The 56,813-nt window shown below is 62.0% G+C and carries 51 protein-coding genes and 1 pseudogene (1 of these 52 running past the window's edge); 31 read left to right on the top strand and 21 right to left on the bottom strand.

What is annotated here, in order from left to right; genetic code table 11:
* Both ASD02_RS05275 and ASD02_RS05280 read right to left on the bottom strand, forming a co-directional pair.
* Positions 1–37 carry the start of a general stress protein gene (locus ASD02_RS05275; RefSeq protein WP_057212862.1) on the bottom strand. The gene continues 566 nt to the left of window position 1, outside the view, so 37 of the gene's 603 nt are visible here — the first part of the coding sequence; it begins with the start codon at positions 35–37; its stop codon lies off the left edge, out of view.
* Between the two features lie 44 nt (positions 38–81).
* Positions 82–396 carry a PepSY domain-containing protein gene (locus ASD02_RS05280; protein WP_025429407.1) on the bottom strand — a complete coding sequence of 105 codons (315 nt, stop codon included), beginning with the start codon at positions 394–396 and terminating at the stop codon, positions 82–84.
* Positions 397–785: 389 nt separating this feature from the next.
* Here ASD02_RS05280 and ASD02_RS05285 point away from each other — a divergent pair, with 389 nt between their 5' ends.
* From ASD02_RS05285 to ASD02_RS39505, 4 genes and pseudogenes are all read left to right on the top strand, one after another.
* The gene (locus ASD02_RS05285) at positions 786–1,967 is read left to right on the top strand and encodes a low temperature requirement protein A (protein WP_057212864.1); all 1,182 of its coding nucleotides are present in this window, start codon (positions 786–788) and stop codon (positions 1,965–1,967) included.
* A gap of 104 nt (positions 1,968–2,071) precedes the next feature.
* A complete protein-coding gene (locus tag ASD02_RS05290; RefSeq protein WP_057212866.1) occupies positions 2,072–3,292 on the top strand; it encodes an FAD-dependent oxidoreductase in 1,221 nt (406 codons plus the stop codon).
* Between the two features lie 78 nt (positions 3,293–3,370).
* Complete coding sequence (locus ASD02_RS05295; RefSeq protein WP_082555449.1) at positions 3,371–5,305, top strand: AI-2E family transporter; 1,935 nt, start codon at positions 3,371–3,373, stop codon at positions 5,303–5,305.
* Positions 5,306–5,413: 108 nt separating this feature from the next.
* Positions 5,414–5,621 (top strand): annotated as a pseudogene (locus ASD02_RS39505) (hypothetical protein).
* A 196-nt stretch (positions 5,622–5,817) separates the two neighbouring features.
* Here the strand turns inward: ASD02_RS39505 and ASD02_RS36705 are convergent.
* Both ASD02_RS36705 and ASD02_RS05310 read right to left on the bottom strand, forming a co-directional pair.
* Entirely contained in the window at positions 5,818–5,964 is a 147-nt protein-coding gene (locus tag ASD02_RS36705; RefSeq protein WP_067698903.1) for a DUF1127 domain-containing protein, read from the bottom strand.
* Between the two features lie 411 nt (positions 5,965–6,375).
* Entirely contained in the window at positions 6,376–7,311 is a 936-nt protein-coding gene (locus ASD02_RS05310) for a LysR family transcriptional regulator (RefSeq protein ID WP_057212869.1), read from the bottom strand.
* A gap of 199 nt (positions 7,312–7,510) precedes the next feature.
* On the opposite strand from ASD02_RS05310, the gene ASD02_RS05315 reads away from it, so the two are divergent.
* The gene (locus ASD02_RS05315; RefSeq protein WP_057221932.1) at positions 7,511–9,193 is read left to right on the top strand and encodes a GMC family oxidoreductase N-terminal domain-containing protein; all 1,683 of its coding nucleotides are present in this window, start codon (positions 7,511–7,513) and stop codon (positions 9,191–9,193) included.
* 106 nt (positions 9,194–9,299) lie between these two features.
* On the opposite strand, the gene ASD02_RS05320 is transcribed toward ASD02_RS05315, so the two are convergent.
* The 3 genes from ASD02_RS05320 to ASD02_RS05330 all read right to left on the bottom strand — a co-directional run bounded on the left by ASD02_RS05320 (position 9,300) and on the right by ASD02_RS05330 (position 11,982).
* The gene (locus ASD02_RS05320) at positions 9,300–10,163 is read right to left on the bottom strand and encodes an alpha/beta hydrolase (RefSeq protein ID WP_057212873.1); all 864 of its coding nucleotides are present in this window, start codon (positions 10,161–10,163) and stop codon (positions 9,300–9,302) included.
* Positions 10,164–10,393: 230 nt separating this feature from the next.
* Positions 10,394–11,233 carry a type 1 glutamine amidotransferase domain-containing protein gene (locus ASD02_RS05325; protein ID WP_057212977.1) on the bottom strand — a complete coding sequence of 280 codons (840 nt, stop codon included), beginning with the start codon at positions 11,231–11,233 and terminating at the stop codon, positions 10,394–10,396.
* Positions 11,234–11,274: 41 nt separating this feature from the next.
* The gene (locus ASD02_RS05330; protein WP_057212875.1) at positions 11,275–11,982 is read right to left on the bottom strand and encodes a type 1 glutamine amidotransferase domain-containing protein; all 708 of its coding nucleotides are present in this window, start codon (positions 11,980–11,982) and stop codon (positions 11,275–11,277) included.
* 101 nt (positions 11,983–12,083) lie between these two features.
* On the opposite strand from ASD02_RS05330, the gene ASD02_RS05335 reads away from it, so the two are divergent.
* Positions 12,084–12,989, top strand: a complete 906-nt coding sequence (locus ASD02_RS05335; protein ID WP_057221933.1) for a LysR family transcriptional regulator — start codon at positions 12,084–12,086, stop codon at positions 12,987–12,989.
* A 201-nt stretch (positions 12,990–13,190) separates the two neighbouring features.
* Positions 13,191–13,820 carry a hypothetical protein gene (locus ASD02_RS05340; protein WP_057212879.1) on the top strand — a complete coding sequence of 210 codons (630 nt, stop codon included), beginning with the start codon at positions 13,191–13,193 and terminating at the stop codon, positions 13,818–13,820.
* Positions 13,821–13,844: 24 nt separating this feature from the next.
* On the opposite strand, the gene ASD02_RS05345 is transcribed toward ASD02_RS05340, so the two are convergent.
* Both ASD02_RS05345 and ASD02_RS05350 read right to left on the bottom strand, forming a co-directional pair.
* Positions 13,845–15,914 (bottom strand): prolyl oligopeptidase family serine peptidase, encoded by a 2,070-nt coding sequence (locus ASD02_RS05345; RefSeq protein WP_057212881.1) that lies wholly within the window; start codon positions 15,912–15,914, stop codon positions 13,845–13,847.
* Between the two features lie 195 nt (positions 15,915–16,109).
* Complete coding sequence (locus ASD02_RS05350; RefSeq protein WP_057212883.1) at positions 16,110–17,015, bottom strand: LysR family transcriptional regulator; 906 nt, start codon at positions 17,013–17,015, stop codon at positions 16,110–16,112.
* 154 nt (positions 17,016–17,169) lie between these two features.
* On the opposite strand from ASD02_RS05350, the gene ASD02_RS05355 reads away from it, so the two are divergent.
* Entirely contained in the window at positions 17,170–18,621 is a 1,452-nt protein-coding gene (locus ASD02_RS05355; RefSeq protein WP_244494176.1) for an MFS transporter, read from the top strand.
* Positions 18,622–18,686: 65 nt separating this feature from the next.
* Here the strand turns inward: ASD02_RS05355 and ASD02_RS05360 are convergent, their stop codons facing one another.
* Positions 18,687–19,478, bottom strand: coding sequence for a hypothetical protein (locus ASD02_RS05360; RefSeq protein WP_156407913.1), 792 nt, complete (start codon positions 19,476–19,478; stop codon positions 18,687–18,689).
* A gap of 619 nt (positions 19,479–20,097) precedes the next feature.
* Here ASD02_RS05360 and ASD02_RS05365 point away from each other — a divergent pair.
* Positions 20,098–20,541 carry a hypothetical protein gene (locus ASD02_RS05365; RefSeq protein ID WP_057212890.1) on the top strand — a complete coding sequence of 148 codons (444 nt, stop codon included), beginning with the start codon at positions 20,098–20,100 and terminating at the stop codon, positions 20,539–20,541.
* Positions 20,542–20,569: 28 nt separating this feature from the next.
* On the opposite strand, the gene ASD02_RS05370 is transcribed toward ASD02_RS05365, so the two are convergent.
* Positions 20,570–20,815 (bottom strand): hypothetical protein, encoded by a 246-nt coding sequence (locus tag ASD02_RS05370; protein ID WP_057212891.1) that lies wholly within the window; start codon positions 20,813–20,815, stop codon positions 20,570–20,572.
* 207 nt (positions 20,816–21,022) lie between these two features.
* On the opposite strand from ASD02_RS05370, the gene ASD02_RS05375 reads away from it, so the two are divergent.
* The 8 genes from ASD02_RS05375 to ASD02_RS05410 all read left to right on the top strand — a co-directional run bounded on the left by ASD02_RS05375 (position 21,023) and on the right by ASD02_RS05410 (position 30,355).
* Complete coding sequence (locus ASD02_RS05375; protein ID WP_057212893.1) at positions 21,023–21,271, top strand: DUF1127 domain-containing protein; 249 nt, start codon at positions 21,023–21,025, stop codon at positions 21,269–21,271.
* A 7-nt stretch (positions 21,272–21,278) separates the two neighbouring features.
* Positions 21,279–22,109, top strand: a complete 831-nt coding sequence (locus tag ASD02_RS05380; protein ID WP_025429425.1) for a helix-turn-helix domain-containing protein — start codon at positions 21,279–21,281, stop codon at positions 22,107–22,109.
* 607 nt (positions 22,110–22,716) lie between these two features.
* Positions 22,717–24,501 (top strand): IucA/IucC family protein, encoded by a 1,785-nt coding sequence (locus ASD02_RS05385; protein WP_057212895.1) that lies wholly within the window; start codon positions 22,717–22,719, stop codon positions 24,499–24,501.
* Positions 24,485–26,227, top strand: a complete 1,743-nt coding sequence (locus ASD02_RS05390) for an IucA/IucC family protein (protein WP_057212897.1) — start codon at positions 24,485–24,487, stop codon at positions 26,225–26,227. Before ASD02_RS05385 ends, ASD02_RS05390 begins: the two co-directional genes overlap by 17 nt.
* On the top strand, positions 26,224–27,504 hold the full coding sequence (locus tag ASD02_RS05395; RefSeq protein WP_057212899.1) for an AMP-binding protein: 1,281 nt from the start codon (positions 26,224–26,226) through the stop codon (positions 27,502–27,504). The genes ASD02_RS05390 and ASD02_RS05395 overlap by 4 nt, the downstream gene beginning before the upstream one ends.
* On the top strand, positions 27,501–28,826 hold the full coding sequence (locus tag ASD02_RS05400; RefSeq protein ID WP_057212901.1) for a DUF6005 family protein: 1,326 nt from the start codon (positions 27,501–27,503) through the stop codon (positions 28,824–28,826). The genes ASD02_RS05395 and ASD02_RS05400 overlap by 4 nt, the downstream gene beginning before the upstream one ends.
* Complete coding sequence (locus ASD02_RS05405; protein WP_057212903.1) at positions 28,823–29,671, top strand: sugar phosphate isomerase/epimerase family protein; 849 nt, start codon at positions 28,823–28,825, stop codon at positions 29,669–29,671. The genes ASD02_RS05400 and ASD02_RS05405 overlap by 4 nt, the downstream gene beginning before the upstream one ends.
* Before the next feature lie 321 nt (positions 29,672–29,992).
* A complete protein-coding gene (locus ASD02_RS05410) occupies positions 29,993–30,355 on the top strand; it encodes a hypothetical protein (RefSeq protein WP_156407914.1) in 363 nt (120 codons plus the stop codon).
* A 72-nt stretch (positions 30,356–30,427) separates the two neighbouring features.
* Here ASD02_RS05410 and ASD02_RS05415 read toward each other — a convergent pair whose 3' ends face one another.
* Positions 30,428–31,078, bottom strand: coding sequence for a DUF480 domain-containing protein (locus ASD02_RS05415; protein ID WP_057221935.1), 651 nt, complete (start codon positions 31,076–31,078; stop codon positions 30,428–30,430).
* Between the two features lie 446 nt (positions 31,079–31,524).
* Between ASD02_RS05415 and ASD02_RS05420 the strand changes: the two genes are divergently transcribed.
* Positions 31,525–32,676: a hypothetical protein gene (locus ASD02_RS05420; protein ID WP_057212907.1), complete on the top strand. Its 1,152-nt coding sequence runs from the start codon at positions 31,525–31,527 to the stop codon at positions 32,674–32,676.
* A 202-nt stretch (positions 32,677–32,878) separates the two neighbouring features.
* On the opposite strand, the gene ASD02_RS05425 is transcribed toward ASD02_RS05420, so the two are convergent.
* Positions 32,879–34,564 carry an arylsulfatase gene (locus ASD02_RS05425; RefSeq protein WP_057210027.1) on the bottom strand — a complete coding sequence of 562 codons (1,686 nt, stop codon included), beginning with the start codon at positions 34,562–34,564 and terminating at the stop codon, positions 32,879–32,881.
* Positions 34,565–35,153: 589 nt separating this feature from the next.
* On the opposite strand from ASD02_RS05425, the gene ASD02_RS05430 reads away from it, so the two are divergent.
* Both ASD02_RS05430 and ASD02_RS05435 read left to right on the top strand, forming a co-directional pair.
* The gene (locus ASD02_RS05430; protein WP_057210029.1) at positions 35,154–35,858 is read left to right on the top strand and encodes a GntR family transcriptional regulator; all 705 of its coding nucleotides are present in this window, start codon (positions 35,154–35,156) and stop codon (positions 35,856–35,858) included.
* 124 nt (positions 35,859–35,982) lie between these two features.
* Complete coding sequence (locus ASD02_RS05435) at positions 35,983–36,945, top strand: dihydrodipicolinate synthase family protein (protein WP_057210031.1); 963 nt, start codon at positions 35,983–35,985, stop codon at positions 36,943–36,945.
* 167 nt (positions 36,946–37,112) lie between these two features.
* Here the strand turns inward: ASD02_RS05435 and ASD02_RS05440 are convergent, their stop codons facing one another.
* Positions 37,113–37,718 (bottom strand): TetR/AcrR family transcriptional regulator, encoded by a 606-nt coding sequence (locus ASD02_RS05440; protein WP_244494171.1) that lies wholly within the window; start codon positions 37,716–37,718, stop codon positions 37,113–37,115.
* A gap of 133 nt (positions 37,719–37,851) precedes the next feature.
* Between ASD02_RS05440 and ASD02_RS05445 the strand changes: the two genes are divergently transcribed.
* Entirely contained in the window at positions 37,852–38,622 is a 771-nt protein-coding gene (locus tag ASD02_RS05445; protein ID WP_234907822.1) for an NIPSNAP family protein, read from the top strand.
* 235 nt (positions 38,623–38,857) lie between these two features.
* Here ASD02_RS05445 and ASD02_RS05450 read toward each other — a convergent pair whose 3' ends face one another.
* Positions 38,858–39,895, bottom strand: a complete 1,038-nt coding sequence (locus tag ASD02_RS05450) for an Ldh family oxidoreductase (protein ID WP_057212979.1) — start codon at positions 39,893–39,895, stop codon at positions 38,858–38,860.
* Positions 39,896–40,039: 144 nt separating this feature from the next.
* On the opposite strand from ASD02_RS05450, the gene ASD02_RS05455 reads away from it, so the two are divergent.
* From ASD02_RS05455 to ASD02_RS05490, 8 genes are all read left to right on the top strand, one after another.
* Positions 40,040–41,557 carry an aldehyde dehydrogenase (NADP(+)) gene (locus ASD02_RS05455; protein ID WP_057210038.1) on the top strand — a complete coding sequence of 506 codons (1,518 nt, stop codon included), beginning with the start codon at positions 40,040–40,042 and terminating at the stop codon, positions 41,555–41,557.
* Positions 41,558–41,739: 182 nt separating this feature from the next.
* Complete coding sequence (locus ASD02_RS05460) at positions 41,740–42,546, top strand: transporter substrate-binding domain-containing protein (protein WP_057212915.1); 807 nt, start codon at positions 41,740–41,742, stop codon at positions 42,544–42,546.
* A gap of 342 nt (positions 42,547–42,888) precedes the next feature.
* Positions 42,889–43,554: an amino acid ABC transporter permease gene (locus tag ASD02_RS05465; RefSeq protein WP_025429441.1), complete on the top strand. Its 666-nt coding sequence runs from the start codon at positions 42,889–42,891 to the stop codon at positions 43,552–43,554.
* 12 nt (positions 43,555–43,566) lie between these two features.
* Positions 43,567–44,220: an amino acid ABC transporter permease gene (locus ASD02_RS05470; RefSeq protein ID WP_025429442.1), complete on the top strand. Its 654-nt coding sequence runs from the start codon at positions 43,567–43,569 to the stop codon at positions 44,218–44,220.
* Entirely contained in the window at positions 44,213–44,935 is a 723-nt protein-coding gene (locus tag ASD02_RS05475) for an amino acid ABC transporter ATP-binding protein (protein WP_057212917.1), read from the top strand. Before ASD02_RS05470 ends, ASD02_RS05475 begins: the two co-directional genes overlap by 8 nt.
* 7 nt (positions 44,936–44,942) lie before the next feature.
* Positions 44,943–46,193 (top strand): FAD-binding oxidoreductase, encoded by a 1,251-nt coding sequence (locus tag ASD02_RS05480; protein WP_057210041.1) that lies wholly within the window; start codon positions 44,943–44,945, stop codon positions 46,191–46,193.
* Positions 46,194–46,207: 14 nt separating this feature from the next.
* Positions 46,208–47,209, top strand: coding sequence for a 4-hydroxyproline epimerase (locus ASD02_RS05485; protein ID WP_025429445.1), 1,002 nt, complete (start codon positions 46,208–46,210; stop codon positions 47,207–47,209).
* Positions 47,206–48,909: an aconitase X gene (locus ASD02_RS05490; RefSeq protein ID WP_057212919.1), complete on the top strand. Its 1,704-nt coding sequence runs from the start codon at positions 47,206–47,208 to the stop codon at positions 48,907–48,909. The genes ASD02_RS05485 and ASD02_RS05490 overlap by 4 nt, the downstream gene beginning before the upstream one ends.
* An 18-nt stretch (positions 48,910–48,927) precedes the next feature.
* On the opposite strand, the gene ASD02_RS05495 is transcribed toward ASD02_RS05490, so the two are convergent.
* Positions 48,928–49,293: a hypothetical protein gene (locus tag ASD02_RS05495; protein WP_057212921.1), complete on the bottom strand. Its 366-nt coding sequence runs from the start codon at positions 49,291–49,293 to the stop codon at positions 48,928–48,930.
* A 1,143-nt stretch (positions 49,294–50,436) separates the two neighbouring features.
* Between ASD02_RS05495 and ASD02_RS05505 the strand changes: the two genes are divergently transcribed.
* Positions 50,437–51,249, top strand: coding sequence for a C1 family peptidase (locus ASD02_RS05505; protein ID WP_057212925.1), 813 nt, complete (start codon positions 50,437–50,439; stop codon positions 51,247–51,249).
* 93 nt (positions 51,250–51,342) lie between these two features.
* Here the strand turns inward: ASD02_RS05505 and ASD02_RS05510 are convergent, their stop codons facing one another.
* Genes ASD02_RS05510 through ASD02_RS05530 form a run of 5 tightly spaced genes read right to left on the bottom strand, consistent with a single transcriptional unit; the run spans position 51,343 to position 55,909 of the window.
* On the bottom strand, positions 51,343–52,200 hold the full coding sequence (locus ASD02_RS05510) for a transporter substrate-binding domain-containing protein (protein ID WP_025429449.1): 858 nt from the start codon (positions 52,198–52,200) through the stop codon (positions 51,343–51,345).
* Positions 52,201–52,237: 37 nt separating this feature from the next.
* Positions 52,238–53,020 carry an ATP-binding cassette domain-containing protein gene (locus ASD02_RS05515; RefSeq protein ID WP_057212927.1) on the bottom strand — a complete coding sequence of 261 codons (783 nt, stop codon included), beginning with the start codon at positions 53,018–53,020 and terminating at the stop codon, positions 52,238–52,240.
* A complete protein-coding gene (locus ASD02_RS05520; RefSeq protein ID WP_057212928.1) occupies positions 53,017–53,742 on the bottom strand; it encodes an ABC transporter permease in 726 nt (241 codons plus the stop codon). The genes ASD02_RS05515 and ASD02_RS05520 overlap by 4 nt, the downstream gene beginning before the upstream one ends.
* Positions 53,742–54,461 carry an ABC transporter permease subunit gene (locus ASD02_RS05525; protein WP_057212930.1) on the bottom strand — a complete coding sequence of 240 codons (720 nt, stop codon included), beginning with the start codon at positions 54,459–54,461 and terminating at the stop codon, positions 53,742–53,744. Before ASD02_RS05525 ends, ASD02_RS05520 begins: the two co-directional genes overlap by 1 nt.
* Entirely contained in the window at positions 54,458–55,909 is a 1,452-nt protein-coding gene (locus ASD02_RS05530) for a M20 family metallopeptidase (RefSeq protein WP_057212932.1), read from the bottom strand. Before ASD02_RS05530 ends, ASD02_RS05525 begins: the two co-directional genes overlap by 4 nt.
* 180 nt (positions 55,910–56,089) lie before the next feature.
* Between ASD02_RS05530 and ASD02_RS05535 the strand changes: the two genes are divergently transcribed.
* Complete coding sequence (locus ASD02_RS05535; RefSeq protein WP_057221952.1) at positions 56,090–56,767, top strand: GntR family transcriptional regulator; 678 nt, start codon at positions 56,090–56,092, stop codon at positions 56,765–56,767.
* Positions 56,768–56,813 lie beyond the last annotated feature (46 nt).

Raw genomic sequence — 56,813 nt, forward strand, 5'->3', positions numbered from 1 at the left:
GCTCATAGGTATCGAAGAGTCCGGAAACTGTTTTCATGTCGATTTTCCTTGAATGGGTCTGCTGAAGTTTCTCGACCAACATCAGTTGGCGACGATGTTGCCCTGGTAATCGAGCGCGACGGTCACGGGCTTTCCGTCCTTGGTGGCAGAGGCCTGCCAGATGCCCTTGTCGTCCAGCTTCAATCCGGTCACGGATGTGTAGCCGTTCTCCTGAAGTCGTGCGCGCGCCTGCTCTTCGGTGAAGCTGTTGGCGCCCTCGACAGGTGCGGTCGGGTTGGTGGTGTCAGGCGTGGCCACTGCTGGCGTTTCAGCCTCCGGCGAAGGGGTCGGCGTCTGGGCGTAAGCACTAAGCGCGCTTGCGGCCAGAAAAGCTGTCGCGACGATCACTCGTTTCATTGTTGTCTCCTCGATGCGTCATTGAACGATGCTGGGACAACGCGAGTGCTTGGCGATGGTTCCTGCCTCACATCAGAACAAATTGAAAATTATTCAATCAACTTAACAGGTTACCGGCGCTGCGCACGCTCTCGATCGGGCACGACAAGGCCCGCCGGGTTTGATGACAGCGCCAAGCCAAACGCCTCTCGCACAGGAAGGTTCAGTCCGTTGTTTGCAATTGGTGCCGGCAATGCGCAATGGTAGCAAGCGCCTATCAGCAGGAGGCACTCGCTGACGCGAGCCGCGTGACGCCTCCTGCCCGTCCCAACAGGAAGCGGCCGTTGTTGAAATTCGCCAGCGCCCTAGTTCCCGTTCGAGTTTCGATCGGAACAGCATCGGCGACCTGAATGGCAAGCAATCATAAAGGGGATTGGATCAGGAAGGCGGATGCCGACCAGACACGGGCGAGTTTTCCCGAACTGTTCTTCGACCTCGTTTTCGTCTTCGCGCTCATTCAGCTCGCCCACAAGCTCGCAACCGATTTCAGTGCCACTGCCGTGATCGAGGCCGTCCTGCTGATCCTGGCGATCTGGTGGGTCTGGATCCACACGACATGGGTGACGAACCTGCTCGATACCGAAAAGGAGCCGGTCCGCCTGCTGCTGTTCAGCCTGATGTTTGCCGGCATCCTTCTGGCGATCGCCCTGCCCGAAGCCTTTGGCGACCAAGGACTGGTTTTTGCGGCGATCTACAGCGGTATGCAGATCTGTCGGTCGGCTTTCACGCTTTATGCCTTTCGCCACGCCGACAGGCGATCGTTCCTGACCTTCCTGCGCATCACGATCTGGATGCTGCTCTCCAGCGCCTTCTGGCTGTCCGGCGGGCTAATGGAGATCGAAGGGCGCCTTCTCCTATGGACGCTCGCCCTCCTTGTCGAATACGCCTCGCCGGCGCTCAGGTACTACGTGCCCTTTCTCGGCAAATCGCCCGACGAGACCTTGGATATATCCGGCGCGCACATGGCGGAACGTTGCGCGCTCTTCGTCATCATCTGCCTCGGTGAGACCATCTTGACCACCGGCCGCAATGCGACGGAGCACATGACGGATGATATGACCTTTGCCGTGTTCTGCAGTGCATTCCTCAGCACCGGCTTCATGTGGTGGATCTATTTCCACCACGGCCAGGAAAAGGCGGCATCCAAAGCCGAAGCGACATCACGGCCGGAGACCCTGGCGCTCAATCTATTCACCTACGGCCACCTGCCTGTCGTCGCCGGCATCATCCTGACGGCAGTCGGGGAGGAGTTCAGCTTGTCTCACGCCGAAGAATCGAGTTCGCTGAAGCATGCGCTCGCCATGCTCGGCGGCCCGGCGCTTTTCCTCGGCGGCAACATCTGGATCAAGGCCGTCGCGACCCGCCAGTTCCCGGTCTCGCACATCGCCGGGCTCGTGCTTCTCGCCGCCGCGATCCTCATCGTGCCAATTGCCCCCAACTACATCGTTCAGGCCGCATCGACCGCAGTGCTGTTGATCGTGGCGCTTTGGGAATATCTTGCCCTGCGTCGCCTCGCGGCATCGACCGCCTGAGCAGGCGACTGCCTGAGCCACCCGCCAACCGCAACGGTCGCAAGCAACCAGAGGAACTTAATCGGCTCCTGCGCATTCACGAATGCGCAGACCTGGAGGGGCACTTGCATTCACTGACCCGAAAACGGGCACTTCGGAAGTCCGAGCCGCTCTGGGCCGATACCCCACGCCATGCGGTGAGGACACAAAGGCGGCTCACCACCCATGATGTCGATGTGCTGATCGTCGGCGCCGGAATCAGCGGTGCGCTGATGGCGAATGCTCTGATTGGCCACAATCTGTCAGTGCTGATGGTCGATCGCCGAAAGCCGATAGGCGGCAGCAGCATGGCCAGCACCGCCATGATCCAGCACGAAATCGACGTGCCGCTGCATCGGTTGAACCGCTTGCGCGGAACCGCTGACGCCGCGCGCGTCTGGCAGCGCTCGGCGAAGGCGGTCGAGCATCTCGCATCGCTCGTCGACGCCCTGCAGATCGATTGCCATTTCGAGCGGAAGAACACGCTTTATCTCTCGGGCGCAAGCTATGGTTCGCGCGCACTTCAAGCGGAAGTGAGTGCCCGCGAGGCTGCAAGCCTCGCCGCAACGCTTCTGCCGCAAGACAAACTGCGCGCCAGGTTCGGTATCGACCGTACCGCGGCGATCGAGACGCATGTCTCCGCATCGGCCAATCCGGCCCAGTTGACCGCCGGCTTCCTCCGCCACGCACAGGCAAACGGCGTCCCCATCGTCGAGACGATCGAGATCACCGATATCAGGGAGGTTGAGGGCCGGAATGCCGTTGCGACGTCCGACGGCCGGATCATTCTAGCGACCCATGTGGTCTTCTGCACGGGCTATGAGTTTCTGAAAGCCGTCGCGAACAAGAAACATGCCATCGTCTCGACCTGGGCGATGGCGACCAGACCTCGTCATCCACGGCCGGAATGGCTCGACGACTATCTCGTCTGGGAGGGCGCCGACCCGTATCTCTATTTTCGCTCGACACGGGACGGCCGCATCCTCGTCGGCGGCGAGGACGAGAAAAGCGACGATGCCTTCGAGGATCCGGCAAAGTTGAAGGGAAAGTCCGACATCCTGCGCGAAAAGCTCTCCGATCTGATCGGGATCAGGATCGGCGAGCCCGACTACCGTTGGGCAGCGGCATTCGGCGTCACCGCTCAGGGCCTGCCGATGATCGGCCGCGTTCCCGGTATGCGCAACGCCTTCGCCACCATGGGCTATGGCGGCAACGGCATCACCTTCAGCCAGATCGCCGCCGAGATCATTTCGTCGAGCATCCTGGGGCATGCGGACCCGGACGCTTCGCTGTTTCCGTTCGTCTAGCGGTCGGCGTGGAAACAGCGCCGCATTTGCCGGCCGATCATTCGTGATAGCTTCTGATAAATCCTTGGGGAAATAGGCATGGGCAAGGCAATCGATCAAATCCGGGATCTCGGTGCGCCGCCCTCGATGCAGGGCGTGCGCCCGGCCATGCCCACGTCGCTGACGCTTGTAGGCGCCGCGGCCGTGCTTTACCTCGCGCGCGACGTCTTCCTCCCGATCGCCGTCGCGCTGCTCCTGACCTTCGCACTTGCGCCTGTCGTCGCGGCACTGCGCCGTATGGGCCTGCCACGGGCGTTTGCGGTGATCTCTACCGCGTTGATCACCTTTATCTTGATCGGCATTTTTAGTCTCATCGTCGCACTGCAAGTTGCCGAACTTGCGAAGAACCTGCCCGCCTATCAATCCAACATCGTCATGAAGGTGAAGGACCTGAAGGAAGCCGGCTCCGAAAGCGGCATCATCGATCGCATCGGAAACGTGGTCGAACGCATCAACCGCGAAATAGACCGCCCGACCACGGAGACACCGACTAGCGTCGAAAGCCCGAAAAGAGATCCGCTGCTGGTCGAGATCTATTCTCGCGACAATCCGATCCAGGTTCTCACCAACATCATCGCGCCGCTAGTCGGCCCGGTGGCGATGGCCGGCCTTGTGGTGGTGGTCGTCATCTTCATGCTGCTGGAACGGGAGGATCTGAGGGACCGATTCATCCGTCTCGCCGGTTTCGGCGATCTGCATCGAACCACCGAGGGCCTGCAGGATGCCGGTAAGCGAGTCGGCCATTACCTGCTGATGCAGTTGATCGTGAACACCGCCTATGGCCTGCCTGTCGCCATCGGCCTTTGGTTTATCGGCATACCCAACGCGGTGCTGTGGGGGTTGCTGGCGATCGTCCTGCGCTTCGTGCCCTATATCGGGCCGGTCATCGCCATGGTGCTGCCGCTGTTTCTGTCGGTGGCGGTCGACAGCGGCTGGTCCATGCTGTTGTGGACGGCCAGCCTGTTCGTGGCGATGGAACTGGTGATCAACAATGTGGTCGAGCCGATGCTCTACGGTTCCAAGACCGGTCTGTCGCCGCTGGCGATCATCGTTTCCGCGATTTTCTGGGCGTGGATCTGGGGGCCTGTCGGACTGATCCTGTCGACGCCGCTGACGGTCTGTCTCGTTGTTCTCGGCAAACATGTACCGCAATTCGAATTTCTGCAGGTACTTTTCGGCAGCGATCCGGTGCTCGCGCCGCATGCGCGTCTCTATCAGCGGCTTCTGGCAGGCGATCCGGACGAAGCGACCGATCAGGCCGAGGAGATCCTCGAAGAAGAATACCTCGTCGACTACTACGGCGCGGTCGCCATGCCCGCCCTGGCTTTGGCGGAACAGGATCGCGCCCGTGGTGTCATGAGCGACGAGCAGCGGCTGCGCGTGGCTGCAAGCGGCATGTCGCTGGTCTCCAACCTCGAAGACATTGCGATCGAGGAAAGTCAGGACGATGAGGATGAGAAGGCAGACACGGAAGGCGAACCGGCAAGCCAGCCCATTCCGGATGGCGAAGGCATGACCATCCTGTGCGTCGGCGGCCGGGGCGAGATCGACGATGTCTCCGCTGCGATGCTCGCCCAGGTGCTGCGTGCCGAAGGGGCCGCAGCAACGGCGCTGAGTTTTCACCAGATCGAACCGGCCAATATCCGCAAGCTCCAGACCGAAGCCGTCGACGCGATCGTCGTCTGCTTTCTCAACCGGGATTCGATCAAGCACGCCCGATTTGTCGTCCGCCGCCTCAAGCGGGTCAACATCAGGGCAAGGGTCGGCATCGTCATTTGGGACACTTCTGCCGACCGTGCAGCGGGCCAGCGCAAGGCAGATACAAGTGCGGAGCAAGTGGTGGGCGCCGACTTCGTTGCATCAGACATGACGACGGCGGCGATTGAGGCGCTGACGAAGCGGCCCTCGGTTCCGCTTGCAGCCCCCAGCAAGACCAAGGTTCGGCGACGACTGGTGCCACAACAGACACAATGACGTCTTCAGCGCTGCTGGAGCGGGCCGGGCCTATCTGCTCGGAGAGCGGGGCAACCCGGTTCCGAAGACACAGAAGTCCTACATCAGGACGTGGACATTCCCTGCCAAATGGTTTTCGGTCTGGTGACGCCTGCTTTTTCTCAGGCCGACGTCGTCTGCGACGAGGCGTCGTTGATGAAACACGATCTCGGATGGCGCCAAGAAGATCGAATCGGCGAAGGAACTCAGCATGGCCAAGGATGCCATGGCAGCCAATGACATGGAGAAATGCAAGTCGCATATGGACAATGCGGTCAAGGGCAAGGACGCGATGTAACGCGATCAACTCCGTCCAACGATCGGTCAAAACACAAAAAACGCCCGCTCGGATCCGAGCGGGCGCTTCATGAAATCTTTGATGGTCTCAGGCGCGATTAGCGGCCGAAGGCATTGCGGGCAATGCTCGGGATGTCGGCGCGGTCGATGCCNTCCGAGCGGGCGCTTCATGAAATCTTTGATGGTCTCAGGCGCGATTAGCGGCCGAAGGCATTGCGGGCAATGCTCGGGATGTCGGCGCGGTCGATGCCGAGGTCACGCAGTTCGCGCGTGGACATGCGGCCCAGTTCGGAGACCGTCTGCCGGTACTTGAGCCAGTTGTTGAAAGAGCGTGCTACGTTCATGATGATCCCCTTTCCGTGGGCTTTCGAAGCCTAGCTGCCAGTCCTTGGCGCTTCGTTCACTTCGATGAGGGATATATAGTCGATCACCCCCGCAGATAGCAGCGCTAAGACTTCACTCCACCCCTGCAAGCCGCGCATGGATCGTTGTGCCCCAGGGAACTGCGGCGGCCGGCAGACCGCCTCATCGAAGAGCATGACCNCTTCGATGAGGGATATATAGTCGATCACCCCCGCAGATAGCAGCGCTAAGACTTCACTCCACCCCTGCAAGCCGCGCATGGATCGTTGTGCCCCAGGGTACTGCAGAAGCCGAGCAGTTGAGCCCCCACGAATGGTCAAAGCGAGCGGAAGGCAGCGCTGAGCCAAAAGGGAACTCGGCCGGAACACAAACCAGGGCGCCATGCCCGCCCCTCAATGTTCCGTCCGCCATATCCTGTCGATGACCTCGAAAGCGAGCGCGACGTTGGGATCGGTGCGTCGGGGCCGAAGACAGACGAAGCCGAGTGTGGTTTCGAGTTTGACCCGGTCGGCGATGACGAGGCCGCTTGCCTGCTGTTCGCTGAGCGCGATCGATTCCCGGCAGAGGCTAAGGCCGAGCCCCGTGCGAACCATGGCCAGCATCGACGTTTCCTGATCGACGAGGGCGACGACGTTCTGCTTGAGGTTAAGTTCGCCGAGTTTCCTCGCAAGCAGCCGATGATGAACGGAGGCCGGCGGCGTTCCGATCCACGGCAGCGCCGCAAGCTCGCTCCAGTCCCGCCCTGCGACGATGCCGGCAAAGGCCGGCGGTGCGACAACACGATAGGTCAGCCTCGACAGCGGCTTGACGAAGAACTGCGCATCGGTCTCCGCGCTCCGGACATCCGTGCTCGTGCCGAAATCATCGAGGTCGCCGAGAAAGAACCCGACATCGAGCTCGTTGCGCTTCAAACCGATCGCGACTTCGCCGCTCATGCCTTGGCGAAGGGTGGTTTCAATACCCGGCCCGCTTTCGACTAAGGCTTGGAGAAAGGCACCCAGCCTCGTGAATTCAGGGTCGATGATCGTTCCGATCCGCAGCTTGCCGCGAAGCTGCGCCGTCAAGTGCATCGCCGTCTGCCTGAACTCGGTCACCGACGCCAGCACCTGCTCGCCCTTGGCCGCCAGTAGCGCGCCGTCGCGCGTCAATTCGAGCCCGTTGGCGGTGCGATGGAACAGGGTGAGGCCCAATTCCTGCGACAGGCGCTTCACCTGCAGGCTGACGGCAGGCTGGGTCAGATGCAACAGTTCGGACGCCCGCGTGACGTTGCCTTCCCGCGCCACCGTGACGAAGGCCCGCAGCAATCGCAGATCCAGATGATGAGACATATAAATATTCCTTATAATTGTCGGGCGTATTTATCATTGGATTTCGCCATGCGGTAGCCTTTTACTGATTTCTGGCGGATCGCAATGCCGCGATCGCTGACGAAACTTATAAAGGGTGGGATGATCTTCGGCCGGTACGCGACCCTGGTCGCCGTGGCCAGCCCACCGCCCTTTCGGCTGTGTTTGGAAAGTGCCTGCAATGAAGACCGACACCTCAACTGCTGATACCACCGTTTTCGACTATGTGGTCGTCGGCGCCGGTTCCGCCGGCTGCCTGCTTGCCAACCGCCTCAGCCGCGATCCCGGCAAACGGGTCCTGCTGATAGAGGCGGGCCGGCGCGACAACTATCCCTGGATCCATATCCCCGTCGGCTATCTCTATTGCATCGGCAACCCGCGCACCGACTGGCTCTACAAGACCGAGCCGGAAGCAGGATTGAACGGACGGTCGCTGCGCTATCCGCGCGGCAAGACGCTTGGCGGCTGCTCGTCGATCAACGGCATGATCTACATGCGCGGACAATCGCGTGACTATGAGAGCTGGGCGGCCCAGACCAATGATCGCGAGTGGTCCTGGGAGAATTCGCTCCAGGATTTCAAGGCCCATGAGGATCACTACCGGCTCGACGACGGTGCCGATCCCGTCACCGGCGACAACAGCCGGTTTTCCGACATGCATGGCCGCGGCGGCGAATGGCGGATCGAAAAACAGCGGCTGAAATGGGATATCCTGGAATCCTTCGCCGAGGCCGCGGTCCAGGCGGGCATTCCGCGCTCGGCCGATTTCAACAGCGGCGACAACGAGGGCGTCGGCTATTTCGAGGTCAATCAGAAGTCGGGCTGGCGATTGAACACCTCCAAGGCCTTCCTGCGTCCGGTGCGCCATCGCCGCAACCTGGTCGTCTGGACGGAGGCCGAAGTCGAAAAGCTGCTGATCGAAACGACAGCGGATGGCACCAAGCGCTGTACCGGTGTCTCGCTTTATCGCGGCCGCGACAAGGTGACCGTGCGGGCGACGGGCGAAGTCATTCTGTCGGCGGGGGCGATAGGCTCGCCGCAAATCCTGCAATTCTCAGGCATCGGACCGGCCGCGCTGTCGCATGCCATGGGTCTCTCCGTCGAACATGACCTGCCCGGCGTCGGCGAGAACCTGCAGGACCATCTGCAGATCCGCGCCGTCTTCAAGGTCAGGAATGCCAAGACGCTGAACACGCTGGCGAGCAATCTCGCCGGCAAGGCCCGGATCGGGCTCGAATATGTGTTGAGGCGCAGTGGACCGATGAGCATGTCGCCATCGCAACTTGGCGCCTTTTCCCGCTCCGACCCCGACCGCGCCCATGCCAATCTGGAATATCACGTGCAGCCGCTCAGCCTCGACGCCTTCGGCGAGCCGCTGCACAGCTTCCCGGCCTTCACCGCCAGCGTCTGCAATCTCAACCCGACGAGCCGCGGCCATGTGCGGATCCGGTCGCGCGACCGGGGCCAAGCGCCGGCCATTGCTCCGAACTATCTGAGCACGGACGAAGACCGCAAGATCGCCGCCGACAGTATCCGGCAGATCCGATCGATCGTCAGCCAGCCGGCGCTGGCACGATACGAACCGATCGAGTGGAAGCCTGGTATCGAGTTCCAAAGCGATGGCGAACTGGCGAAACTCGCCGGCGATATCGCCAACACCATCTTTCACCCCGTCGGCACCGCCAGGATGGGCGCCAAGGACGACGGCCTAGCCGTCGTCGACAGCCGGCTTCGGGTTCGGGGGATTGGGGGACTGCGGGTGGTCGATGCCAGCGTGATGCCGACCATTACCAGCGGCAACACCAGCGCGCCGACAATGATGATCGCGGAGAAAGCCGCGCGCTGGATCATCGGCGACGCATAAAGGCGAGCCTAACCGGGAGCGTTCGGACGGCCCCCCCATGACGACAGCTGCACGCAACACATTACCAACCGGCCTCGCCTGAGAAGACGAGGCGGGTTGGTGATTTCTACTGGAACATGCCCTTCGGCGTCTCGCCCTTGAAGAACGGCACGATCAAGGCCTCCAGCAGCTCCGGCTGGCCGATGACGGCGGTGTGCGAGGTCGCCGGCAGGATGGCAAGGCGCGAAGCCGGCAGCGGTTTGCCCATGTCGCCCATGCCGCCGCCGCCGAGCAGCCGGAACATCGCCACCGTATGTTCCAGTGTCGCGACATCGGCATCGCCGGCGATGATCAGCACCGGGGCCTTCAATGCCTTCACGTCCTTTTCCCACGCCATTGGCTCTTTCTCGAGCGTGATCAGCTTGGCGACGAGCGCCGGGAAGCCGTCCGGATTGGCGGCGAGCTTGCGGTAGTCCTCGGCAAACGGCATGCCGACGAACATCTCCACCGTCATCTGCGGGATGAATGCCTTGAATTCCGGCTGCCAGCCCTCGGCATCGTAGCCGACGGAAGCCGCCGCCAGCTTGTTGACCTTGTCCGGATGGCGGATGGCGAGCTGCAGCCCGGCCGCTGCCCCCATGGAGTAGCCGAATACATCCGCCTTCTTGACGCCGACGGCATCCATGAACGCCGCCACGTCGTCGGCCAGGTTCGGATAGGTGATCGGTCGGTCGATGTCGGTGGTGCGCCCATGCCCCTGAAACTCGATCGCGTAGACCTTGTTGGTCTCGGCGAGCTTGGGGATGATCGCGCCCATGGACGGAATATTCATATAGGCGCCGTGCAGGACAATCAGCGGCTCGCCCTCGCCGGACACTTCGTAATACATCTTCATGCCATTGACTTCGACCCGCTCGCCAACCGGCTGGCTGTCGGCAAGGGCAGGCCCGGCAATGAGCAGGGTTGCGGCGATAAGGGCAGTACGGAGCATATCTCTTTCCTCGCGGTTTCATGCGTTTCCGTCAACGCTGACAATAAGACGAGCGAAATCCTCGCGAACCGACATCGCCCTGCAATTTTTTGTAGCAATCGCCCGGGGAGCGCCAAACGGCTTATGAACCGGAGCCGACTGGGTTGAGGACGCATGGTTCGACGGCACCGAAAAACCTCGCCATCCCAGGGGATGGCGAGGTTTTCTTTCCGTTCATGACGATGCCGGCGTTATCTCAGCCGTTCGACAAGCATTTCACCAACCTGCAAGGCAGAGCCCGGATTTTGCCCGGTGATCAATTCGCGGTCGACCACCACATTTGCCTGCCAGGGCGCCGCGTTGCTCTCATATTTTCCACCCGCCGCTTCGAGCGCCGCCTGCGGATAGAACTTCATCGTGCCGCCATCGAGCGGGCCCTTGGCAAGTTCCTCCTCCTGGTTGCTGATGACGGTCATGCGGTAGCCCGAATAGATCCATGTGGGCCGATCGGGCTGCTGCGAGGCTTCGAGCTGGTCCGTAAATGCCTTTGCCTCCGCCAGTGTCGAAAGCAGCGCGATCGGGCCGTGGCAAACCAAAGCCGTGATCTTGCCGTTCTCGTGGAAATAGGCGAGCAACTGCCCAAGCTGCCGGTCATGCAGCAGATCCTGCATCGGCGCGTGGCCGCCGGGGATATAAACGGCATCGAAGGATGCATAGCCGATCTGCGCGACGCGGGCGAGACCGATCACCGGCGATTTTTCCGGCGACGTGATGGCGAGTTCGTCGAGCAGATCCTGGTAGACTTTCATCTGATCGGCACTGCCGCCGAAATAGGCCGGGTCCACGGATGTCCTGTCGACCGCCGGCACTTGCCCCCCAGGCGTGGCGAAGGTGATCTCGTGGCCGGCCTCCAGCAGCAGCTTCACCGGCTGCATCAACTCATTGAGATAGAAGCCTGTCGGGAATACCCTGCCGTCCCTGAGATCGAGATGGTCGGAACCGGAAAGCACGACAAGCACCTTTGCGGCATTTGCGTCGGCAGCGGCAAAGGTGAGCGCGAGCGCGGCAGCAAGGCCACGCAGCCATGTCATCGGGTTGGTCATGATTGTCACTTTCTAAGTAGGAAGCTGCGTCAGTTTGCCTGGCCGGCGAGCAGCAGATCGCGGATGGCTTCGCCGACGCCATGGGCCGACTGCGGATTTTGGCCGGTCACCAGCCGTCCATCCACCACCACATTGGACGTCCAGTCGGGAGCGGGTTGGTGGCGGGCGCCGCGCGCCGAAAGCGTGCTTGCCAACAGGAACGGCACAACGTCTTCGAGACCGACGGCGCGCTCCTCATCATCGGTAAAGGCGCTGACATTCCGGCCCGCGACCAGGTAACGGCCGTCGCTGAGCTTTGCGTTCACGAGCGCCGAGGGGCCGTGGCAGACGGCTCCGACCACGCCTCCCGCCTCATAGATCTCGCGGATCGCGGCTTGCGCCTCGAGGCTTTCGGGAAAGTCCCACATGGTTCCGTGACCGCCGGCAAAGAAGATCGCCTGATAGCGGGAAGGGACGATATCGGCGATGCGCGTTGTCGCCGCGACAACAGCGCGAAAGCGCGGATCGGTCCAATAGCGTGCATTGATCTCGTCCTTGAGATCGAGACCGTCGACCGGTGGCTCACCGCCTGCAACCGAGGCGAACTCCACCCAGAAGCCCGCCGCCTCAAGCACGGCAAGCGGATGCGTGACCTCGCCGAGAAAATATCCGGTCGGCTCACCCGTCTTTCCCTTGGTGGCGTGGCTCGTCAATACGAACAGTACGGGCTTTGTCAGCCCTTGGTCAGAAGCCGGCATCAGATCACCTCTTGGTTTCGCTGGTCTGGCAGGACTTTATTATCCCCACCGGAGGCGATAAATGATCTCAACTTCAATTCATTTGTTCTCCGGAGACAAAGATGCCCCGTCGTTTCGATTACCTCGCCGATGTCGAAGTGTTCGTGGCGGTGGCCGAGCACGGCTCGTTGACGGCCGGCGCCATCGCCCTTGGTACGACACCCTCCGTCGTCAGCCGCGCCATCTCGAGGCTTGAAGCGCGGCTCGGCAGCCAGCTCCTGCGCCGCACCACGAGGCGCATCGGTCTCACCCACGACGGACAGCATTTTCTCGACCAGGCGCGTTCCGCCTTCTCGACCATCGACGACGCCGAGCGCGCGATTCAGGGCGGCAGCGGCCAGATCGCCGGCCGCATCCGCCTCAGCGTGCCGACCACATACGGGCACTTCCGCCTGCCGCCGCAACTCTGCCGGTTCCGCGCGCTCCATCCCAAGGTCGAGGTCGAGCTCAACATTACCAACCGCAACGTCGACCTGGTTGCCGAAGGTTTCGATCTCGCCATCCGCATGGGTCAGTTGCCGGACAGTGGCCTTGTTGCCCGCAAGATCGAGGACGGGGCGATGTGCCTTGTCGCCGCGCCCGACTATGTCGCCCGTCGCGGTACCCCTCAGAGCATCTCCGATCTCGATCGTCACGACTGCGTGCCCTTCGTCATGCCGAGCACCGGTAGGTTCGCGCCCTGGATGTTCCATGACAACGGCCAGGATCTCGACTGGGCGCCCTCATCCGGCGGGCTTCAGGTGAGCGATGACGTGCTCGGCGTGGTGTCGATGGCCGAGCAAGGCGCCGGCATTTGCCAGACCTATGATTTTGTCGTCGAGCGCTCCATCCGGCAGGGGAGACTGATCGAGCTGCTGCCGCAGCTGAACGGGCGAACGCGATCGATCTCGATCGTCTACGCTCCCAATCGCCGGCTTTCCGCCGCGTCCCGCGCACTGATCGACGTCTTGGGCAAACGGCAAAGCTGATGGCGAAAGTGTTCGGGGCGTTGCGCGGTCCAATACAATTTATCCGGCCACATCTTCCTAAACACACCAAAAGTCACAAAACTGTCACAAACAAAGGGCCGGATCGCCCGCGTTTCAGTTCCGATTTGCCACAACAATGCGAGGACGAGACGCCATGAATGCCAAGGCACAGACGCATTCGCCGCCGGCCGAGGCCGGCAGATGGCATCGATCGGAAGCCGGCACGATCATGCCGTCATCCTCGTTTCGGTCGCCATTCTCGCGTCCCTTGTGGTCGCCGACCGGGTCTTCGGCATCGACTATTACGACCTCGTGCGCAACCCGAACGCCATCGCCCGCAACCCCGGCTATTTCGGCATCGTCTCGAATATCGGGGTTATCTTCTGGATCGTCGGCGCGGCCGCAGCTCTTCAGGCTTTTGCGGCGACAAGGGCCGAAGGGACCACGCCTCTCAGGCGAACGCTGCTTGCCGGTGGGCTCTTTGCAGCCCTGATGGGTATCGACGATTTCCTCGTGCTGCTGAAAGCGGTCGCGACCACGGGCATCCCGGAAGAAGTCGCCCTCGTGCCGCACATGCTCGTGCTTTGCGCCCTGTGCTACTGCGCCTACACGGTTCGGGCAGCAACGCCGCGACTGCTGCTCGTCGGCTCGGTCCTGTCGATGGGCCTGTCCTTCGCCGCCGATATGGCCCCGATCCATGTCGGCGGGGCCACCTTCGTCGAGGAGGCTTTCAAGCTGGTCGGCATCCTGTTCCTGAGCGCCTATCTCGTCACCATCAGCCACCAGGCGCTGCAGCATGGCGGGGCGTCGCGGCACCCAGCCATCGGATAGCAGCCTGTATGGGCTGAGCCACGGTCACGTCGTTCCACCGCTCAATGCCTGTTCAAGGAAGATGTACTTCATTGCCGTCTGGGCCGCCTGGATCCGGCGGTCGCCGCGCCCGCCGTGGCCGCCTTCCGTTTCCTCGAAGAACAGCGCGTTGGCATGGCCGGCGGCCTGCAGCCGTGCTGCCATCTTGCGTGCGTGGCCGGGATGCACCCGGTCGTCGGCGGTCGACGTCGCCAGCAGCACCGGTGGATAATCGGCGTCATCAGCGACGTGTTGGTAGGGAGAATAGGTCGCCAGCCAGGCCGCTTCCTCGGGCTTGGACGGATCGCCATATTCGGCCATCCAGGATGCTCCGGGCGGCAATTCGGTATAGCGCAGCATGTCGAGCAACGGCACTTCGATGAGCACCGCACCGAAAAGCTCGGGCCGCTGGGTCAGCGAAACACCGGTCAGCAAGCCGCCGTTCGACCCGCCTTGAATGCCGAGCATGGCAGGGGTCGAAATCCCGCGCCGCACCAGATCTTCGGCAACGGCGGCAAAATCGTCGAACGCGTTCTGCCGCTTGTCCTTAAGTGCTGCCTGATGCCATCGCGGACCGAACTCGCCGCCACCACGGATGTTGGCCTGGACATAGGCGTAGCCCTTTTCAAGCCAGAGCTTGCCGCGTACACCGGCGTAGCCGGGCAGAAGCGGGACTTCGAAGCCGCCATAGCCGTAGAGCAATGCCGGCACCGGCTTTTGCTGGTCGCGACGCCGAACGACAAAATAGGGAACGAGGGTGCCATCCCTCGAGCGTGCCTCGAACTGCTCCGATATCAGCTCTGACGCATCGAAACGCGCCGGCTGCGCCTTGACTGTCGCCAGCGTCTCGCCGTCATCGTCAGACCAGATGATCGAGCTCGGCGTCAGAAAATCGGTGAAGGAGAACGAGACGCTTGAGCCGAACTGATTGATATGGCTGATGCCGACATTGCCGTTTTCGGGCAGAGTGACCGGTGTGAGCGACCACCCCCCTTCGCCGCGTTCGGCAAACACCACGCGGCCGCGCACATTGTCCATCAGGCTGATGAACAGGCGGTCGCGCGTGCTGGCGACATGCGCAATCGAAACACGCTCTGCGGGCGGCAGCACCGTTTCGATGGCGCCGAGTTCACCCGTTTCCAGCCAGCGCTTGAAATCGAAGGCGTAGAGCCCGTCCGGCAGACATGCCACGCCACCGGGCGCGGACCAGACGCTGCGCACCGCGAAGACGATCTGGCCTTTCAGAATTGCGATGTCGGCGACGTCGTCCGGCAGAGGTAGCCGCCGGTTCTCGCCCGAAGCCAGCCTGACGAAATGATGGCCGGAATAGAAATCGATCGTCCTTGTCAGCAGCAGGTACTGCGCGTCGCCATCGAATTCGAGCGAACCGCCGACAGCAAGATCCTCGACCTGCCCTTCGAAGATCGGCACCGCCTCGCTGAGATCCGTGCCCCGTTTCCACAGCTTCACGACGCGCGGATAGCCGGAATGCGTGCGTTCTTCCTCCTCGAAGGCGGCCGCAACGATGACCGTGTTGATGTCGAGCCAGCTGAAATTTGATTTCGAAACGGGTGCACGGAATCCGCCCTCGACAAAGCTGTCGGTTTCGATGTCGAACTCGCGCATCTCGCTGGCGTCGCCGCCATCGGGCGACAGGCTCAGGAGGCAACGGTCGAAATCCGGATAGAGGCGGCGCGCGCCGCTGAACACCCATTTGACGCCTTCCTTTTGCGAAAGCGCGTCGAAGTCGATGATCGTTTGCCAATACGGCTTTTCGGTCTTGTAGGAAGCCACAGTGGTGCGGCGCCAGAGGCCAAGCACGTTGGTCTTGTCCTGCCAGAAATTGTAGACATGGCCGCGCAGTTCATAGCCGACGGCGATGTTGTCCTCTGCGGTCATCAGCTCCAGCGCCGTTTCGAACCGCGCCTGATAGGAAGGATCGCCTTGCAGCCTCTCTTTCGTCAGCCCGTTCTGGCGATGCACCCAGTCGAGCGCGGGCTTGGATGTCCTATCCTCCAGCCAAAGGAACGGGTCTTCGGCAGGTGTCGAAAGCTGAGGGGCAACGGACTTGGTCATGAAATCTCCAGCGACAATATCAGCGAGGCAATCGGGAAGTGTAGCAGCGGTATATGTTGTCTCATCACCTGGCTTTGCAATGCCAAAGGTCGATTAGCGGCGTGGCCATGTTGGGGAGGCGCGGCTTGCCGGCAGGTCACTTTGAAAATCCTGTCATCCCAAAGCAGTCACGTCGACTTCGGACAATTCATTCGTTTACCGATCGGCAAGCTGGGCCAGGCAGACCTCGCGAACGCAGGCACGGAGCCAACGGTGCGCCGGATCGGCATCAAGCCGCGGGTGCCAGAGCATTGAGACGGCAACCTCAGGCACCGGAACTGGCAGAGGGAAACTGTGCATGCCGGCGCGCAGGTTTCCCGTATGCCGTTCAGGGACGCTAGCGATCAGGTCCGATCCGCGCGCAAGTGCGAGCGCCGCCGAGAAGCCCCCGACCGTGGTGACGATCTGTCGCTTGAGCCCAAGCTTTTCCAGGGCGTCGTCGATCGGCCCCCTGTCGAGACCACGCCGGGAGACGAGCACATGCCGGCCGCCGGCATAGCCGGCTGCGGTCAGCGGGCCGAGGCTCAAGCGGTGCTCCCGGCGCACGACACCGATGAAGCGATCCCGGAACAGCGCCTGCGTTTGCACTTCGGGGCCGGTCGCAGGCCCGATCACACCGGTTTCCAGATCGACGCTGCCGTCGCGCAACGCGCCGCTTTCCTTGTTCGGCTTCGGCAGGAAGCGCAGGCGGACGCCGGGCGCTTCATCGCCGATGCGCCTGAGAAGGTCCGGACCGAAATTCTCCACGAACCCCTCACTCGTCCTAATCGTGAAGGTGCGCGTGAGCTGGCCGACCTCGAGCATTTCGGCCGGGCGCAGGACCGCTTCGGCTTCATCGACGAGTTGGCCGACACGCTCGCGCAGTTCCAGTGCCCGCGGTGTGGGGACAAGGCCGCGCCCGGCCCGCACCAGAAGCGGATCGCCCGTCACCGCCCTGAGCCGAGCAAGCGCCCGGCTCATCGCCGAAGGGCTGAGCCGCAGACGCTCGGCGGCGCGCGCGACGCTGCCTTCCGCAAGCAGAACATCGAGGGTGACCAGCAGATTGAGATCGGGTTTCGACATTCGCTTGGTATAGCGCAGTTTGATCGGGATGTGGCGCCTGATGCATGAATAAAGTGCAAATCATGCGCCTTCCGCCATGTAACGCAGACGCTTAGGCTTCTGGCAGCTCCATTTTGGAGATTGCCAGCATAGGGAGTTTGTCTTGAAGCGAGATATTGCAGTGCTCACCGAGGCAAATGTTGAAGCCATTGGACGGAAGCGTTCGGCCCGATGGGCGCTGGCCAGCCTGTCGCTCTCCATGTTGTTGTCGGCGCTTGGCACCAGCATCGCCAATGTCGGCCTGCCGACGCTGGCCAGCACCTTTGATGCACCGTTCCAGGACGTGCAATGGGTGGTGCTTGCCTATCTGCTCGCCATCACCGCGTTGATCGTCGGCGTCGGCCGGCTCGGCGACATCGTCGGCCGACGCCGACTGCTGCTCGGTGGCGTCGCATTCTTTACGCTTGCCTCGGGCCTAAGCGGCTCCGCCCCGACGCTCTGGCTGCTGATAACCGCCCGCGCGGCGCAGGGGCTCGGCGCGGCAATCATGATGGCACTGACCATGGCTTTCGTCGCCGAGACGGTGCCGAAGGCACGCACTGGCAGCGCCATGGGGCTGCTCGGAACGATGTCCGCGATCGGCACAGCCCTCGGGCCATCGCTCGGCGGCGCGCTGATCACCGGCTTCGGCTGGCGCGCACTTTTCCTCGTCAATGTGCCGCTCGGTTTCCTCACATACATTCTTGCGCATCGCCATCTGCCTGCCGACCGCCAAGGGACGACGCCCACCCCTGCCCGCTTCGATGTGCCTGGCACCGTCGTGCTGGCATTGACGCTGGCGGCCTACGCGCTTGCCATGACCATCGGCCGCGGCCAATTCGGCCCGCTCAATATCGTTCTGCTACTGGCCGTGGCCCTGGGCATCGGGGCTTTTGCAATGGTCGAAAAGAAGGTCGCATCCCCGTTGATACGCTTGGCGATACTTCGCGATCCGGCCTTGAGCACGAGCCTGGTCACCAATGCGCTGGTCTCGACGGTGATGATGACGACTTTGGTTGTCGGTCCCTTCTATCTCACGCGCGCCCTTGGCCTCGATCCGGCCGCGATTGGGCTGGTGATGTCGGTCGGTCCGGTGGTGGCGGCATTGAGCGGCATACCGGCGGGCCGCTTCGTCGACCGGTTCGGCGCGCGACCGGTGATGATGGCCGGACTTGCGGCAATCGCGGCCGGCGCCGCAGCACTCTCCATCCTGCCGGCAACATTCGCCATCCCGGGCTACCTCGCGCCCATCGTCGTCGTCACCGCCGGCTATGCTCTCTTCCAGGCGGCCAACAACACCGCCGTCATGGCGGACGTGCCGCCGGATCGCCGCGGCGTCATCTCGGGCATGCTCAACCTGTCGCGCAACCTGGGGCTCGTCACCGGCGCATCCGTCATGGGCGCCGTCTTCGCCTTGGCATCGGCGGCATCCGACATCGCCACGGCACCAACCGAGGCCGTCGCGTCAGGCATGCGGGTCACCTTCGCTGTCGCGGCGGGCCTCATTCTCCTGGCGGTCGCCATTGTTCTTGCGGGTCGCGCGCTCGCGGCCTGCTCGTCGATGCCTGAGAATGAACTGCAACCTTGATCGCCGTGGAGATCGGCTCGCCGATTGCCCCGCTCATGGTTGCTTTGCCGGCGTCGCAACCGACTTTACTCCAGGTCCATCGTCGTAAAGACGCGGCAATTGGCGGCCGCCGGCACCGTCCTGCAAGCCTCGACCGACGTCAGCAGTTCGACCCCGCCCAACTTCGTCGTCAGTTTCATCTCCAGCATCGCAACGGGCTCGATCTTGCGAATGTCGGCAGCGGGCGTGATCTTCATCAGATCGATGACTTCACGACCGACGCCCATCTCCGCGAGATAAGCCACCAGCTTGCGCTCGGTCGCCTTGTTAATTTCATAGGTCTTGTAGCCACCGATATTCCTGCGGCTGACGACTTTCTTGCTGGTCATCTTCTTCTTGCCGTTCACGACACGATACTTCGCCAGATACTGCGTCTCGATCTGAATGTAGGTTGTGGTGATCTGGTGCACGCCGAGGAACGCCCATTCGCCGACGACGCGTTCGGTGCCGCCGGCAAGCATCAATGGGCAGGCCGAGTTGCAATAGGCTTCGCCGGAATAGGCAATGCCGATATGGCGCGCGCCCTTGCCGTCATTGTCACGGCAATCCTGCTGCTCCGGCTGACAACCGATGAAGCGGGTCTTGCCGACCGCCGCTTCAAGTTTTCGCGTTCTGATCATCCGCCCGATCGCAAGCGCAGCATCGACATCTCCGCCAGGCGACGTCACCACGATCGGCAGACGACGGGTGCCGATCGACTTGAGCAGTTTCTTGAAGCGCGCCGGACTTTCATCGACAATCGTACCCTCAGCCGATATCCACTCGGGGCAGGTCGGCTCGCACCCGGGCTGGCCGCTGCGAACCACGAAAAATTGCATCTCCGCGCCGTCCGGCTGCGACGCGCGAGCCACTGTGACCTGGGCAATGAGCCCAGCCAACAGACAAACAATGGCCGCTGAACGCGAGAACACTTCTCGTGGAAATGCCGTGTCGAGCATGGAAGTGTGCCTCCTCCCGACTGTTTTCTGCGTTGGGGTTTCAGACCGGAGCGATCGCGCCCGATCCCTGCCTTGCATCCCGGCACTACGCCGGACTGAACAAATTTCTATGCTGCCAATATGAACGTCGAAACACATGGCGCTTCTGGCGTGATCGTTGAGATCATGCGTCAGAAGGCGAAATACGGGTTGTGCCAGCCAAGAATGAAATCAAAGATAGCACGATCAATAAATATAAGGCAATACTCATATAAATGAAATCACTAAACATGCGCGATGCGATCAGCCGACACGGTTGCCGGCGCGGCGACCACCCAACCCCCCGGAAATTCTCGATTTCTTCAAAGGAGAGGCTGACAGGAGGCGCGGCATTATCCGTGCTCAAGTCACTGTGGCAAAATGATAATCGTTGGCGCGGCATCGATCAGACGCGCGGGGGGACTAGATACGCCGCCGACGCTTTGACAACATAGGCGCTCAAGGCAGGGTTGGCGATTCGATGACGATATACTTCAAGGCGGCGATTTCCGATGACGTGGCATTCGGGATGATCGAGCAATGTTTTTCCGATCCGGGCGACTATGACGGCTATCTCGACATCTTTGGCGATCACACCGAGCAGACCGTTTCATGGAGCAAGGGCAGGTCGGCAGATGAATTCAAGGATCAGATAACTGAGGCGCTACGCGCGGCCTGGGAGACGGCGCGTTTCTGGCAGGTTTACGAACGGCGTGAAGGCCGGGACGACGTCGGCACCAATGAAATTCGAAGAGCCGCCATCGACCTGACGCGGGCCTATGGTGGCGTGATTGTGATCACGCTCAGCCTGCTTGGGCGACGCAGCAGCGCGAACGATCTCGAACTCGTGTTCCTCTGCTTCCAGGAAGATGCCCAACGCCGCAATTTTCGCGTGCGCTACGACGGAAAATTCGTGTCTGCCTGAAGCCATGGATGCTTAAAGACGACGGGTGTTAGTGACGTTTTCTCGAGAGCAGCTGCGAGGATGCCATCTCTTCGAGAATGTGGAGGTCCTCGTTGAGCGTCGTGCGATGCTTGTGCGACAGGTTGACGAGACAGTCCGCAATTTCGTCGGAAGTCCAACCCGCGGCCTCCGCACGGTCGACCAGTTCCAGGAAGGCACCTTCAACCGCGCGCTCGCAATCCGGCTCCCGATCCGGGTGTCCATGACTGACGAGCGGCAGAGCGATTTTGGTCATGACCGATCCTCCGGGGCGAAGAATAGCGCCGCGGCAAGGGCCTGCAAAGCGACCAAGGTCCTATCCTTGCAGCGACCTTGGTATTTCGAGGCGCCGGTCGCCAAATGCCGAGGCGAGCCCCCATCGATTGCTAAATAATCTGACAGCGGCGGCGGCCACGACGCGTCATCCTGCCATCATCGGAAACGAATGACAGGAGATGATCCGATGGCGGACACAGCTTCATCCCATGACAACCTGATCTATGTCTCCACTCGCCTGATCGGCCCACGAGACCGATTTTCGACGGCATTCGAAACACATGGCTTTTCCCGGCGGCTGCTTGCGCGGGTATCCCGCTGGATGGAGACGCGGCGCGGGCGCCTGGATCTGCTTGCGCTTTCCGATCATCAGCTGAAGGATATTGGCCTGACGCGCGGGGCCGCCTATAACGATTTCTACAAACGCGACGAATAGGACCGCAATGTCCCAGTTTTCGTGCCAGACGCTTCTCGACACCTCGACCGCCTCGCTGCGGGACGTGGTCTGCGATGGCGCGTGTCGCGGGAAAAGCGGCGAGGAATGCTCCCACCGCACAAGCCTCGTCTATCCCTATCGCGGCGTGTTCATGCGGCATGTGGGCAAGGCCGATACGGTGGCTGAATCCAATCAGGTGATCTTCTTCAACCGCAGCGAAGACTATCGCGTCAGTCATCCGATCGAAGGCGGCGATGCATGCCTCGACGTGCAAGTGGACGAAGCCATCCTCTGCGAACTCGCGCCGAAAGAGCAATTGCGGTCGGGCGCGCTTGCCGCGTTCAAAAGACCGCGCCGGCGGATCGATCCACGAGCGCAGGCGCTTGTCGCGCTGTTGCGTTACAGCCTTCGCCGCGGGATTGCCGAAACGCTCGAAGCCGAGACCCTGACGCTGACATTGATCCGGCGTTCGCTCGGCGAGAGGACGTCGCATAGCGCTGCTACGACCTATGGGCGCGAAAAGCTGGTCGATCGGGCCAAGCTGGTTCTTTCGACCGATCTCGCCCGCCGCTGGACATTGGCCGAGGTGGCAACGGAGGTCGGCGTGTCACCTGTTTATCTCACCCAGGTTTTCCAGCAGGTCGAAGCCATGCCGCTCTATCGCTATCAGTTGCGGCTGCGGCTTGCGCGAGCGCTGGACCTGCTCGGCTCCTGCCATGACTTGACGGCACTCGGCCTCGACCTCGGCTTTTCCAGCCACAGCCATTTCAGTGCGTCCTTCAAACAGGCCTATGGGCGCACGCCCGCCGAATTCCAGCGCGCCCTGCATCTGCGCTAATACCCAAAATTGCCTGCCGGAGGGCCGTGTCGCCACGCCCCGTCGGGCGATTGCGACGTACGACCCGGCACCGATCCACCTTGGGGCCGGGCCCGGATTTAACTGGACAAAAATAATCATAAAAAAATTCCGGATCGGTGAAAAAAAATCGGGAGCCGGTCGTCTTTGTATGAAAGCGCCTGCTGAAGCACCGCGCCGAAAGCCGAGACGGGTGGAAGATGAGCTCACCGGAATGCCGCAACGGACGTCCGCCGTTCGAGGAGAAACGTGACCGCACAGGTTCGTTTCTTCCTGGAGCGATGGCGACCGATGCATTGACGTTCACGACCTGGCACGCGGCGTCGCCGACACATATCGCTTCCGTCCGCACCAACCGTTCAAACGGACGTCGTCAATCGCGCCCGCCTGGGCCAACCTCATGTGGCGCCCGGCTGTCAGCCCGCCATATCCTGCGCCAATCCCATCCGCCTCCTCGGGCGGCTGGCAGACCGTGCGTGATGCATATCACGCCGACCTGAGCCCGTTCACTACGAAAATTCAATGCGTTGCGCCTCCCACGCGACGCGATTGCGCGACTTTGCATGTCGCGTGCCGAGGATCGACAGACATGAAATCGTCTAGGCAAATCGCAGAAACTGCGACATTTCAAAGCTTCGCCAACTGCTACCTCAGGGAGATCAATCCCGGCGTGCCGGTCATGCACCGGACCGCCAGCGGATCCTGCGACAGCATCGAATGGTCGCTTCCCCGCCAGCAAATGATGCTGCGCGTCGAGGTTATCTCATCGTCGCTGTGCGGCCCGCTTCACTTCGGCAGGGCCTGGGGGCGCAACGTCTCCGATCCGTCGTGGCGTCCGATCGAGCTGATGTCTGCGCTCCATATGCTGGTCCAGGCCGCCTACCGTCAGGACGGCGCCGGTCAGACAGATGCGTTGCGCGGCTTCGAGCTCGAGCTTCTGATCCGGGTGCTCGAAAGCTATCAGCAGACCGCCCTCTACGTCGACAGGGCGCAACCGCGTCAGGAAGACGCCAACGATTTTCTCGAGGCCGAGCAGTCACTTGTCTTCGGGCACTGGCTGCACCCCACGCCGAAGAGCCGGCAGGGCATGACCTATTGGCAGCAGGAAAGCTATGCGCCGGAACTGCGCGGCCAGTTCAAGCTGCATTATTTCGCTGCGAAGGCGGACCACGTCAGTCACGCATCCTCCCGCTCGATACAGGCACCGGATATCATCCGCTCGCTGTCAGGACTTGACGCGGAAGGGCTGGGCCTTGCCGGTGACGAATGCCTGCTGCCGATGCACCCGTTGCAGGCGGAAGCCCTGCTTCTCGATCCCGGTATTCAGGCGATGCAGCGGGCCGGCATCCTGCGTCACCTCGGCCCAACCGGTTCTCTCTTCAGCGCAACGTCGTCCGTCCGCACGGTCTATGGTGCTGCTGAAGACTGGATGCTCAAGTTTTCGCTGCCGGTGCGCATCACCAATTCCGTGCGCCTGAACCGAAGGCAGGAGCTGGAGGCCGGTGTCGCCATGGCCAAGCTCGTCGACCGGATCGGCCTGGCTAAACGCGCGGCGAACTTCAGGATCATCCAGGACCCGGCCTATATCACGCTCGATTTGCCGGGTCACAGCGAGAGCGGCTTCGAGGTCATCCTGCGCGAAAACCCCTTCGCGCGCGGCAACGGACAGGGCGTCATAACCGTGGCCGCGCTGACGGCCGACCCGCTTGCGCAAACACCGTCGAGGCTCGAAAAACTCCTGCGCACGCTCGCCGCAAGGGACGGAGAGCCTCTCGCCGACACCTGCATAATCTGGTTCCAACGCTATCTCGCATGCGCCGTAGAACCGCTGATCCGGCTTTACGAAGACTATGGTGTCGCGCTTGAAGCGCATCAGCAAAACAGCCTGCTCGACATCGGCGCCGGTTACCCGTCGGTCAGCTACTACCGCGACAACCAGGGTTTTTATCTCTCCGAACGTTATCGTGGCCTGCTGGCAAGTCTCGTCCCGGAAACCGAGACGATCCCGTCGCTCTATTTTCCCGAAAGCGAGATCCGCGACCGCTTCGCCTATTACCTCATCGTCAATCAGGTGTTCTCGGTCATCAGCCGCATGGGCCACGACGGATTGTGCGACGAAGGCACGCTTCTCAGGATGCTCCGGAACCACCTGGAGCAATGCGCGCTCGGCATGACCGGCGCCGGACGGGATTTCGCCCGGCATGTGCTGGACCTGCCGACGATCGCGTCGAAGGCCAACCTGACCACCCGGCTGTTCAATGTCGACGAACTGCAATCCGACCACGCGCCGGTCCTTTATCGCCCCGTTCCAAACCCTTTGCGGGCACCCGCGGCGCTGACGACCCTGAGGACCAGCCATGCCATTGCCTCTTGATCTCCGGGGACGCCCCGACGACCGGGTGCTTCGCCAGCTTGCCGCCGCCCTTGTGTTCGAAGGCGTCATCGAAGCGCGCCAGAGCGAGGGCGGCGGCGATGGTGCAACGCATTTTCGTTGGACGCTCGGCGGCCGCGACTTTCGGTGCGATGCCATCCTCGGCGCATTCGGGCGAATCCGGCCATTGCCGGGATCGGTGCAGATGCGGGAAAGCGACGGCAGCTGGGGCGAGGCGTCGCTCTCGGTTATGGTTTCGGCCCTGCCCGGCAGCGGCATCACCCGTGGCAAGCTGCTGAACGAGATGAAGCAGACGATCGCCTTTTCCGAGTGGAACGACCGCCATCTTATCGCCCGTCCCCGACGGGAGATGTCCTTCGCCGAGCTCGAAGGTGCAATCGACGAGGGGCATCCCTACCACCCCTGCTACAAGGCCCGCACCGGCTTCTCCCAGGCGGACCATGTCCTCTTCGGCCCGGAGGCCGGCCAGTCGTTTCAGCTCGTCTGGCTGCTCGTCGCGCGCAAGCATCTGCGCCAGGCGCTGCCCGACACAGAAGAGGCATTCTGGCGGACCGAACTTGGCGGGGAAACCTGGGCGCATCTTCAGGGCATGCAACAGCAGCTCGGTGTCTGCACTGAGGATTTCGGGCTCGTGCCGCTGCATCCGTGGCAATGGCGCAACCTGAGCGAAACGCTGCTTGCCGGCTGGATCGCAGACGGCGATGCCCATTGCCTCGGCCCGGCGGGCGACCGCTACACGGCGACCCAGTCGGTACGCTCGTTGCTCAACCAGGACCGACCGCACGCGGCAAGCGTCAAGCTACCGCTCAACATCGTCAACACGTCCTCGCGGCGCATCCTGGAGCCGCATTCGGTCTGCACCGCGCCGATTATCTCAAGCTGGATCGGCGAGATCGTCGCTTCGGATCCGCTGTTCAGCGAACAATACCCGCTCACCATCCTGCAGGAATATGCCGGGATCATCGCCGATGCGGACGAGCCGCTGGCCGGACAAGTGGGCGCGATCTGGCGCCAGAGCGCGCAGGCAATGCTTGAAACCGGAGAAGCCGTCATTCCCTTCACCGCGTTGATGATGATGGAGACAGACAGGCGGCCCTTTGCCGACGACTGGATCCGGCGCTTCGGCCTGATGCCATGGATCAACCGGTTGCTCGAAGTCGCCGTCCTGCCGGTCTGGCATCTGCTCGTCCATCACGGTATCGCCGTCGAGGCGCATGGCCAGAACATGCTGCTCGTGCACCGCGACGGATGGCCGGTACGGTTGATCCTGCGGGACTTCCACGAAAGCATCGAATTCTCGCAGGGCTTTCTGCGCGAACCGGAAAAGGCGCCCGATTTTCCATCCCTGCATCCGCTTTACCGGGACGCCGAGCCGGACCAGTTCTACTGGACGGACAATCTGGATTGCCTGCGCGAACTGGTGATGGACACCCTGTTCGTCTACAATCTGAGCGAGATCAGCCACCTTCTCGGCCATTGCTACGCCCTCAGCGAACAGCTGTTCTGGCAGCGGGTCGAAAGCCTGCTGTCATCCTATCCGCACAAGCATGGCACGGCGGGACGGCAGGCGCAGCTGGGCCACGACGGCCCCGAAATTCTCACCGAATCCCTGATTACGAGGAAGCTCTTCGCCCGCAAGCCCGAGTACCACCACGTAGTGCCCAATGCCTTGGCCGCGGACAGGCTTCAACAAAGGAGAAAGCCATGATCCGTATCGACGACAGGCTCTATGATCGCGCCTATTTCGACGAAACATCCGCACGCCTGGCCGGGCGGATCGGCCTGAAGGACCGCGACGACGGACGCTACGCGGTCTGCTTTGCCGAAACCATCGACTGGCTGGCGCTATTCTTCGCCATCCGCAAGGCCGGCGCCAGCGTGTTGCCGATCCATCCGGGCACGCCCTATGCCGCCGCGCGCAAGCTTGCGGCCGGCGCCGGCTGCGATCGGCTGTTCTACAACAGCCTGACGGCGGAAGTGCTGGAACGACCGTCGAACGCCTTGCCGGTCGGAACGCTTCTCCAGATGAGCTCGGGCACAACAGGTGCACCAAAATGCGTGGCGCGTAGCTGGGAGGATATCGACGCCGAGATCGAAAGCTATATTGGCAGCTTCCGCGCGCCGGAGGACATGACCCCGGTCATCGCCTGCCCGACCACCCATTCCTACGGCCTGATCTGCGGCATCCTCGTGGCGCTCAAGCGCGGTCAGACACCAGTTATCGTCAACACGGCCAACCCCAAATACCTCATGAAGGTTCTGCGCAAGATCGAGCGGCCGCTGCTCTATTCGTCGCCGGCCATCCTGCACACGCTCGCCCGGCTGCTGCCGGACGGCGAGCAGATCCATGCGACGATGACGTCGGGCACGCTGCTGCCGGATCCCTGGTTTGCGCAGATCAGGGCCAGGAGCCGGCATATGTTCCAGCAATATGGCTGCTCCGAAGCCGGATGCATCGCCATCAATCCGGATGTCGCCAACGCCGGCGACATGGGGTTCGTGCTGCCGCATCTTCTGCCGCAAACCGGCAGCAACGCCGAAAATGCGGATGAAATCGTCGTGACCAAGGACGACGGCATTGCCATCCACACCCGCGATCTCGGCTATCGCCGCGATGACGGCATGCTGGTCTTCGTGTCGCGCATGGACGACATGATCAATGTCTCCGGTCTCAACGTCTATCCCCGGGATGTCGAGGACGCGGCAATGGCGATGGCTGAAGTCAGCGACGCCGTAGCCTTCCGCATGGGCGACCGTTTCGCAGGCGAGCGCGTGGCCTTGCTGTTCAGCGCCAGTCAAACCATCGCGCCGCAGGCGATCCGCGAATGGTGCAGTCAACACCTCGCCAATCATCAGCTGCCGATGGACATCCGCCAGGTCGACACCATCCCGCGCCAGGCCAACGGCAAGATCAGCCGCCGCGAGGTTGCCGCCCGGCACGCGGCCGGTGAGTTCACCAAACCGATCGCCGGAGCCGCGTCATGACCAGCAACGAAATCCTCGAGGCAATCCACGAGGTCCTTAGCGACCTTATGATGCATCCGCATCTCGACGGCTTCGGCCCCGACGCTCGCCTCAACGAGGACCTCTATCTCGATTCCGTCCTGATCCTGCAGATCTTTCTCAATTTGGAGCTGGAATACGGGCTGAGTGTTCCTGAAGAGGCGATCGCCCGCCAGGATGTCCACACCGTCGCCGACCTCGCCGCGCTCTATGAGCCGAAGCCCTCCGCGACGGTGGTCCCATCGTTTCCGCTGACCGGCGGCACGACCGACGAAGGCGTGCATGGCGAGGCCTATTACGACATCAAGGTGCACTGCTTTGTCAGTTGCGTCTGCGACGGGCTGAAGCGCAAGGGCCTGGATCACAGGCCATTCTATTTCGGTGTCTGGGATGCAAAGTTTGCGCTTAGCGACCGTTTCCAGCTTCTCTATCACGCACCCGAGATCAGCCAGGAATTCTTCCGCAGCTGGTTTCAGCGGCTATACGGCGTCACCGTTTACGAGTGGTACGACCCTGACATCAGCAAGAGCGAAAATCTCGCCGTGATGCTCGACCTCGTCAACAGGCGCGCAGATACCGGCTCCGTCATGGTCATGCTCGACATGTTCCACCTGCCGGAGCGCGAGAACAAGTTCAACCAGAACCCCTTCCCGCACTACCTCATGCTGCAGGAAACCGCCGACCCCGATACGTGGTTCGTGCATGATCCCGACTACCGTTGGGAAGGCGAGATCGCGCGGGACAAGGTGATCCATGCGGTGATGCAGCCGACCGTCGGCGGCGGCTATGTCTTCGACAATGCAGAGGCTCGGCCACCGGCAGCCGAAGACCTCAAGGCCTATTTCGAGGCCTGCTTTATCAGAGACAGCAATCCGCTGGCCGACACCGTTCGCATGATCGTCACGGCTCATATCGACGGACGCGGCGGCATCGACCTCTCCGACCTCACGGAGGCCGTGCGCGAACTGCCCGTCATCACCATCCGCAAATACGCCTACGAGCATGGCTTTGCGTTCTTCTGGCGAGCCCTAAAGCTGCCGGCGGCCGAGTTCGAAGGCTGGTGCGAAGAGATCGAGGCGCTCGTCCAGGCGTTGAAATCGCTGCACTACGATTGCATGAAGCTGAGCCAGACCGGCGACCGCGCCTTGGCCACCCCGGTGTTCGAGCGGCTGGCAGAAGCCGACCGGATCGAGACGAAACTGAAAGGCAAGCTCGCCGAGATCTTCGATCTCTGGTGCGAACGGAACATTGCCGCCGACATTCCCATGCTGGAGAGGCCCACGCTGAAAAGGGTTGCGCGATGAACATATCGCTGTGCACGATCACGTTTCGCCATCATCTGATTTCCCTCGGCGAAATCGCCGCCTGGGCGCAATCCAACGATTTTCAGGGGATCGAGCTCTGGGGTGCGCATGCACGCAACCTGGCGCAGCAGCCCGACCGCAATGCCGATTGGCTCGATACTTTCGGGCTGAATGTGCCGATGATCAGCGACTATCTGCCGCTCGACGGCGATAAGGAGACGCTGCGGCACAAGACTGTCGAGCTCTGCAGGCTCGCCCGCCGCTGGAGAACCCGCAAAATCCGTACCTTCGCCGGCAATTGCGGCAGTCTCTCCGTCTCCCACGAAGAGCGGCAGCGCATCGTGGAGCGGCTGAGAGAGATATGCGCGATCACTGCCAGCTACGGCATTCAACTGCTGGCGGAGACACATCCGAAGACGCTGGCCGATACTGCGGCCTCGACATTGCGCCTCATCGAGGAGGTCGACCAACCCGCCTTCGCGATCAATTTCGATACGCTCCACGTCTGGGAGGGCGGCGACGATCCAATCGCCGTGCACCGCCAGATGATACCGCACATCCGCCATTACCATCTGAAGAACATCCGCGACCGGTCTGACCTCTCGGTCTTCGAACCAGCGAATGTCTATGCCGCGGCCGGCCGTCGCGACGGAATGACGCCGTTGTTCGAAGGCACCGTCGACTATGTCGGCTTTCTCCTGGAGATCGTGGACGACGGACAGCTCGACGCATCGCTGGAATGGTTCGGCAATGATTGCCTCGATATCCTACGTTGCGATCGCCGGCAGGTTCGCCGCGTGATCGAGGGGCGTGAACCCGTTCGGCGGACAGTCAACTTTTCGTGATTGCGTTTTAGCGGTGTCATCGGTCTTTGTCGGTGCATCGCATAAAAAAATGGCCCTGGCTGTACATGCCGGGGCCCATTTTTTATTTTTGTTTTCGTCTTGCAAATGTCAATCAATATAGTTTCGGAACACCGAAATACTGCCTCGTTCGCGGCTTTGCTCATTTTTGACTTGAAGCGGACGAGCTGTGCTCTACCTCGCTACTCTGGCGATCTTGCAGCCGAAAATCAATCAACTTTTATGGGTCTATTTTTCGCCGCGCGACACGGGCGCTTTGGGAACTGTCGCACGGTTTCAGCACTCCCAGGGCGGGCAGAAAACATGCTCTTCTCCAAACATAGCTGGCGCCGGCAAGGATACGGAGGACGCGCGCGGCCGCAGCGTGTGCGCCCAATCGAAACTAACGTGCCGCCTTGCCACCTGCCAACGGTCGCATCGATCGCTAAAGAATCTGACAGCGGCACCGCCGTGCAGATGATCTTCTCCAATGGTCGAAATCACGACCAAGAGGAGACGAAGACGATGAGCCAGAAAACCTGCGCGGCCTGCGACTGCGAACTCGATCAGAACAGCATCAAGGTCAAGCTCGGCGGCAAGACGGTAGAAGTCTGCTGCGAGGAATGCGCTGCCGCCATTGGCGAAGCGGAGACCGCAAGGACGGCTGCGGCGTCGGCGGGAAAGTAAACATGAGGCCGGTCGCCACAGCGGCCGGCCTCCAATTCGCAAGCGTCAAGGTTGTCTTTTCCCCGCGGCCGTTCAATGATCCTTGAGCGCGGCAATTTCAGCCTGGAGCACCGCCACAGTCTCTTCCAGCGTCTGTACGCGCTGTTCCAGCTCGGACAGGCCCGACGTGGCGAAGGACGGCATGCTCGGCGCCGCGGTGATCGTCTGATCGACCTCGCCACACAAAAGATGCGCAAACCGGTCTTCGCGCTGGCCGGCGCCGCGGTTGAGCTGCACGATCAGCGGAGGCCGACGTCCGATCATCAGGTCGAGGTTATCCTTGAGATCCTCCACCGACTGGAACCGCGCCATGCGCTCGCTGCGGGACCAGAGCTCGTAGGCTGTCTGCGGGCCGCGCAGCAAAAGCAGCCCGAGCACGACGATTTGCGGCGAGGTCAGTGAAAAGCGGTTGGCGGCCTGATGTTCATAACGCTCGACGCGCGATGCAAAGGCCTGCCGGACCAATCCCTTCTGGGCGAGCGAATTGAGCGCACGATGCACATCGGCCTGTTCCAACGCCATCACCGGATCGCGCGCCGTCTTCTGGTTGGCGGCGGAGTGGAGGGAATTGAGCGTCAACGGATAGACGTCAGGAGTGGTTTCCTTCTTCTCGATCAGGCAGCCAAGAACACGGGCTTCGATCGCATTGAGTTCGGGAAAATCGGTGTCTGGATTGGTGTTCATAGGTTCACTCTTCTCGGCAATGCGTTCAACGGCAACCCGGGGTTCTCCGACCACGGATGATCTTATCCAGGTTCGTCGCCGTTTAGGGGCCAACGCTCCTGAAACTCCTTGATCGAACCGCGCTCCTCGATAGCCCGTTGAGCGGCCAAGGCCAAGTTGCTTTGCGGTTTCGATGGCAGATATGTCGCCCCTAGAGACGAGTGGCGTGGCATTCCATCCCATCGCACTTGCCGGTACCATTTTATTTCACCGAGCCCGACGCAGGCCGCTCGACCGATCACGATTGCGCCGCAGTTCGCATCGATACGGAGCCGGTCAATTTCAAGCTGATTCCGCCTCCTGCCCTTCCTCGCCTTACGTCGCCAGATGCCCAGCGGTCACCCAATCGGGATCGCCGCCGCGTCGCTTGGCGGCAACTCTCGAAACCATCATCACAGAAGCCTCCCATGTCCCGTGTGAAAAAGAGGGTCGTACTGCATTTTACGGGCTTTGAGCCCTTCGACGCGGAGGCGCACCGCCGGCGTTACGCCCGTTCAGCGCGGCAGAGCGCCGAGGTATGGGACTTCAAGTCCGATGTCGGGCCCTTGGTGAGCACGGGCGCGGCGACGCATTTCGACGTCGACTGTGCCGGACCGGACTGGCGGACTTCAAGCCGTATCCATGTTTTCGATCACGATGTGCTCGTCGATACCTTGAGCCGCCAGTCATTCACACGCCGGCTGGGCGGCGGATTTGCCAGTGCGCTGAACGTAACGTTCAACGGTGGGCTTTGGGGTTATTTTCGCCATGCCTGGCGCTTTGGCCTATTTTTCCTGTTCCCCTTCCTGCTGGCCGGATTGATGACGGCAGCGGCCCTAGTCGTTGCATTCATTCCGCACTGGCTGAGCCTTTCGAGCTGGAACCTGCTGTGGAGCGTACCGCTGGCCGGTCTCCTGCTGCAACAGGTCATGATGCCGTTGGCCACGAAGTTCCATACGCTGCACCTGTTTGCCGACTGGGAAATGGCCGTGGCCATGGCACGACTGGATCGGCCCGATTTCAACCGTTGGCTCGAAAGCTGTGTGGATGCCGCTTGCGAGGCGTTCAGCGAGGACGCCGACGAGTATCTTATCAGCTCGCACAGCATGGGTTCGAGTGTCGCCGCGCATGTCATCGGCATGCTGATCGAGCGGCGGCCGGATGTTATCGAAGGCAAACGGGTGGTGTTCGCAACACTTGGCGGCGCGATCCTGCAATGCGCGCTGATGGCGCCGGCCCATGCCCTGCGGGCCCGCGTCGGGGCAATTGCCCGCGCCAAGGAAATCTTCTGGTTCGAGGTCCATTGCCTGACGGATGCCATCCACTTCTACAAGACGCGTGTCGTCGCCCTGTCGGGGCATCCTGAGGCAAGGCAGCCGTCCATCGCCTATATCAAGGTCAAGCACATGCTGTCGCCTGACCGCTATAGGCGGATCAGGCGCAACTTCCTGCGCGTTCATCGCCAGTATGTGCTCGGTCCGGACGTGCGCGCACCGTTCGATTTTACCTTGATGACCGCAGGTCCGCTGCCGGCAGCGGCGTTCGCGGGTTTTTCGCAGGCTAACATACCGGCACTTTGACCCGCGACATCCTCGATGTCCTCTAGCGCGGCCCAGGCAGCCGCGCTTCTTTCCGGTCTTATGGAGCAACGCCCCCAACCGCGACTTCCGGTGCAAAGCGGTCGTTTCCAGCGGATGTCCGCTGGAATATCACACCGCTGATTTCGGCCGACCGGGAGAATGAGGGCAGTCAATCGAACAACCCTCGTCTCGACATGTTCGACTAGTTCCCCGGCTTGTTCTTGATCGCCGCATCGATCTGTTTCTTCACTGCATCCAGGTTGAAGGAGGCCGGATCCTGCATTGGCGGATAGTCAATCGCGGTGAGCGCAAGTTTGCCGACTTCCTGCTGAACACTGACGAAACGCCAGAACTCGCGAGCATAGAAGTCGTTCATGTAGCCCCCACCGAGGTCATTGAGGCTTTGACTGCCAATCGACGGCGTCCGCTCGAATGGGTCCTGACGGATATTGACCATGGTGGGCATGTCCGTTGTTACCTTCGCACCGGGCCAACCCTGAGGCTGCTGGAAGAACTGATACTTGAAGTCATCGATGCGAACTGCCCCCAGAGAAGGGCCGCCGAAGTAGAAGAATTCATGCCGTGCGGATGGTCCTTTGCCCGTCAACAGGTCGAGTTGGTTGTAGCCATCAAGGTGGTTCTTGTAGGTCTTGTCGCCCAGCTTCGCGCCCTTGAGCAACTGGTCAGTAATCTCGCTGTTGCCCGCCGCCGCGACCAGCGTTGGGAACCAATCCAAGGCAGAAAATATGCCGTTCTCGACCGTTCCCGCCTTAACCTTGCCCGGCCAACGGATAATGGCCGGCGCGCGGAACCCGCCCTCCATTACCGTACCCTTGGTGCCCTTGAACGGGGTCATGCCACCGTCGGGCCAGGTAAACACCTCCGCGCCGTTGTCGGTCGTGAAAATGACGATGGTGTTGTCGGTCTCACCCGCATCTTGCACGCATTTCAGGAGAGCGCCGACGCTGTCATCGAGCTGCGCCATGCCAGCTTCTTCGAGGCCATAGTTGGTGTCGCTGTTCATCAGCGCTTGGTATTTTGGCGACAGGAAAGTCCAGACGTGCATTCGCGTCGTATTGTGCCAGACAAAGAACGGTTTGCCGTCTGTCTTTGCCTTGTCCATGAAATCGCACGACGACTTGACCAGGACTTCATCGAAGGAGCCCATGTCGTATTTGGCCTTGGGCATGATGTCATGCATGTTCGGAACGTTGGACATGTCAGGGTACGGCGCTAGGGGACCCTCGTCCACGATCCTCTGCTTGCCGATCTTGCCCCAACGCGGCTGTTCGGATGTGTCGTCCGTATCGGTAGCAAAGGTGTGGACCAGATTGCGCGGCCCGACCTTGTCTCGGTACGACTGTTCGTTCGGAAACGAATACCAATAGGGGTCTGACATCGCGTCGAGGTGATAGAGGTAACCGAAGAACTCGTCGAACCCATGCAGTGTCGGCAGAAACTTGTTCAGATCGCCGAGATGGTTCTTGCCGAACTGGCCGGTGGCGTATCCCTCCGTCTTCAGCGCGGCGGCTATGGTTGCCGCCTTGTCAGGCATTCCTACGTCTGCGCCCGCCTGGCCAACCGTCGTCAGGCCCGTTCGGAGCGGAATTTCACCGGTAATGAAACTCGCCCGTCCAGCAGTGCAACTTGCCTCGGCATAATAATCCGTGAACATCATGCCCTCCGCCGCCAGCTTGTCGAGGCTGGGCGTCTTCCCGGACATTATTCCCCGGTGATAGGCACCGATATTGAACCAGCCGACGTCATCTCCCATGATGACAAGAATGTTGGGTTTTGGCTGCGGCTGCTGCGCAACTGATGGCGCAGCCAGCGCGGTCGCGAATACGGAAGCCAGCAAACCAAAATAAAGGTTTCTCATGCCACTCATAATTCATTCCCTCCGTTTAACTTGGCCTACTGCGTGTTTCCTTAAATCCTATTCGATCTATGGATAAAAACATGCAGCAATTCAAAGCGTTACAGCGACCTTTGCGCGTCTAATACGACGCGCGGCGCTGTAGTGGGGGATGCCCTTCTCACAGCATAGGGGTGCTCCTCCTCATTTATTCGGGACGATGAGCTTGTGAAATTGCGCGGCATAGCGCCGTCTCAGCGGAAAATGTTGGGTAGGGTGAATGCTGCTCTGAAAATTCGCCGTAGGGCGGCGACAGACATACCGGCCATCGAAGCGTCAACAGCTAGTCACGCTTTACTAACTGCCGCAGGGTGGCAGTCGTCTTGGGCACGAATATCGCACATCTTCATTTCCTCCGCCAGTTTTGAAACCGCAACGCGAAGCGAGCGTTTACTGCCGGCGCAAAGTTGCCAATCTCACCCATCCGTCGCGCGAAAATAGAGGACCGGTACCGAACGACGCCAACGCTCGGGAAACCTCGCGATCTCGAACCAATGCCTATGCAGAGTTGATCCCACGGACATGGGGAAGTATTTATCGTGTCGACAAAAGGATTCTAAAGATGACCGATACCGATTCCAACCCCACACTCGAACGCAAGCGCGGCTCCGGCGTAAAGATGGTCTACGACCTTCTGCGTGACGAAATCCTCGATCTGGTCCTGCCGCCGGGCAGCCCGATCGACGAGGTCCAACTCGCCGAACGCTTCAAGATGTCGCGCACGCCGATCCGCGAAGCGCTGGTGCGGCTGGCCGGCGAGGGCCTGATCGATACGCTGCCGAACCGGTCGACGATGGTTTCAAGCATCGATTTCCTCAACATGCACACGTTCTTCGATGCGCTCGTGCTGATGTACCGCGTCACCACCCGGCTCGCGGCGCAGCATCATCGCCCGGAGGATCTGCAGATCATCCGCGCCCGGCAGGCTGAATTCGCAGCCGCGGTGCAGGCCCAGGATGCGCTGGCGATGATCGCCACCAACGCCGCCTTTCATTCGGCCATCGCCGAGGCCGGCCGCAACGCCTATTTCAGCGGCCTCTTCAACCGGCTCCTCGACGAAGGCCGGCGGATGCTGCGGCTCTATTACCAGTCCTATGGTGACCAGCTGCCGCAACGCTTCGTCGACGAGCACGAGGACATGATCACCGTGATCGCCGCCCGCAACGTCGAAGCGGCCGACCAGCTGGCCAAGGTGCATGCCGAGCAGATCGTCACTCAGATCAAGCGGCTTTTCACCCGCGACGAGCGGTTGGATATCGCGCTGTAATCTTCTGTCGATTTCTTGTCGACAAATAAAATACAACAGGATATTGTCACCGTCGAAGGCTGAGATCGGCGTCGGTGATGACGTTGGCCTCAGCCCATTCGACAGACCAATTGAGGAGTTTGAGATGAAGGCCAAGATTTTCTCCGGCGTCATTCCTGCGCTGATGACCCCGTGCAACGACGACCGCAGCCCCAACTTCGATGCGCTGGTGCGCAAAGGCAAGGAACTGATCGCCCAGGGCATGTCCGCAGTCGTCTACTGCGGTTCGATGGGTGACTGGCCGCTTTTGACCGACGCGCAGCGCATGGAAGGCGTGGAGCGCCTGGTCAAGGCCGGCATTCCGGTTATCGTCGGCACCGGCGCCGTCAATACCGCTTCTGCCGTCGCCCATGCGGCCCACGCCCAGAAGGTCGGCGCCCAGGGCCTGATGGTTATCCCCCGCGTGCTTTCGCGCGGCTCGGTCGTTGCCGCCCAGAAGAACCACTTCAAGGCCATCCTCTCGGCTGCCCCGGACCTGCCGGCGGTGATTTACAACAGCCCCTACTACGGCTTTGCCACCCGCGCCGACCTGTTCTTCGCGCTGCGCGCCGAACATCCGAACCTCGTCGGCTTCAAGGAATTCGGCGGCGCCGCCGACATGCGCTATGCGGCCGAGAACATCACCAGCCGTGACGATGGCGTCTCGCTGATGATCGGCGTCGACACGGCTGTGTTCCACGGCTTCGTCAACTGCGGCGCAACCGGCGCCATCACTGGCATCGGCTGCGTGCTGCCGAAGGAAGTCATCCACATGTGCAACCTGTCGCGGGCAGCCGCCGAAGGCGACGTCGATGCACGCCTGCGCGCGCTGGAACTGGAACAGGCACTCGCCGTGCTTTCCTCCTTCGACGAAGGCCCGGATCTGGTTCTCTACTTCAAGCACATGATGGTGCTGAAGGGTGACAAGGAATACACGCTGCACTTCAACGAGACCGACGCCCTGTCGGAAAGCCAGCGCGGCTATGTCGAAGCGCAGTTCAAGCTGTTCAACAGCTGGTATGCCGCGTGGAGCAAGCTCCCGGGCGCAGTGCAAACATACAAGGGCTGATCATCGGTTGACCGCGCGTTAGCAAGAAGGCCCTCCCGTCGGGAGGGTCCTTAGCTGACGTGTGGAATTTTAGGTGACGTTTCTGCTGAACCCCCTACACCGCAAGGACTTAGGGGGTTCTTTTTGTTTAAAAATCTGAAGGAAGCGAGAACCAGCGTTTGTTCACCTTAAGATTCGTGCCCCAGCAACGTCTGATTTCGAATGATCGACGTTAGCTGCGCGGCGCAGATCTTCAGGGGAGCCACGGACTGGGATGCTTTCGCCATCGCCATCGCACCGGAATAGGTTGCTACGACCAGGGTTGCCATGGCCTCAGAATCGAAATCGTGAACGGGGGCCGCCCGGAGGTCGCCCCTCAGCTTGTCGGCGATGGCTGACCTCCAGCGCATGAAGATCGCCTCGATCGCGGCCTGGAAATCTTCGTCCTCGCGCGACAGTTCAAGAGCGAGATTGTTCAACGGACAGCCCGACACTGCCCCTTTCCGCTCCAGTTCGGAAATGATGGCTGCGAACACCGCTTGGATACCGTCGGCCGTCGTCGTCGCAAGATTGACTGGCGTGATCCAGGTCAACTCGACGGCTTCCGCCACCCGATCCTGAATAACGGCGAGGCCAAGGGCCTTCTTGGTGGGGAAATGATGGGCGAGCGCTCCACCCGTGACGCCCGCCTCGCGCTTCAAGTCGTGGAGGGCACTGGAATGGTAGCCGCGGGTCGAGAATGCAGCGTAGGCAGCATCCACAAGCCGCTGCCTTAGTCCTTCGGGATCATTCATGCGTCTATGCGACGAGGTAGGTCGTTCCGACATGGGTCCTTCCTTTCCTCCTGGTTATAACAGGTTGACAAAACAGGACAACTGTCCTGTATTACAAAACAGGACGACTGTCCTGTTTCGAGGAAAGGTGGCCATGACTGTATTCACAATGAGCGAACCACTGACGGCTACGGACGATCCGACCAACGCGATCGTTGAACTGCGGCGGTATCGGCTTCGGCCGAACACCAGGGAGACGCTGATCGACCTGTTCGATCGCGAGTTCATCGAACCCCAGGAAGCGCAGGGAATGAGCGTGATGGGACAATTCCGCGACCTTGATGATCCCGACAGCTTTGTATGGCTGCGAGGCTTTCGCGACATGCCGTCCCGCGCAGCGGCATTGAACTCGTTCTATACGGGCCCGGTGTGGGCAGCTCACCGCGACCAGGCGAACGGAACGATGATCAATTCGGACAACGTTCTGCTCCTGCGGCCCGCATCGCCCGATACCGGCTTTGCGCGGTCGGGCGCCACGCGCGCCGCCTCTGGCGCGGCGGATGTACGGCGCGGTCTTGTGGTTGCGACGATCTGTTATCTCGCACCACGTACGGACGACGCGTTTGCCGTGTTCTTTGAAGCCGTTGTCAGGCCATATCTGGAGCAAGCCTCGGCCACGGTGTTGGCAGCATTGGTCACCGAGCAGAGCCCGAACACTTTCCCGAAGCTGCCTGTCCGCGAAGGGGAGACCGTCTTCGTCTGGTTCTCCGCTTTCCCCAGTCTGGCTGCCTACGAGACGCATCTTGCCGAACTTGCGCGCTCCGAGACCTGGATCACGGAGGTCGTTTCGGAGATGGAGCGGCGAACGTGGCGGCAGAACGAGGTGTTGCGGCTGACGCCGACGACACGATCCCTGCTGCCGTGACGCATTGCATCGAAGGGAGTTTGGCCGTGCCTTCTCGATGAGGTCGCAATGATCTCGCTGTCTTTGCTACCGGATGCCCGTTCAAAGAACCCGTTACCGGCAGATTCTGAAAATGTGGAACCAGGGCAAACTGGTTCCACATTTTGGGAAGGGAAAGGCCCTTCCGGGAGCCTCCGGGAGAGCCTTTCGTTTTGCTAAGTGCCAGAAGGGGGCTGAGTGCCCCGGGGCTGGATCTTTACGCCACGGCATCGAGCCCAAGTGTGTGCAGGCGCTCGAGTTGCTCCATCTCGGCGGCCGTCAGGGTGATGCCATCGACCTCAGACTTTGCGCGGGCAGCGAAGCGGCGCTGCGACGGCAGGCGCGCGCCCTGGCCGAGAATGGCGTCAAACAGGACCTCGGCGCGGTCGAACGGATTGCCGGGACGCCCGGCGGCAAATGCCTCCGGCGAGAAGGCGATGATCAGTTCGCCATGGAACGGCGCCAATGAGGTGGTGCCGAGATAGTCGAGCACTTCCGGGCTAGTCAGGTCGCCGATCATGATGCCGGCCAGGAGTTCGATCATCGTGCCTATGGCCGAACCCTTATGGCCACCGAACGGCAGCATGGCGCCAGCAAGTGCGGCATCCGGATCGGTCGTCGGATTGCCCGACGCGTCGATCGCCCAGCCCTCCGGCAGCGGCTTACCGGCCCGGCGGTGCAGCTCGATCTCGCCGCGTGCGGCAACGGAGGTCGCAAAGTCGAAGACATAGGGCGGACGGCCTTCGCGCGGCCAGGCGAAGGCAAACGGGTTGGTGCCGAGCAACGGCTTGTTGCCGCCGGTCGGCGCGACGGTCGCATAGCTCGGGCACATGACGAGCCCGGCAAGGCCCATATCCGTCAGCCCTTCCGCCTCGGGCCAGAGCGCCGAGAAATGGGTGCAGTCATTGATGACGAGGGCGGCAAGCCCCAGGGTCCGGGCACGCTCGGCGAGAACAGGCAGGCCAAGCTCGAAGGCCGGATTGGCAAAACCACCCATGGCATTGACCTTGACGATCGCCGAGCCTTCCTGCGGTAGAAGCCCGGGAGTGGCGTCCGGCTTTACCTTACCGGCCTTGACGGTGCGCAGCGCGCCTTCGATACGGTAGATGCCATGCGACTTGCAGGCGTCGCGTTCGCCTGCCACGATCACCCGCGCAAGGGCGCCGGCCTGGACGGCATTGAGCCCGGCCTTGCGGAAGATCGCCTCGACCCGCTCCTGAACTGCGGCGATTGTCAGGGTGGTGGTCTCACTCATCTTGTACCTTTCTGGCTGCATATGACCCTGTTGCGGGCGGTTGAAGTTCTGCATACATAGAGTATACAAAGATCCGACAAGTGCAATTCGGCTGTCAGCTATTCATGCCGAAAGACACCGGTGTTCTCAAGAAAGGATCCGCAGATGGTCTTCACCCCCAAAGGAAAACATCTCGTCGCCGGCGAGTGGCTCGACGGTGCAGGCACCTTCGCCTCGACACCGGCACACGGCCCGGCGCATGACTTCGCCGTCGGCACGGTCGAACTGGTGAACCGCGCCTGCGAGGCGGCGGAAGAAGCGTTCTGGACCTACGGCTATTCGTCGCGGGCCGAACGTGCAGCGTTCCTGCGCGCCATCGCCGACGAGATCGAGGCACGAGCCGAAGCCATTACCGCGATTGGCAGCCAGGAAACCGGCCTGCCGGAAGCGCGGCTGCAGGGCGAACGCGGCCGCACCACCGGTCAGCTGAGACTGTTTGCCGACCATATCGAGGCGGGCGACTACCTCGACCGACGCGTCGATGCGCCCCTCCCCGAGCGCCAGCCGGCGCCCCGTCCGGAAATCCGGCTGATCCAGCGGCCGATCGGCCCGGTCGCCGTTTTTGGCGCCTCCAACTTTCCCCTCGCCTTCTCGACTGCCGGCGGCGATACCGCAGCGGCGCTCGCCGCCGGTTGCCCGGTGGTGGTCAAGGGTCATTCGGCCCATCCCGGCACCGGCGAGATCGTCGCTGAGGCCGTCGAAGCCGCCATCCGCAAGTGCGGCGTTCACCCGGGCGTGTTTTCGCTGATCCAAGGCGGCAGCCGCGACGTCGGCCACGCGCTCGTCAAGCATCCGCTGATCAAGGCCGTCGGCTTCACCGGTTCGCTCGCCGGCGGACGCGCGCTCTTCGATCTGTGCGCCGCCCGCCCCGAACCAATCCCGTTCTTCGGCGAGCTCGGCTCGGTCAACCCGATGTTCCTGCTGCCGGAAGCGTTGAAGGCACGTGCCGAGGCGCTTGGACAGGGCTGGGCCGGTTCGCTGACCATGGGTGCCGGCCAGTTCTGCACCAATCCCGGCATCGCGGTGGTGATCGAAGGATCCGATGCCGACCGCTTCACGGCCGCCGCCGTCGATGCGCTCGCAAAGGTGGCGCCGCAGACCATGCTGACCGATGGTATCGCCAAGGCCTACCGCGACGGCCAGGAGCGTTTCACCACCCGCAACAGCGTCAAGCCGCTGCTCGAGACCAGCTCGTCGGACCGCGCCGCGTCGCCCAACCTGTTCGAGACGACCGGCAGCCAGTTTCTGGCCGACCATGCACTCGGCGAGGAAGTCTTCGGCCCTCTCGGCCTCGTCGTCCGGGTAAATTCGGAAGCCGAGATGGAACAGCTCGCGCGCGGTCTCCAGGGACAGCTGACGGTCACCGTGCACATGGATGCCGGCGACATCGAGCCGGCCCGTCGCCTGCGCCCCATCCTTGAGCGCAAGGCGGGGCGCCTGCTCGTCAACGGTTTCCCGACCGGTGTCGAGGTCGTCGATTCCATGGTGCATGGCGGCCCGTATCCGGCCTCGACGAACTTCGGCGCGACCAGCGTTGGCACCATGTCGATCCGCCGCTTTCTGCGTCCGGTCTCCTACCAGAACTTGCCGGAAGCCCTGCTGCCGGAAGATTTCCTGAACTGATCCGCGACCGATCGCTGCGCAGGGACCCCATTTTGCGAAACAAATGGGATCCCTGCGGGCCAACTGCGTCACGATCATATACTTTTTGTATACTGTTTGTATTTTTAAGTTGATTTACGCTCTCCAACGCGGAATATTGCGCTCGCCGTCAAACGGCGCACCAAATTCAGGGAGAGAGAAAAATGAAGACCTCGGTCCTAGCCTTCGGCCTCGTTGCCGCCACCGCTCTGACCAGCCCGGCCCATGCCGACAAGCTGGATGATATCATCGGCTCGGGTACGCTGCGTTGCGCAGTGGTTCTCGACTTCCCGCCGATGGGTTCTCGCGACGAGAACAACAATCCGGTCGGCTTTGACGTCGACTACTGCAACGACCTTGCCAAGGCGCTGGGCGTCACGGCCGAGATCGTCGAAACTCCCTTCCCCGAGCGCATCCCTGCGCTGATGTCCGGCCGCGTTGACGTCGGCGTCGCTTCGACCTCCGATACGCTCGAGCGTGCCAAGACCGTCGGCATGACCGTTCCCTACTTCGCCTTCGAAATGGCCGTTACCGCCAACGACAAGACCGACATCAAGTCCTTCGAGGACATGAAGGGCAAGGTCGTCGGCGCCACCGCCGGCACCTTCGAAGCCATCGCGCTGGAAAAGCAGGTCAAGGAATGGGGTGCGGGCGAATTCCGTCCTTACCAGACGCAGGCCGACGTCTTCCTCGCGCTTAGCCAGGGGCAGATCGACGCAACGGTGTCGACCTCGACCGTGGCGCAGGCCAACGTGAAGACCGGCAAGTTCGCCGGTATCTCGGTTGTCGGCAAGGCGCCGTTCGACATCGACTACGTGGCTCTCTTCACCAACCGCGAAGAATACGGCCTCATCAACTACCTCAACCTCTTCATCAACCAGCAGGTCCGCACCGGCCGCTATGCCGAACTCTACGAGAAGTGGGTCGGCGGCGAACTGCCTTCGCTGGCGGTGAACGGCGTGTACCGCTAATCTGTCCGTTTCTCTGGCGGCGCGAGGCACACGTCTCGCGCCGTTGTACCAACCTGCGCTGATATCGACCGATTGCGCGGGACCGTGTGCGGTCATCCGGCAAGGAGCGGACCTTAGAGCGATGCCTTGGCATCGGTCGAGGATTGCGACGCTGCCGGTGGCCGACACACTGCCCACCCAAAGGGCCGGGCGCTTTTGGCCTCCGGACGGCGTCGACAATCCTCACCGGACCGTCTGGTCCGGTTGCGGTTGTCTGCTTGCCGGAAGCTAAAATCGCTCCGGCGAAATCGGCCAATATCAGGGCAGGTTGGTACCACTCATTTTCGAAAAGGTGAGACGGCGATGTTCAACTACTCCTTCCACTGGAACCAGGCGCTGAAAGCATTGCCGCAAATGCTTGACGGCGCGCTGGTCACGCTGCAGATCGCGCTGCTGTCGATGCTCATCGGCGTCATTTGCGCGCTCGCCCTGACCGGGTTCCGCCTGTCCGGCAATCGCATCCTCAGTGGCTTTGCCACCGCCTGGATCGAGATCGCGCGCAACACGCCCGCGCTGTTCCAGATCTACATGGCCCATTTCGGCCTCGGCAATTTCGGCATCCATCTGAGCCCCTACACGGCGCTGCTCGTCGGCATTGCCTTCAATAATGCGGGCTATCTGGCTGAAAACTTCCGCGGCGCCCTGAAAGCGATCCCGGATACGCAGACCCGTGCCGGCCGTTCGCTCGGCATGACGGCGCTGCAGGCCTTCCGCTACATCATCCTGCCGCAGATGCTGCGCGTCGCCTTCCTACCGACCACAAACCAGATGGTCTGGGCAATCCTGATGACCTCACTCGGCGTCACCGTCGGCATGAACACCGACCTCGCCGGCATCACCCAGGAACTGAACGCCCGGTCCTTCCGCACCTTCGAATTCTTCGCCCTGGCAGCCGTGATCTACTACGTCATCGCCAAGGCCGTGACCCTCGCTGCCCGAGCGATCGCCTCGCGCATGTTCCGTTACTGAGAGAGGTGAGAGATGTTCAATACCGCCCTCACCTGGAGTGATCTCGCCTTCCTTGCACAAGGTGCTGCGATGACGCTCGCCGTCACCGCCGTTTCGGTTACCGCCGGTACGCTGCTCGGCATCCTCTTCGGGGTGATCCGCGTTCAAGCCGGCCCCTACTGGTCGGCGCCGCTGACCTTCGTGCTCGACGTGTTTCGCTCCGTTCCGCTCCTGATCCAGCTCGTGCTGGCCAATGCCTTCCAGTCCATCGCCAAAATGGGCTGGGGGCCGTTCACGACCTCCTGCGTGGTGCTGTCGCTCTACACGGCCGCCTATTGCACCGAGATCGTGCGCGGCGGCATCTCGTCGGTGCCGCCGACCACACGCCGCGCGGCACGCTCGCTGGGCATGACCTGGTGGCAGGACATGCGCTACATCGTGGCGCCGCTTGCCACCCGCGTTTCGCTCCCGTCCTGGATCGGCCTCACGCTCGGCGTCATGAAGGACTCGGCACTCGTGCTCTGGCTCGGTCTGATCGAGCTTCTGCGCGCCTCGCAGATTCTCGTCACCCGTCTGCAGGAACCGCTGTTCATTCTCCTGATCTGTGGTGCAATCTATTTCCTCATCAGCTTCCCCATCGCCCGGCTTGGTGGGTATCTCGAAAAACGGTGGTCCCCCAATGATTGAGATTGAAAACGTTCGCAAATCCTTCGGCCCGCTGGAAGTTCTGAAGGGTATCGACCTCACCGTGAAGAAGGGCGAAGTCCTGACCATCATCGGCGGCTCCGGTTCCGGTAAGTCAACGCTGCTAACCTGCATCAACGGGCTCGAGACCATAGACGGCGGACGAATCGTGGTCGACGGCACCGATGTGCATGCAAAAGCGACGAACCTCAACAAGCTGCGCCGTAAGCTCGGCATCGTCTTCCAGCAGTTCAACGCCTTCCCGCATCTGACCGTGCTCGAAAACGTCATGCTCGCCCCGCGAAAGGTGCTGGGCCAGTCGAAAGCCGAGGCTGAGGCCATGGCCGTAAAACAGCTCACTCATGTCGGCCTTGGCGACAAGCTTTCGGTCTATCCCAACCGCATGTCGGGCGGCCAGCAGCAGCGCATGGCGATTGCCCGCGCCCTTGCCATGTCCCCGGCCTACATGCTGTTCGACGAAGTGACCTCGGCGCTCGACCCGCAGCTCGTCGGCGAAGTTCTCGACACGCTGCGCATGCTCGCCTCCGAAGGCATGACGATGATCTGCGTCACCCACGAGATGAAGTTCGCCCGCGAAGTGTCCGATCGGGTGGCCTTCTTCCACAAGGGCGTGATGGCCGAGATCGCCCCGCCGGAAGCGCTGTTCGGCGCGCCGAAGGATCCGGAACTGCAGAAGTTCCTGGCAGCGACGCATTGAGCCGATCATGAAGGATGCAGCTCAACCTGACGTCATTGTCATCGGCGCCGGCGTTGTCGGCCTTTCCGCCGCGATAGCGGCCCAGGCACGGGGGCTTTCGGTCACCGTGCTCGACCGGGAAGGCCCGGCAGCTGGAGCCTCGGCGGGAAACGCCGGGGCCTTCGCCTTCACCGACATCCTGCCGCTCGCCTCGCCCGGCATCCTCAAGAAGGCGCCGAAATGGCTGCTCGACCCGCTCGGGCCGCTGAGCATCCCGCCGGCCTACGCCGCGCAGATCGCGCCGTGGATGTTCCGTTTCTGGCGCGCCTGCTCGCCAAAGCGGGTGGCGCATTCGACGGCCGCCCAGACGGCGATGATGGACCTCTCCAAGGTCGAGCTGGAGCCGTTCCTTGCCGCAACCGGCACCCTGCCGATGCTGCGCAAGGATGGCAATCTTCAGGTCTATGAAAGCGAGGCCGAACTCAAGGCTTCGCTGCCCGGATGGCGGGCGCGTGCGGACCATGGCATCGAATTCCGCCATATGGGCGCAGCCGAGATGGCCGAGATACAGCCAGGTCTGGCGCCCCGCTTCACCCATGGCACGTTTACGCCGGGCTGGTTTTCCATTGCCGACCCGAAGCTCTATACGCTGGCGCTGGCAGAACACTTCCGCGCCAAGGGCGGGGCGATCGAGCGCGCCGACGTTACGGCCCTGGCGCCAATCGATGGCGGCGTCGAAATTCGGACCACAAGTGGCGCGACGCGGCGGGCGGCACAGGTCGTGCTCGCGGCCGGTGCGTTCTCCCACCGGATTGCCAAATCTCTCGGCGAGAGCATCCCGCTCGAAACCGAGCGCGGCTACAACACCACGCTGCCGGCAGACGCTTTCGACCTGCGCACGCAGGTCACCTTCGGCGGTCATGGCTTCGTCGTCACCCGGCTGTCGACCGGTGTCCGTGTCGGCGGTGCGGTCGAGCTCGGCGGGTTGCAACTGCCGCCGAACTACCGCCGGTCCGAAGCCATGCTGCAGAAGGCACGAACCTTCCTGCCGGGGCTCAAGCCCGAAGGTGGCGTGCAGTGGATGGGCTTCCGCCCGTCGCTGCCCGACAGCCTTCCGGCCATCGGCCGCGCCCGCGCGACATCGCGGGTTGTCTACGCTTTCGGTCACGGCCATCTCGGCCTGACCCAATCGGCGGGCACCGCCCGGCTTGTCGCGGATCTTTTGACCGGCCAGGCTCCGACGATTGACATCGCCCCCTTCTCGCCTCAACGGTTCTGACAGAGGTTTCGACCATGGCCACCTACACCTTCTCCTGTATCGACGGGCACACCTGCGGCAATCCCGTCCGCCTCGTTTCCGGCGGCGGTCCTCGTCTTGAGGGCGCCAACATGCTGGAAAAGCGCGCCCATTTCCTCAGAGAGTTCGACTGGATCCGCACCGGCCTGATGTTCGAGCCGCGCGGTCATGACATGATGTCCGGCTCGATCCTCTATCCGCCTACACGGCCCGATTGCGATGTCGCCGTGCTGTTCATCGAGACCTCCGGCTGCCTGCCGATGTGCGGCCACGGCACCATCGGCACAATCACCATGGCGATCGAAAACGGCCTGATCACACCGCGCGAGCCCGGCAAGCTGTCGATCGACGCGCCGGCCGGCAAGGTCGACATCAGCTATCGCCAGGAGGGCCGCTTCGTCGAGGAAGTGCGCCTGACCAACGTCCCCGGCTTCCTCTATGCCGAGGGACTGACGGCCGAAGTCGAGGGCCTCGGAGAGATCGTCGTCGACGTCGCCTATGGCGGCAACTTCTACGCCATCGTCGAGCCGCAGAAGAATTTTCGCGATATGGCCGACCACACGGCCGGCGAACTAATCGGCTGGAGCCCGAAACTGCGCGCCGCCTTGAACGCGAAGTACGAGTTCGTCCATCCCGAGCATCCGGAGATCAAGGGGCTCAGCCACATCCAGTGGACGGGCAAGCCGACGCAGGCCGAGGCTCATGCCCGCAACGCCGTGTTCTACGGCGAGAAGGCTATCGACCGCTCTCCCTGCGGCACCGGTACCTCGGCCCGTATGGCGCAGCTTGCCGCCAAGGGCAAGCTGAAGGTCGGCGACGAATTCGTACATGAATCGATCATCGGCTCGCTGTTCAAGGGTCGGGTCGAAGCAGCGACCAAGGTCGCCGACCGCGATGCCATCATCCCCTCCATCGCCGGATGGGCGCGTATGACCGGTATCAACACGATCTTCATCGACGATCGCGATCCCTTCGCCCACGGCTTCGTCGTAAAATGAAAAATCCGTTCTCCGCTCGCAGTATCCTTGGCGGCACGGCCGAGGGGCCGATCGTTGCCGCACCGGAAGCACTGAGCTTCTGGGGTGGTGTCGATCCGGCGACCGGAGCGGTGATCGATGTCCACCACCCGCTGCACGGGACCTGTCTCACTGGCAGTATCCTGATGATACCGTCGAGCCGGGGCTCCTGCACCGGCTCGGGCGTTCTGCTCGATCTCGCGTTGACCGGCCGTGCACCGGCAGCCCTGATCTTTTCCGAAGCCGAGGACGTTCTGACCCTCGGCGCGCTGATCGCAGCCGAGATGTTCGGCAAGCCGCTGCCCGTCCTGCGCCTTTCGTCCGATGCCTTCGCAGCGCTCGCTGAGGCGAAGACTGCACACATTACCGATACGGCGATCGAGGCCGACGGCCTGACGATCACCATCGCACCGCTTGCGACCGCGGCGCTCGATCTTGATGAAGCGGACCTCGCCATGCTGGATGGCCGAGACGGCGTAGCGGTTGAGGTCGCGATGCGCATCATCTGCGCCATGGCCGCTCAGCAGGGTGCCAGGCGACTCCTGGCCGTGACGCAGGGTCATATCGACGGCTGCATCTATGCCAGCCCCGCCAATCTGACCTTCGCGGAAAAAATGGCTGATATGGGCGCGCGGGTCCGGCTGCCGACGACAATGAACGCCATCTCTGTCGACCGGGCCAACTGGCAGGCGCAGGGTGTGCCGGCGTCGTTCGGCGATCCGGCCGCGCGGCTCGCCGACGCCTATGTTCGCATGGGCTGCCGTCCGACCTTCACCTGTTCCCCCTATCTGCTCGACAGCGCGCCTGAGGCCGGAGAGGCAATCGCCTGGGCGGAATCCAACGCCGTCATCTACGCCAATACGGTGCTCGGCGCCCGCACGGCGAAGCATCCGGATTTCCTCGACCTCTGCATCGCGCTGACCGGCCGCGCGCCGCTCTCCGGCGTCTATCTCGACGAACACCGCAAGGCCCGCCGCGTGATCGACGTGGAGCTGCCTGAAGGGGTGGACGACGCTTTCTGGCCGCTCATCGGCTATCTGGCCGGGCGCGCTGCGCCGGATTGCATCCCGCTTCTGCGTGGCCTTGCCGCAGCAAAACCTTCGGCCGACGACTTGAAGGCGCTGTGCGCCGCCTTCGGTACCACATCGGCAGCGCCGATGCTGCACATTGAAGGTGTCACGCCGGAGGCGGAAGGTGCGGCGACAAGCGACGCTGGCATTGTTGTAATCACCCGCGCCGAGATGGCAGCCGCCTGGACCCTGTTGAACGAGGGACCGGAGGACGTGGATCTGGTCGCCATCGGCAGCCCCCACGCCTCGCTCGGCGAATGTCGGACTCTGGCGGCAGTGCTTGCCGGTCGCAAACGGCACAGGAATGTAGCGGTGATCGTTACCGCCGGCCATCAGGTGATTGCCGCTGCGCGGGCGGAAGGAACACTTGCCGCCCTGGAAGCAAGCGGTGTGCAGGTCCTGCCCGACCTCTGTTGGTGCTCGATCTCGGAACCGGTATTCCCGACGCGAACCCGCGCGCTAATGACCAATTCCGGCAAATATGCCCATTACGGCCCCGGCCTCTCCGGCCGTGCGGTCCGCCTCGGAAACCTTGCCGATTGCGTGACGGCTGCGCTGACCGGACACGTTCAGGCGCGGCTGCCGATTTGGCTCTCTCCGGCAACTCGGTAACGGCGGCCGCGAACACGCCTACAGATCAGGGGCACGGTCAACAAGGGTTTGGAACAGCACGTTTGCAGCCTCCTGAGGCGTCGAAGCGGTAAACCAGACAGGATCGGTCGTCAGGACGGCGTGCTCCGTCCAAGAGGCAGTGTCGGATGCCTCGCATTCGTAGACGCCGCAGGCGCGGTGCTGCTTTCGATTGAGCGCGATTTCGAGAATGCCCGAAGGCCGCGCGCCCGGCGCATCGAAGATCTGCAGGACGTAACCGCGGAACCCGGTTCTTCCACCCTTGGAATCGATCTCATCGAGAACGGACGGGCAGAGTTCCGCCTGTCCGACTGGAATAGGCCGTGTCCAGAACGGCCCTTGATCGCCTTGATCTGCGCGCAGCATCGCACTCGCCTCGTTCCCTCGGGGCAACGACCTTAACACTTGATCAGCACGAGTTCAGCCGACCCAAAATAGAATGCGGCCGAACGCTGTGACATGCTGGGTTGCAAAGCGTACCACTTTCGAGTGAGAATCCGGATTGGCGGGTCGTGCTAATCCTGCAACGTGCTAGAGCGGGCAATAGAGTACGCGGCAAGCGTCACACGACAGACGCGGGCCCATGCGATCGTTTACCGTGGCGGAGAGCATTTCCAGGAAAAGTTCGAAGCGGTTTTCCGTCAGGAAATGCTTGGAAATAATGAGATCGAGCGTTTCTGCGGCTCTGTGTGGACCGGAGAGGCTTTGGCAACATGAGGTTGGAACAATGCGCAGATTGATCGGCGGACTGTCAGTCATTGCATCCGTGGGATTTACGATCGGCATTGGCGCCACTGACCCCGTCGCAGCCGCAAATACATCCAAATTACGCTCAACGCGCAATGCCGATGTACCGGCGAAAACCGCGACTACACCAGCAAGAGGCAAGCGTCCCACCGTGTCGTGAACCACCCTCCTCCGAGGAACGGAGCCTACTACAAGGGCATATTCCGCGAATGAGGTGGGGGTACCAAGCACTGCCTGGAAGCCAGCAACGATCGCGGCGAATATCTGCAGCTTTACAGCCCGGCTTACCGCGAAGGCTTCTCTTCGGGATCGTCCAGCGCGACGACTATCGCGGTTAAAGTATCTGCGACCAAGGAGGCTCCTCTCCCTTGGGATTCGGTCCAATATCGAACGGCCAACACGATGTTTACACCATACGACCAAATGCCCGCCGGCACCCCTTCAAACTGAGGGTACTGCGCTCGGTGGCCATGGCTATATTCTACCATTGCGTGCAGGCGACACGGTCGCGGGCGATCATGCCGAACCGGAAGCCGCAATTTGTCCGGAGCCGGCCTCAGCTTTCGTTTCGAAGTCCGATTTGACGGTCTACCGGAAGTTTCGGCCGAGAGGTCCTTGCTCTCGAGCCGCTTCACCACGCCGCAGTGCCGAGCATCGCAGTGAAGACATCATCGTGCAAAGCATGGCCAGACGGCCGACAGAAATCCCTTCGTCAACACACGTGCCTGGCCCGGCAGAAGGGTCCGGCCAAAAGGAGGTCTCATGTCTCTCCACCAGGCATTCCTGGATTTCGGTTATGATCCAACCATCGTCGAGGTCGGGCGCACCATTCGGCCCAAGACGACAGGTGCGCCACCGGCTTCAGCAACCGTTAACGCCCAATATCTGCCACCACCGCAGGCGCAGGGCACGGCTCAGCATGTCGGCAGTCCCGGCAGCTGCGCAGCCTGGGCGTCTACCTATGGTCTTGCGACCTACACGGCGGCCGCCGCATCCGGCCAGTCGCCGTCGGGCGCGTCGCAACAGGCAAGCCCCGCCAACATCTATATCGAGGTCATGATCAACGATGGACAGAAGACGTGCAGCGGCTCGAATCTGGCATCCTACCTCAACATCCTGCAGCAGGGCGGCACGCCCAACTGGGCGACGGCCCCCTACTACCCCAACTGCCCCGAGCTTTGGTCCAGCTATGACCCCGACGCCACCGTCGATATCAGCTTCCAGATCCCCGGTTGGGCCATCGTCGAAACATCGGACCTCGACGCGATCAAGGCCATCATCGCTGGTGGTGGTGCGCTGTGCTACGGCACGGCTCTCAATTCCGGCTTCATGAGCTATAGCGGCCCTGGGCCATTGACGGGGCCGCTCGACAAGGTGCGGGGCGCCAACGGCAAGCTTGTCGGCCACTGCATGCTGATCATCGGCTACGACGATGCGCAACAGGCGATCCTCATCCAGAACAGCTTCGGACCGGATTGGGGCTGCCAATGGAACGGCAGCGGCGGTTACATCTGGATGAGCTACGAGCTGTTTCAGTACCTGGCACAGGGCCAGGCCATGTATGTGACGAGCTAGCCAGAGGGGCGAAGCTTCCCTCACGCACGCTATCCGGACGCCGCCGCGATCATGTGCGGCGGCGTCCGGTGAAAGGCGAAATCGTCGTGTGTTTTATCGCGGCGTGACGTCGAAGCCGAACCACTTTTCCGAAAGCGTCTTGATCGTGCCGTCCGCCTTGGCGGCAGCGATCGCCTCGTTGAACAGTGTCTTCAGCTCCGGATCCGTCTTGCGCAGGCCGACGGAACTGCCGCGACCGAGAAAGCCGCCCTGGAACCGGGGGCCGGTGGTGGTCATGTCCTCATTGCCCGGCTTTTCGGAAGCCGTCGTCAGGTAAGCCATCGAGGCCATCACCAGGTCGACGCGGCCAGCCGCGAGATCGAGATCGTGCTCTTCGGTCGTCTTGTATTCGCGCACCTCGACGACGCCCTTCAGATATTTGTCGACGAAGGCGGCACCCGTTGAGGCGATCTGGACGCCAATCGTCTTGCCTTCGAGCAGCGGCTTCAACTTCTCGATCTCGGCGGTAGCACCTGCCTCGTTCGAAGCGAGCGAAAACACCACGCCCTTTTCAGGCAGTGATGCGAGCGGACCGGATTTCAGCGTGGCGAAGGCCTGGCCGGTCGAACCGTAGGAGTCGCTGAAATCGATAACCTGCTCGCGCTTGGCTGTTGCCGACATCCCGGAAATGATCGCATCGAACTTGCCGGCGTTCAGCGCCGGGATCATGCCGTCAAAGTTCTGGACGCTGATCTCGCACTCGACCTTCATATGGGTGCAGAGGTATTTGCTGAGCTCGATCTCGTAGCCGTCAAGCGTGCCGTCGGGCTTGGTGAAATTGTAAGGCTTGAAGCCGCCTTCGGTGGCGATCGTCACATGTGTCCAGGTCTTGTTTTCCGCATGCGCGCCATTGGCGGCGAACATCATCGTCGCGATGCACAGGGCCTTCATTGTCGATTTGGTGTGGTTCATTGTAGTTCCCCTTTTTTGAGTGGTTAGAGCCGCCGGTTCACGCCTTGATGAACCGACGGAAGCGTTCGGATTTGGCGTTGCCAAATACCTCGTCCGGTCGACCGTCTTCCTCGATCTGACCCTGGTGAAGAAAAATGACCCGGCTGGAGACATCGCGGGCGAACCCCATTTCATGAGTCACGACCAGCATCGTGCGTCCCTCTTCGGCGAGCGCACGCATGACGCGCAGCACCTCGCCGACGAGTTCCGGGTCGAGCGCCGATGTCGGCTCGTCGAACAGCATCACGGCCGGACGCATCGCCAGCGCGCGGGCGATTGCCGCGCGCTGCTGCTGGCCGCCGGAAAGGTGCGCCGGATAATGATTGCGCTTGGCCGCGATCCCGACCTTGGCGAGAAGGGCTTCAGCCTCTTCGAGGCACTCGGCGCGAGGGCGCTTCTGCACATGGATCGCCGCCTCGATGACGTTCTCCAGCACCGTCTTGTGGGACCAGAGGTTGAAGCTCTGGAACACCATGCCGAGGCGCGAGCGGATGCGATCCACCTGGGCACGATCCCTCGGACGGCTCTTGCCGTTGCCGGCAGCAAGCATCTCGATCGTTTCGCCCGCGACCGTGACCTCGCCACGATCCGGCGTTTCGAGCATATTGATGCAGCGAAGCAGCGTCGACTTTCCCGAACCGGACGAGCCGAGGATGGAGACGACCTCGCCTTCGCGCGCGTCGAGCGAGATGCCTTTCAAGACCTCGATCGGACCGAAGCTCTTGTGGATGTCCCGAACGCTGATGGCGACGGGCGCAATGGACGACGCGGGCGAACTCAATGCGCTTCTCCTTCGATGATGGCGGGCAGCACCGCAACCGGCTGCCTGAGATGCGGGCTCAGCCGGAACTCGACGAGCTGCACCAGGCGGGTGAGCAGGAAGTTGATGGTGAGATAGATGGCGCCGGCGACGACGAACACTTCGATCGCGCGGTAGCTCTCCGAGATGATGCGCGCCGCAACGCCGGTCACTTCCATCAGGGTGATAATCGATGCGAGTGAGGTCGCCTTGACCATCGAAATCATCTCGTTGCCGTAGCCGGGCAGCGCCTGCCTGACGCCGAGCGGCAGCGTGATGCGCCGGAAGATCATGAAGCGCGACATGCCGCATGCCCTTGCCGCTTCCACCTGTCCAAAGGGCACGGAAAGCAGGCCGCCGCGGACAATCTCGCTGGCATAGGCAGCGGTGTTGAGCGCCAGCGCCAGGACCGCACACCAGTATGGCTCCCTAAGCACGGGCCAAAGCAGGCTGTGTCGGATGGCCGGAAACTGGCTGAGACCGTAGTAGATGATGAAGATCTGCACGAGCAGCGGCGTGCCGCGAAAGACGAAGACATAGGCCTGTGCCAGCCAGCGCAGGGGGGCGATAGCCGAAAATCGGGCGACGGCGATGCCGACTGCCAGGATCGCGCCGAAGGCAATCGAGTTTGCCGCCAGCAACAGCGTCAGGGGAACAGCCGAAACGAGGCTGACAAAGGTTTCCTGAAGGAAGGTCCAGTCCATCAGCTTCTCCTCACGCCGCGGCTGAAATGACGCTCGGCCCGATGCAGGACGGTGCTCGATACCGTCGAGATCGTGAGATAGATGCCGCCGGCAATCAGGTAGAAATCAAAGGGCAGCCCGGTGGAGCCGGCGGCGATCTGCGCCTGGCGCAAGAGTTCGGCGACGCCGGTGATCGAGACCAGCGCACTCTCCTTGAGCACCACCTGCCAGACGTTGCCGAGGCCCGGCAGCGCATGCCTGAGGGTCAGCGGCGCGACGATGCGGCGGAACCGGAGCCACCGCGGCATGCCGCAGGCGATCGCCGCCTCTATCTCTCCGGGGTGAACCGCCCTGAAGGCACCACGAAAGACCTCCGTATGCTGCGCGCCCGAGGTGATCCCGACTGCAAGCATGCCGGCAAGGAAGCCGGGAAAGCCGATGAAGCCTTCAGCGCCGAAGAGATGTCCGACGGCGGAGATTGCAGCGGAGCCGCCGAAATAAAGCAGATAGATCACCAAGAGATCGGGAATGCCGCGCAGCACCGTCGTGTAGACGTCGGCAGCGAGGCGCGTCCCTGGTCCGCCCCTCACCTTGGCCCAGGCTCCGAGTACGCCGATGACGGCACCGGTCGCATAGCCCGACAGCGCGATCAGGATCGTCATCATGGCACCGGCAAGGAGGATGTTCCCCCAGCCACCGGGGCCGAAACTGATGAGTTCGAGGATACCGGGCTGGGTCACAAGGTTTGAACTCCCAGTTCCGCGGACCCAGTCGCGCGCGAGGGAAGAGGCGGGTTGACGTCATCGGGGATCGGATTGACGAAAGGCGTGTCGTCGAGACGGCTGCGATGGTCCGCCTTGGCGGCCGCCACCAGTTCTGGGTCCGCCATCAGATCGATGGCAAGGCTCGCCATGGCTTTCGCCGCATGCGCCATGCCCTTGTGCGCGGCCGGCAATTTTCCTTGCGCGACCAACTGCCAGGAATGGCCGGGCGTGCCGATCGCATAGGTCGCACCGCGCATCTGAACCGTCGGGACGACCCAGCTTACGGTTCCGACATCGGTTGAGCCGACGATGCTGCCGTCGCCGCCATAGAGCGGGTAGATCATGTCGCAGAGCGGCTGGCCCTTGCGCGGCGCCAGGCCAAAGCGTGCATAGGACGCGGCGATATCGTCGGGAGAATAGGTCGCCTGAAACTTTCGTGCCGTTTCGAGGTCGGCAGCATCGAAGGCGGCGGGACCCAAATGTTCGAGGCAGGTGTGGAGCCGTGCTTCCAGCGGGGCATTGCCGACAAGATTGGCATCGCCGCTGATCACCTCGTGGCGCACGGTCGTCTCGGTCATCAGCGCTGCCCCTTGCGCGATCTTCTTGACGCGCTCGATCAGGCCGAGCAGATCCGGCAAGGTGCGGGCGCGGATGAGATAGCGCACCGTTGCACGGGCCTGCACGACATTGGGCGCGTCGCCACCGGCATCGGTGATGGCGTAGTGGACGCGGGCGCTCGACGGCATGTGCTCGCGCATGTAGTTGACGCCGACATTCATCAGCTCGACGGCATCGAGCGCGCTGCGGCCGAGATGCGGCGTCGCCGAAGCGTGGGAAGCGCGACCGGAGAAGTGGAAGTTGATCTCGTTGCAGGCAAGCGAGATCGGGTTGTTGACGCCGGAAAAGGCGGCCGGATGCCAGGAGATGGCGATATCGACATCGTCGAAAGCGCCGGCCCGCACCATGAAGCCCTTCGATGAACCGCCCTCTTCGGCGGGGCAGCCGTAATAGCGCACGCGCCCTTTGAGGCCGTTGGCCTTGAGGTAATCCTTGACGGCGGCAGCGGCGAGCATGGAGCCGGAGCCGAGCAGATTGTGGCCACAGCCGTGGCCGTTGCCGCCCGGCACGACTGGTCGCTCTTCGGCAAGGCCGGCGACCTGGCTCAAGCCAGGGAGCGCATCGAACTCGCCGAGAATGGCGATCACCGGACCACCTTCGCCCGCTTCGCCGATCAGCGCCGTCGGCAGGCCGGCGACATTGCGCTCAACGCGGAACCCTTCCGCCTCCAGCAGACGGGCATGCTCGCTCGCGGACTGAAACTCCTCGTAGTTGGTTTCGGGACTGTCCCATACGCGGTCGCTAAGCGCGAAGAATTCCGGGCTCTTTTCCTCGACGATCGACCATACGAGTTCGGTATTCTTCATTGGCATTCAGTGCCCCATATGCGATAGTTACCAATATTGGCGCCAATTTAGGATACAAAAATAAATTGCGCAATGGGCGGCGATGGATATTTTCGGTATCGATCGCAGACGCAAAAACAGACGATCGCTTATGCGAACAAGGCGAGCCCGCGCGGCCCGCTCACAATTGAGCAAACAGGAATGTCCATGACCGAAATGCAAGATGTGACCGAGACTGCGGCCAAGGAGCGGGACGTCACCGATCTCGTTCTCGAGGACATTCTGACCGGCGTGCTGCCAGCCGGCACCTGGCTCAAGCAAATCGATCTCGAAAAGCGATACGATTGCACCCGGCCGGAGGTTCGCCGGGCTCTCGACCGCCTGTCGCAGAAGCGGCTGGTCGAGCACGTGCCCAATCGCGGCTATCACGTTTATCAGCCGGACGGCCGGCGTGCGCAGGAAGTCAGCGATATCCGCGTCATCCTCGAAACAGCGGTGGCCGATCTGATGGTGGAACGGGCCACGCCCGAAAGCATCGCCAGGCTGCGCCAACTCGCCAGCCATTTCGACCAGATGACCATGGTCGGCACGGTGCTGGAGCATTACGAGGCCAACCTCGCCTTCCACCGCGAACTGCTGCTTCTGTCAGGCAATCACGAGCTTGTGGACCTCGTTTCCGAAATCCGCCAACGCACCTCTTCGGCACCGGTCTCGCAGTGGCGCACAAGCGCCCGCGTCGAGCGGTCCGCACGCGAGCATCATATGATGGTCGATGCGCTCGAAGCCCGCGATGTCGCCGGCCTCAAACGCCTGATCGAGGCGCATATCCGCCAGACGGGGGATGTTGCCCCAGCTGAAAGCGTTGCGCGCCAAGCATGACGCCCAGCGCTTTCTGGGGGCAAAACCGCCGAATCCCCCTGATTTC

Origin of the sequence: Ensifer sp. Root1252, from assembly GCF_001425885.1 — a bacterium.
Lineage (GTDB): Bacteria > Pseudomonadota > Alphaproteobacteria > Rhizobiales > Rhizobiaceae > Ensifer > Ensifer canadensis.

Bases quoted from the DNA above. Each gene is read 5' to 3' on its own strand.
- ASD02_RS05460 (WP_057212915.1), top strand. From the start codon at position 41,740: ATGAAGACCTCGGTCCTAGCCTTCGGCCTCGTTGCCGCCACCGCTCTG.
- ASD02_RS05495 (WP_057212921.1), bottom strand. From the start codon at position 49,293: ATGCTGCGCGCAGATCAAGGCGATCAAGGGCCGTTCTGGACACGGCCT.
- ASD02_RS05420 (WP_057212907.1), top strand. From the start codon at position 31,525: ATGTCCCGTGTGAAAAAGAGGGTCGTACTGCATTTTACGGGCTTTGAG.
- ASD02_RS05335 (WP_057221933.1), top strand. From the start codon at position 12,084: ATGCCCCGTCGTTTCGATTACCTCGCCGATGTCGAAGTGTTCGTGGCG.
- ASD02_RS05530 (WP_057212932.1), bottom strand. From the start codon at position 55,909: ATGAAGAATACCGAACTCGTATGGTCGATCGTCGAGGAAAAGAGCCCG.
- ASD02_RS05470 (WP_025429442.1), top strand. From the start codon at position 43,567: ATGTTCAATACCGCCCTCACCTGGAGTGATCTCGCCTTCCTTGCACAA.
- ASD02_RS05485 (WP_025429445.1), top strand. From the start codon at position 46,208: ATGGCCACCTACACCTTCTCCTGTATCGACGGGCACACCTGCGGCAAT.
- ASD02_RS05340 (WP_057212879.1), top strand. From the start codon at position 13,191: ATGGCATCGATCGGAAGCCGGCACGATCATGCCGTCATCCTCGTTTCG.
- ASD02_RS05475 (WP_057212917.1), top strand. From the start codon at position 44,213: ATGATTGAGATTGAAAACGTTCGCAAATCCTTCGGCCCGCTGGAAGTT.
- ASD02_RS05350 (WP_057212883.1), bottom strand. From the start codon at position 17,015: ATGTCGAAACCCGATCTCAATCTGCTGGTCACCCTCGATGTTCTGCTT.
- ASD02_RS05375 (WP_057212893.1), top strand. From the start codon at position 21,023: ATGGCGGACACAGCTTCATCCCATGACAACCTGATCTATGTCTCCACT.
- ASD02_RS05320 (WP_057212873.1), bottom strand. From the start codon at position 10,163: ATGCTCCGTACTGCCCTTATCGCCGCAACCCTGCTCATTGCCGGGCCT.
- ASD02_RS05455 (WP_057210038.1), top strand. From the start codon at position 40,040: ATGGTCTTCACCCCCAAAGGAAAACATCTCGTCGCCGGCGAGTGGCTC.
- ASD02_RS05280 (WP_025429407.1), bottom strand. From the start codon at position 396: ATGAAACGAGTGATCGTCGCGACAGCTTTTCTGGCCGCAAGCGCGCTT.
- ASD02_RS05370 (WP_057212891.1), bottom strand. From the start codon at position 20,815: ATGACCAAAATCGCTCTGCCGCTCGTCAGTCATGGACACCCGGATCGG.
- ASD02_RS05445 (WP_234907822.1), top strand. From the start codon at position 37,852: ATGACTGTATTCACAATGAGCGAACCACTGACGGCTACGGACGATCCG.
- ASD02_RS05360 (WP_156407913.1), bottom strand. From the start codon at position 19,478: ATGCAATTTTTCGTGGTTCGCAGCGGCCAGCCCGGGTGCGAGCCGACC.
- ASD02_RS05400 (WP_057212901.1), top strand. From the start codon at position 27,501: ATGACCAGCAACGAAATCCTCGAGGCAATCCACGAGGTCCTTAGCGAC.
- ASD02_RS05405 (WP_057212903.1), top strand. From the start codon at position 28,823: ATGAACATATCGCTGTGCACGATCACGTTTCGCCATCATCTGATTTCC.
- ASD02_RS05480 (WP_057210041.1), top strand. From the start codon at position 44,943: ATGAAGGATGCAGCTCAACCTGACGTCATTGTCATCGGCGCCGGCGTT.
- ASD02_RS05435 (WP_057210031.1), top strand. From the start codon at position 35,983: ATGAAGGCCAAGATTTTCTCCGGCGTCATTCCTGCGCTGATGACCCCG.
- ASD02_RS05465 (WP_025429441.1), top strand. From the start codon at position 42,889: ATGTTCAACTACTCCTTCCACTGGAACCAGGCGCTGAAAGCATTGCCG.
- ASD02_RS05450 (WP_057212979.1), bottom strand. From the start codon at position 39,895: ATGAGTGAGACCACCACCCTGACAATCGCCGCAGTTCAGGAGCGGGTC.
- ASD02_RS05310 (WP_057212869.1), bottom strand. From the start codon at position 7,311: ATGTCTCATCATCTGGATCTGCGATTGCTGCGGGCCTTCGTCACGGTG.
- ASD02_RS05285 (WP_057212864.1), top strand. From the start codon at position 786: ATGGCAAGCAATCATAAAGGGGATTGGATCAGGAAGGCGGATGCCGAC.
- ASD02_RS05510 (WP_025429449.1), bottom strand. From the start codon at position 52,200: ATGAACCACACCAAATCGACAATGAAGGCCCTGTGCATCGCGACGATG.
- ASD02_RS05395 (WP_057212899.1), top strand. From the start codon at position 26,224: ATGATCCGTATCGACGACAGGCTCTATGATCGCGCCTATTTCGACGAA.
- ASD02_RS05390 (WP_057212897.1), top strand. From the start codon at position 24,485: ATGCCATTGCCTCTTGATCTCCGGGGACGCCCCGACGACCGGGTGCTT.
- ASD02_RS05315 (WP_057221932.1), top strand. From the start codon at position 7,511: ATGAAGACCGACACCTCAACTGCTGATACCACCGTTTTCGACTATGTG.
- ASD02_RS05325 (WP_057212977.1), bottom strand. From the start codon at position 11,233: ATGACATGGCTGCGTGGCCTTGCTGCCGCGCTCGCGCTCACCTTTGCC.
- ASD02_RS05415 (WP_057221935.1), bottom strand. From the start codon at position 31,078: ATGAACACCAATCCAGACACCGATTTTCCCGAACTCAATGCGATCGAA.
- ASD02_RS05425 (WP_057210027.1), bottom strand. From the start codon at position 34,564: ATGAGTGGCATGAGAAACCTTTATTTTGGTTTGCTGGCTTCCGTATTC.
- ASD02_RS05410 (WP_156407914.1), top strand. From the start codon at position 29,993: ATGCTCTTCTCCAAACATAGCTGGCGCCGGCAAGGATACGGAGGACGC.
- ASD02_RS05295 (WP_082555449.1), top strand. From the start codon at position 3,371: ATGGGCAAGGCAATCGATCAAATCCGGGATCTCGGTGCGCCGCCCTCG.
- ASD02_RS05490 (WP_057212919.1), top strand. From the start codon at position 47,206: ATGAAAAATCCGTTCTCCGCTCGCAGTATCCTTGGCGGCACGGCCGAG.
- ASD02_RS05330 (WP_057212875.1), bottom strand. From the start codon at position 11,982: ATGCCGGCTTCTGACCAAGGGCTGACAAAGCCCGTACTGTTCGTATTG.
- ASD02_RS05430 (WP_057210029.1), top strand. From the start codon at position 35,154: ATGACCGATACCGATTCCAACCCCACACTCGAACGCAAGCGCGGCTCC.
- ASD02_RS05385 (WP_057212895.1), top strand. From the start codon at position 22,717: ATGAAATCGTCTAGGCAAATCGCAGAAACTGCGACATTTCAAAGCTTC.
- ASD02_RS05380 (WP_025429425.1), top strand. From the start codon at position 21,279: ATGTCCCAGTTTTCGTGCCAGACGCTTCTCGACACCTCGACCGCCTCG.
- ASD02_RS05440 (WP_244494171.1), bottom strand. From the start codon at position 37,718: ATGAATGATCCCGAAGGACTAAGGCAGCGGCTTGTGGATGCTGCCTAC.
- ASD02_RS05365 (WP_057212890.1), top strand. From the start codon at position 20,098: ATGACGATATACTTCAAGGCGGCGATTTCCGATGACGTGGCATTCGGG.
- ASD02_RS05520 (WP_057212928.1), bottom strand. From the start codon at position 53,742: ATGGACTGGACCTTCCTTCAGGAAACCTTTGTCAGCCTCGTTTCGGCT.
- ASD02_RS05345 (WP_057212881.1), bottom strand. From the start codon at position 15,914: ATGACCAAGTCCGTTGCCCCTCAGCTTTCGACACCTGCCGAAGACCCG.
- ASD02_RS05505 (WP_057212925.1), top strand. From the start codon at position 50,437: ATGTCTCTCCACCAGGCATTCCTGGATTTCGGTTATGATCCAACCATC.
- ASD02_RS36705 (WP_067698903.1), bottom strand. From the start codon at position 5,964: ATGAACGTAGCACGCTCTTTCAACAACTGGCTCAAGTACCGGCAGACG.
- ASD02_RS05535 (WP_057221952.1), top strand. From the start codon at position 56,090: ATGTCCATGACCGAAATGCAAGATGTGACCGAGACTGCGGCCAAGGAG.